Raw genomic sequence first — 55,943 nt, forward strand, 5'->3', positions numbered from 1 at the left:
CAAGGATGCCTTCGACGTGCTGGTGGTCGGCGGTGGCCCGGCTGGCGCCGCAGCGGCCATTTACGCGGCGCGCAAGGGCATCCGCACCGGCGTCGCGGCCGAGCGCTTCGGCGGTCAGGTGCTGGACACCATGGCCATCGAGAACTTCATCTCGGTGAAGGAAACCGAAGGCCCGAAACTGGCCCGCGCGCTGGAAGAGCACGTGCGCGAGTATGACGTCGACATCATGAACCTGCAGCGCGCCAGCCAGCTGATCCCGGCCGGCGACGACGGCCTGCACCGCGTCCGGTTCGACAACGGCGGCGAGCTCAAGGCCAAGACCCTGATCCTCGCCACCGGCGCGCGCTGGCGCGAAATGAACGTGCCGGGCGAGCAGGAATATCGCGGCCGTGGCGTCGCCTACTGCCCGCACTGCGACGGCCCGCTGTTCAAGGGCAAGCGCGTGGCGGTGATCGGCGGCGGCAACTCCGGCGTGGAAGCGGCCATCGATCTGGCCGGCATCGTCGCCCACGTGACCCTGCTGGAATTCGGCGAGGACCTGCGTGCCGACGCCGTGCTGCAGCGCAAGCTCAACAGCCTGCCCAACGTCCGCGTGCTGAAGATGGCGCAGACCACCGAGGTCAAGGGCGACGGCCAGAAGGTCACCGGCCTGGTCTACAAGGACCGCAACAATGACGAGATGCACGAGGTCGAGCTGGAAGGCATCTTCGTGCAGATCGGCCTGCTGCCCAACAGCGAATGGCTCAAGGGCACCCTGGAGCTGTCGCGCTTCGGCGAGATCATCGTTGATGCCAAGGGCCAGACCAGCATCCCGGGCGTGTTCGCCGCCGGCGACGTGACCACGGTGCCGTACAAGCAGATCGTGATCGCCGTTGGCGAAGGCGCCAAGGCCTCGCTGAGCGCCTTCGATCACCTGATCCGCACCTCCGCGCCGGCCTGATCGGCGTCTCGCGCAATGAAGAAGGGAGCCTGCCGGCTCCCTTTTTTTTATACGGCAAAGAAGCGAGCGGGCACCGTGCGGATATTGCCCGGGACGGATCGTTGCGTTCGAGCCAGGGTCTATTTCCCAACAGCCGGCCGGCGCTGCTTGGCAGCGCGAATGCATTGCCGGCGTTGCATACCTGCCCGAGCAGTCCAGGAGCTGTCCAAGAAATGATCAATGCCGATACATCGAACCCGCGCCGGGTCGTGATGACCTACGCCAACCGCGCACGCGAGCCCGAGCACGAGCGCCGTGTCCATGCCGCTCTGGCCGAGCAGCTGGCCGGCTTGCTGGGGCTGAGCTATGGCGGTGAGTACGATCCGACCCGAGGTCACGAAACCCAACCCTATCTGGTGCCGTCCGGCACGGTGATCGGCCAGCGCGAGGCGCAGGAGCTCGGCCTTGCTGCAGAAGACGATCTGTTCGGCGGTGTGGTGCCACACGCGTTCGTCGAAACCAAGGCGATCACCCATCCACTGGTGCGTCCTGAGGCTGCGGCGCCTCTGGGGTGGTCGCGCGAGTTCGGCGCACGGGTCAGGGACAGCGTGCTGTCCGGCTACAGCGTGTTCAGCCTGGAGGATGCGCACGACGCGGGCCGGCGCCTGCTGCACGAAGGCGCGCTGCGCATCAAGCCCGTGCGCGCCACCGGCGGGCGTGGCCAGCAGCGCGTCGACGATCTCGAGGCGCTCGAACAGGCGCTGGCGGCGCTTGACGAGCGCGAGCTGACGGAGTTCGGTCTGGTGCTGGAAGGCCATCTGGAGCAGGTGACCACCTTCAGCGTCGGTCAGGTGCGGGTCGGCGGCCAGCTGGCCAGTTACTACGGCACGCAACGCTTGACCGCCGATAACGGCGGCGAGGAAGTCTACGGCGGATCGGACCTGGTGGTGGTGCGCGGCGACTTCGATGCGTTGCTGGCACTGGACCTGACCGAGGCCATCCGCCTGGCGGTTCGCCAGGCACAGGTCTACGACGCGGCGGCCGCCGCTTGCTACCGGGGTTTCTTCGCTTCGCGGCGCAATTACGACATCGCTCAGGGCGTCGATGGCCGCGGCCAGCCGCGCTCCGGGGTGCTGGAGCAGTCCTGGCGGATCGGCGGCGCCAGCAGCGCCGAAGTGGCCGCGCTGCAGCGTTTTTGCGAGGACGATGCGGTGGCCGTGGTGCGCGCTTCGTCGGTGGAACTCTACGGCGAGCGGCAGGTTCCGCCCGAGGGCGCGACCGTGCTGTTTCGCGGCGACGATGCGGAAGTGGGCTTCATAACCAAATACGTGATGGTGGAGGACTATGGCAACCCATAGCGAGACGGTCGACATCCTCGTCGATGACGAACATATCGCCGGTACGTTCCTGACACCGCCGGAAAAGATGCCTGGCGTGCTGTTCGTGCACGGCTGGGGCGGTAGCCAGCAGCGCGATCTGACGCGGGCACGGGGGATCGCTGGGCTCGGTTGCATCTGCCTGTCGTTCGACCTGCGCGGGCACGCGCAGACGGCGGCGCAGCAGCAGACCGTGACCCGTGAGCAGAACCTGCGTGACCTGCTGGCCGCCTACGATCTGCTGGCGGCGCATCCGCATATCGATCCGGCCGCCATTGCCGTGGTCGGCACCAGTTATGGTGGGTATCTCGCGGCGATCCTCACCGCGCTGCGGCCAGTGAAATGGCTGGCGCTGCGGGTGCCGGCGCTGTACTGCGACGACGATTGGGACATGCCCAAGCGGCAACTCGATCGCGACACGCTCAACCGCCTGCGCCGCCGCCATGTGCTGGCCGAGGAGAATCGCGCGCTGGCCGCCTGCGCGGCGTTCCGCGGTGACGTGCTGATCGTCGAGTCGGAAGACGACAGCTATGTGCCGCACGAGACGATTATGAGTTACCGCGCCGCGTTCCAGCGCACCCATTCGCTGACCCATCGCATCATCGATGGCGCCGATCATGCGCTGAGCAGCGAGCGCTGCCAGGAGGCTTACACCACCATCCTGGTCGATTGGGCGACCGAGATGGTCATCGGTGCGCGCCTCGACGAACGCGCCCATGCCGGCTTCCGTCCGGTGGATGGCGCCTGACCCGGGCGCCGGTTCACTGCGGCGGCGTGGGCGGTGGCGGTGGGCCGACGAAGCGGCTCCAGCGGCGGTCCAGCACCTGCTGCTTGAGCACTTCGATGATGTCCACCAGCACCTCTTCCAGGGCCAGATCGGTGTGCTCGTCCTGGTACAGCCAGGCCTCGAAGAATTCGTCGGCGAGATTCTGTGCCAGCGCCTGGAACTGCGGGCCGCGCAGGCCGTCGACGGCGCCCTGCAGCAGGCGGGCGACGATGTCGCGCAGGGCCTGATCGAGGCTGTCGGCCATATGACCGCCGAGCGGCAGCCGCCGCAGCTTGTGCATCTGCGGATTTTCGGTCAGCGCCTGGTGCAGCAGGCCGTTCACGTAACCCTCGATGGCACCGCGATTGTCCCGATAGCCGACCTCCAGCATGGCCTGCAGGCGCCGCGCCAGATCGTCCAGCAGGCGCTGCTTGCGTGGGCGCACCACCTCGTCGATCAGCCGGCGGGCCAGGTCGTCGCTGGCGCCGATCTCCTGCTGCAGGCGGCCGAACAGCCGGACCATCACCCGGTCGGCCAGCTCCTCGATCAGTAGTACGTAGTAGCGATTGAGCACGCCGTACACCGCCCAGCGGCGCATGTCGATCAGCCCGAGACGCTGCAGACGCACCAGCAGCGCGCCGATGCGCAGCACCCGCAGCCAGCGCAGGCCGGCCAGCGGAATGCAGCCGAGCACGTCGTACCAGTGGGCGAACGGGTAGTAGTACCAGCGCGCATAGCGCCGCTCGAACAGCGCCACTGTCCAGCCGAGCAAAACGTCGAGGATGAACAGGCTGACGAAGCCCAGGTCGATGTACTGCAGGTTGCGGTGGATGTGCTGGTCGTAGCGCGCTTGCAGCTGCGGCAGCCAGCGCGCCAGCGCATCGTTGATCGGCTGCACGAGGAACAGGCTGTCGAACAGCAGCAGCGCGAGGTTCACGCAGACCAGCAGAACAATGAACGCCTCCCACGCGGCGTGCAGACCCTCGCGGGTGCGCACGCGCGGGTCGAGCGGCCGTTCAGCCACGCGGTGCCTCGGCGGCCTGCCAGAGCACCTCGGCGCAACCCTGGCGCCGCGCGATCAGTCGCGCGGCGACGAACAGCAGATCGGACAACCGATTGAGATAGCCCAGCAGCTCGTTGCGCAGGGGTTCGTCGGCATTCAGCTGCTGGCAGCGCCGCTCGGCGGTGCGCGCCATGCTGCGGCACAGGTGCGCCTGGGCGATCAGCCGTGAGCCGCCGGGCAGGATGAAGTCCTTCAGCGGGCCGAGTTCATCGTTCCAGCGGTCGATGGCCGCCTCCAGGCGGGTGATTTCCGCGGTGCCGAGGGCCTGGTAGTCCGGCATCGCCAGCTCGCCGCCGAGGTCGAACAGGCGGTGCTGGCAGGGCGCGAGTACGGTCGTCAGCTCAGCCAGCGCTGGCCATTGCGCCTGCGCCTCGGCCAGTTCGGCAAGCAGCAGGCCGAGCTGGCTGTTGAGCGTATCGACCTCGCCCATCGCCTCCACGCGCGGATGGCTCTTGGGCACGCGGCGGCCATCACCCAGGCCGGTTTCGCCGGCATCGCCGGTACGGGTGTAGATCTTTGACAAACGATTGCCCATGCGGGATTCCTTGCGTCAGGCATCCGCCGGTTCGGCCGGCGTCGCCAGTGGCAGGCGCAGGGTGAAGGTGCTGCCGTAGCCGGGCTGGCACTGCACCTCCATCTGCCCCTGATGATTGTTGGTGATGATGAAATACGAAACGGAAAGTCCCAGGCCGGTTCCCTGACCGACCTCCTTGGTGGTGAAGAACGGCTCGAAGATGCGCTTGCGTACGGCTTCTGGAATGCCGCCACCATTGTCCTCGACCTGAATTTCCGCCCACGGCGGATTGAGCCGGGTGCGCAGGATGATGCGGCCGGGCTCCGCACCGCGGTGCTGGTGGATCGCCTGGGCGGCGTTCTTCAGCAGATTGAGCAGCACCTGCTCCAACTCGTTGCCGATGCACGGCACGCGGTCGACCTGCGGATCGAAGTCGCGGACGATCTCGATCGACTTGAAATCGAAGCCTTCGACCAGCGCGAAGTCGTTGCCGGCGATCTCCAGCGCCTGGTCGATCAGCAGCGGCAACTGGCAGTCGGCCAGCTGGCGGTTGCTCATGCGGCTGAAGTTGAGCATGTGGCTGACGATCTTCGCCGCACGCGAGCCGGCCTGCTGGATGCCGTCGAGCAGTTGCGGCACCTCGCGCTTTTGCAGGTAGAGGTTGACCGCTTCGAGGCTGACGCCGGTTTCGGCGGCCGCTTCGCGATTGCGTTCCAGGTCCGCGGACAGCCGCCGGCGGATGTTCTGTGCGTTGTGCAGGATGGCACCCAGCGGGTTGTTGATCTCATGGGCCATGCCGGCCGCCAGGCCGCCGACCGAGAGCATCTTCTCGGACTGCACCATCATTTCTTCCATGTTGATGCGCTGGGTGATGTCGTCGATGCGGATCACCACGCCGCGGCCGCCACCGCCCATCAGCGGGTAGAAGGTCAGCGCGTAATGGCGCAGCTCGTCGTTGCGGCGCCAGGTGACGCGCTCGATCTTCTGCACCTGCTGGCGCTCGGAGGTGTGGCGGATCTGCGCGAGGAACGGCTTGAGCGGCTCGAAGGCGATGAACACCGGCTGGTTCAGTGCCTCGTCCAGCGGCGTGCCGGACAGCACGCTAGCCTCCTGATTCCACTGGGTGACGTACAGCTGCTCATCCAGCGCGATGAGCGCCGAGGGCATCGAGTCGATGATGCTGTTGAGGTAGTTCTGGAAGCCGGTGAGCTTCTTCTCGATCTTGCTGCGCACCTGTACCTCCAGCTCCAGCCGACGGTTGGAAGTGCGCGTTTCCTCGGCCAGGCCGCGGGCCTGATCGAAGGCATCCTGCGCGTCGTCGCGGGCGCGCTTGAGCTGCTGCTCGCGCGCCTGCATGCGCGACAGCATGGTGTTGAAGGCATCGGCCAGGCGGCCGATCTCGTCCTGGTTCTTCGGCAGCGCGCGCAACGAGTAGTCCTCGTCGCGCGTGACCTGGCGCGACAGCGCCTCCAGCTCGCGGATCGGCCGGGTAATCAGCAGGCGAATCTGCCGCGCCACCAGCAGCCACAGCAGCAGGCTGGCCAGCAGGATGGCGACGCTGGCCGTCAGGGTGCCGGTGTAGAAGGCGCCGGGCAGCTCACTGCTGGCGACCAGCAGCAGGTGACCGGGGCGATCGCCGGGTTGCGGCAGCTCGACCAGTAGGCTGGCGCGGATTTCCCCGGCGCGCCAGGCCGCGACATCGCCGAGCCGCTCGGGTAGCCGCAGGCGCTCGCCGCGCTGCAGCTGCGCCAACTGGTTGCCGGAGGTGTCGTAGATCACCGCGGCGCGCAAGGGCGAATAGCCGTCGAGTCGCCGCAGCGCGGCATCGGCTGCGTCGGTGGAGGCCAGCACCTGCGTGCTCAGCGCCTCGCTGGCGAACAGTTCGCCGATGGTGTGCATGGCCTGCGGCGCCACACTCTGGCGCGAGATCCAGTAAGCGGCGCTGATGAAGGTGAGGTTGGACACCAGCAGCACGGCGGCCAGCAGGACGAGCAGGGCGATCAGCAGCTTGCGGCCGACCGGCAGGTTTTCGAGGCGCTGGCGCAGGGTCATGGCGGCCACGGATAACGTGAAAGACCTGCGCAGGGTAGCGGTGCGTCAGTCGACGGGCAATCCGCGACGCAGCAGCTCGGCATGCAGGCGCTGCTGCACGGCAGCGAGCGCCGGTAGCTGCAGGCCGAGCCGGGCGGCGCTGGCGCAGGCATGGCCGAGCAGGTAGGCGATCTCGGTACGCTGGCCGCGCGCCACGTCCTGGTGCATCGACGAATAGTTGGCGGCAGTCGCTTCGATGACTCGCAGCACCTCGTCCGCCAGGCCCGTGGCAGCCTCGGGCTGGCCGCAGGCGCGCAGCAGCTCGGCGAGTTCGTCGCACAGCGCCAGCACCTGCGCGCGATGGGCCAGCAGCGCGCCGTTGCGGCAGTCGTACAGCACCGTCAGTGGATTGATCGCGCAGTTCAGTGCCAGCTTGCGCCATAGGCGCGCCAGGATGTCCTCGCTCCACTGGTGGGCGATCCCCGCCGCACTCAGCGTCGCCAGCCAGTCCGGCGGCGTGGTGTCCTGCGGATCGCCCAGCCAGTTCTGTCCCTGGCCGGCGAACACCACGTCGAAGTCACCCTGGCGATAGGCGCCTTCGGTACTGGAGACGAAGATGCAGCGCGCCTGCGGCCAGCGCCGGGCGACGGCCTGCTGGCTGCCGAGGCCGTTCTGCAGCAGCAGGATGTCGCAGCGCGGTGCCAGGCGCGCCGCCACGCTGGCGACCGCGGCTTCGGCATCGTATGCCTTGCAGGCCACCAGCAGGCGGGTGATTGGCGTCGTCGCGGCGGCCAGTTCGGCGGGAATCGCCAGGCGCTGGGCCTCGCCGCCTTCGCTCAGGCGCAGGCCGCCGGCAGCCTGGTACGCCGCCAGGCGTTCAGGGCTGCGCAGGATCAGCCGTACCGGCGTGCCCGCGCGGGCCAGACGCGCGGTCCACAGACTGCCGAGGCTGCCTGCACCGAGGACGTGCCAGGTAATCATCTCAGGCCGGCTGGCGCAGGCGCAGCGGGACGATGCGCCCGGTGCTGTAGGCGCTGGGCAGCAGCGCGCCGGCGCGCTCCAGCAGGGCCGGCGCTTCGAGCGGCAGGCCGCGGGCGTCCAGCGTCAGCAGGCCGATGCCGGCCTTGAGCGAAATGAAGCCTTCGCTGCTCTTGAACGGCTTGAGGTTGAGCCCCTCGTGCAGACGCTTGAAGCTGCCCGGCGAGCAGCTCTCGATATCGTCCACCAGCGCCAGCACGCCGAAGTGCTGCTCGTCGATGCGCGCCAGCACATCCAGCGGGCGCACCAGCTGGCGCAGGCGTGCGGCCACCGCCCGCAGCAGTTCCACCTGAAAGGCCTCGCCGTAGCGCTCGTGCAGCGCTGGCATCTCGGGCAGGCCGACATGCAGGTAGCACAGCGCCGTGTCGCGGTTCGCCATCTGCCGCAGGCTGGCATCCAGGCGCTGCAGCAGGTGACGGGTATTGCCCAGACCGGTGAGCGGGTCGACCAGGCTGTTCTCTTCCAGGCTGGCGACGTTATCGGCGAGGCGGCGGTTCTCCTGCTTGAGCCGTTGCAGCGAGCCGCACAGGCGCTCGGCCGCGCGCACCCGGGGCAACAGCTGGTCATGCATCGCGGCCTTGCTGATGAAATCGTCGACGCCGTGGTCGAACGCCTGGCCGAGCACATCGTCACCTTCGCGCCCGGTGAGCAGGATGATGTAGGTGTAGTGGCCGCTGGCGGCATCCTGCTGGCGCACGGCGGCGGTGAGCTGCAGCCCGTCGGTTTGCGGCATCAGCCAGTCGGCCAGCAGCACGTTGGTCGGGCGTTCGGCCATCAGCGCGAGCGCATCGTCCGCGCTGCTGGCGAAGCGGATATCGGTGTAGCCGGCCTTACTGAGCGCACGGCCGATCATGACGCTGGAGAACTTGGCGTCGTCGACGACCAGAATCCCGAGGGAGGGGTTGGGCATGGGCAAGCTCAATCAATGGAGAGGGTGGACGTCCTGTCACGCTTTGCCGGAGTACCGGGCGGTATCACGTCGAACGGTTATAATGACCGCGCTTTTTTTACCGTCAAGCCAGGCGCGGGTCGGTCCGTGACCGTCGCGCTATCTATTCTGGAGGAAGCCCCATGCCCTCGTTCGACGTGGTGTCCGAACTGGACAAGCACGAAGTCACCAACGCGATCGACAACGCGATCAAGGAGCTGGATCGTCGTTACGATCTGCGCGGCAAAGGAACGTTCGAGCAGAAGGAGCTGACCGTGCAGCTGACGGCCGACGCCGACTTCCAATTGGAGCAGATGATCGAGATCCTCAAGTTGAGCCTGGTCAAGCGCAAGATCGACATCCAGTGCCTGGAATACAAGGATCCGTATCCGTCGGGCAAGGTCGTCAAGCAGGAAGTCGTGCTGCGCGAAGGCATCGACAAGGAGCTGGCGAAGAAGATTGTCGCGCACATCAAGGACGCCAAGCTGAAGGTGCAGGCCGCGATCCAGGGCGAGCAGGTGCGTGTCACCGGCAAGAAGCGCGACGACTTGCAGGAGGCCATCGCTCACCTGCGCGCCAAGGATTTCGGCATGCCGCTGCAGTTCAACAACTTCCGCGACTGATCCGGCGCGCCGACGCGCCTGTTTCGTTTCCCGCGCCCGGCCAGTTCCGGGCGCCGTTTTTTTAAGGAGTCTGTCCGATGGACATGAGTGTGGATTATCTGGTCGGGCTGTCCGAGGCGTGGCTTCCGGTCGTACTGCAATACGGCAGCAAGGTGCTGCTGGCGCTGATCACACTGCTGATCGGCTGGTGGCTGATCAATACGCTGACGGCACGGGTCGGCGCATTGCTGCGCCGGCGTCAGGTCGACCCGACGCTGCATGGCTTCGTCGGCAGCCTGGCGGGGATCGTGTTCAAGGTGCTGCTGCTGGTCAGCGTCGCCTCGATGATCGGTGTGGAAACCACGTCGTTCATTGCCGCCATCGGTGCCGCCGGTCTGGCGATCGGCCTGGCGCTGCAGGGCAGCCTGGCGAATTTCGCCGGTGGCGTGCTGATCCTGTTGTTCCGGCCGTTCCGTGTCGGCGAATGGATCGAGGCGCAGGGGGTCAGCGGCACCGTTCACTCCATCCAGATCTTCCACACCGTGCTCAAGACCGGCGACAACAAGACCGTGGTGGTACCCAACGGCAGCCTGTCCAACGGCCATATCACCAACTTTTCGCGCGATCCGCAGCGCCGTGCGGAGATCAGCGTCGGCATCGACTACAGCAGCGATATCAAGCTGGCGCGCCGCATCCTGCTGGAAATCGCCGAGGACTCGCGGGTGCTGCGCGATCCCGAGCCGGTGGTGGTGGTCACCGCGCTGGGCGACAACGCCGTGACGCTGGTGCTGCGCGTGTGGGCGGCGACCGCCGATGTCGGTGCGGTGACCGCCGATTTCATGGAGCTGGCCAAGGAGCGGTTGATGGCCGCGGGTGTCGGCATCCCGTTCCCGCAGCGGGTGGTGCATCTGGTCCAGGGCTGAGGGAGGCTCAGGATCGGGAAGTCGCCTCATGGCCGGGGTCTTCGGGTTGCCGCAGCCCCCGGCGCCACTGCCAGACGATCAGCACCAGCGTCGGCACGCCGAGCAGTGCGGTGACGAGGAAGAAATCGCTGTAGCCCAGGTGTTCGACCATCACCCCCGAATAGCCGCCGAGCAGGCGCGGCAGCAGCAGCATCAGCGAGCTGAGCAGCGCGTACTGAGTGGCGGAGAACTTCAGGTTGGTCAGGCTCGAGAGGTAGGCGACGAACGCCGTGGAGGCCAGCCCGCCACTGAAGTTGTCGCAGGAAATGGTGACGATCAGCATGTTCAGATTGGCACCCATCTGCACCAACGCCATGAACATCAGGTTGGTCGCCGCCGAGGCGACGCCGCCGATGAAGAGGATCGGCAGGATGCTGAAACGCACGATCAGCAGTCCGCCGAATGCCGCGCCGAGCAGGGTCATGATCAGTCCGAACAGCTTGCTGACGCTGGCGATCTGGTCCTTGGAGAAGCCCTGGTCGATGTAGAACACGTTGGCCATCACGCCCATCACGGTGTCCGACATCCGGTAGGTGGCAATCAGCCCGAGCAGCAGTAGCGCCTGCCAGCGATAGCGCAGGATGAAATCGGTGATTGGCGTCAGGACCGGTCCCATCAGGATGCGACCGCGCGCCGACAGACAGCCCCAGCAGATCAGCAGATACATGGTGCCGCGTGGCCAGTAGCCGCCCCAGTACGACTGGAACATGCCGGTGGTCGACACCATCAGGATGATCAGCACGATCACCGAAACCGCCTGGTGGGCGAAATCGAAGCGCGGCGGGCGTTGCTTCTGTCCGGCCTGATGGAGGATGTGCCGCACCGGAATCAGCAGCGAGCGCCCCACCGGCGAGATCGAACCGAGGATGAACAGCGCATAGAGCGTCGCCCGTGGCCAGGCCTGGGCGATCAGCGCGTTGATCATGGCGGGAACGGAAATCAGCAGCACCAGTAGCAGGCCGACGGCGGCGAGTTGGTGGTTGAAGGTGTAGCGCGCCGGTTCGTTGGGCAGCGGTGTGCCGGCATCCGGTTCGCGGATCACCAGGCTGGTGACCAGACCGGGCAGGATCAGCAGCGCGAAGGCGAGATAGGTGAAGCTCCAGGCGGCCTGGTTGTAGTCCAGGTTGCTCGAGCCCAGCCACTCGGCGAGGAACAGCGCACCGGCGCTGGCCAGCAGCATGGCGATGCGGTAACCGGTCATGTAGCTGGCCGCCAGAGTCGCCTGCAGCTTGTCCTCGGCGATTTCCAGACGGTAGGCGTCGATGGCGATGTCCTGGGTGGCGGAAGAAAACGCCACCAGTACCGCCAGGGCGATCAGCAGGGTCAGGTTGTGCTGCGGATTGCACAACGCCATGCCTACCAGGCCGAGGGCGATCAGCGCTTGCGAGAGCACCAGCCACGAGCGCCGCCGCCCGAGGGCGCCGATCCACGGCAAGCGCCACTGGTCGAGCATCGGCGACCAGACCCACTTGAAGGCGTAGGCCAGGCTGATCCAGCTGGCGAAACCGATGGTTTCCCGTGACACGCCCGCTTCGCGCAACCACACCGAGAGCGTGGAGAACACCAGCACGGCGGGCAGTCCCGCGGCGAACCCCAGCAGCAGCAGGGCCAGACTGGCGGGGCTGGCATAGGCGGCGAGGGCATCGCGCCAGGTTTCACGGGACATACATCGACAATCTGTGGCGGCTGGACGGAGCGCGCACTCTAACCGCTGTGCTCCGTCGAATGCCAGCCGTGGCGACGCATGTCCACGCGGTCGTTGCGGATGGTCAGGCCCTCGGCGCGCAGGCGCATGCGCTGCTCGTGCCCGGCGGGACTGCCGGCCGGCAGGCTGAGGCGACCGCCGGCGGCGATGACCCGGTGCCAGGGCAGGCGCGTGTCGTCCGGCAGCTGCGCCATCAGCCGGCCGACCCAGCGCGCGGCGCGGCCGAGACCGGCGATGGCGGCCAGTTCGCCATAGCTGATCACCTTGCCCGGCGGGATCTGCGCCATCACCAGATAGACAGCGGCGCGGCGTGCCTCGGCATCGGCATCGGGCGGTAGCAGGGGCGAAGGCTCGTGCATGTGACGTTTCCTCGAATGGCAGGCCGCTGCGTTGGAAATGAACCGGATTCCCGTTCGGCGGTCTGTGGTTGCTGGAGCAGGATGCATAGGGATAATGCCAGCCCTTCAACCGTTTCTGACCAGATTTGCGCACTTCTATGTTTTTTCGACCCCTGCTTTGCCTCTCCCTTTGCGCTTTCGCGCTGCCCACCCTGGCCGACACCGTCTGGCTGAAAAACGGTGATCGCCTGACCGGCAAGATCAGCGTGCTCGACGGTGGCAAGCTGCTGATCGAAACCAGCTACGGCGGCTCCATCCCGCTCAAGTGGAACCAGATCGCCACGCTGGAAAGCGATCAGAAACTGCTCGTCAAACAGGGCGATACGGTTGGCGAGGTGGCGAAGTCCCTGCAGGCTTCCGAGCCTGGAAAGGTCACGCTGGTCAACGGCGGCGAGCCACGTACCGTCGAGCTGGCCAGCATCTCGCAGATCATCCATCCCAAGCCGTTGATCCAGGACTTCACCTGGAAGGGCAACGTCGACGTGGCGATGGACTACAAGCGCGCCGAAACCGACACCGATGACTACGATGTGTCCTTCGATACCAAGGCGCGCCACGGTCTCTGGCGGCACAACGGCGCGGCCAGCTACAACCGCGAGTACCGCGACGGCGTGACCGTGACCGACAACTGGGACGCCGAATACGCGCTCGACCGTTTCATCGACGAGCACTGGTTCTGGCAGGGGCGCCTGAATTACAAGCGCGACCAGATCGAGGACGTGCGGCGCCAGCGCACCATCGGTACCGGTCCGGGTTACCAGTTCTGGGACAACGACCTGGGCGCATTCTCGCTGGCCGCGCTGATCAACCGTAGCGACTACGAGTTCGCCGACGGCTCGGAGGAGGACTTCTACCTCGCCGCGCTGAAGTGGGACTACAACCGTTACCTGGTGGGCAAGACGTTCGAGCTGTTCAGCAGTGGCGAGCTGGGCAAGCCGCTGGAAAACGTCGCCGATTACGCGCTGGATGCCGAGGTGGGGCTGCGCTACAAGGTGACCGACTGGGCCTCGCTGAACATGAAGGCCGAGAAGGACATCATCAGCGGCGCCGAGGAAAGCCTCGACGAAACCCGCTACAGCATCGGCTTCGGCGTCGGCTGGTAACGCGCGCTGAACGTGCCGAAAAAGAAGGGCAGCCCTCGGGCTGCCCTTCTTTCTATATAGGCTATATAGGCTATATAGGCAGCGTCTGGCTCACAGGCGCAGGCCGCCATCCAGCTCGAGGATGCGCCCGGTGTAGTAGTCGTTCTCGAAGATATAAGCCACCGAATGGGCGATCTCGGCGGGCTTGCCCATGCGCCGGAGCGGAATGCCGGCGGTCATCTTCTCCAGCGCCTCGGGTTTCATGCTGGCGACCATCTCGGTCTCGATGAAGCCCGGTGCCACGCCGGCGACGCGGATGCCGTAGCGTGCCAGCTCCTTGGCCCACACCACAGTGGCCGAGGCCACGCCGGCCTTGGCCGCGGAGTAGTTGGTCTGGCCCATGTTGCCGGCACGGGAAATCGAGGAGATGTTGACGATCGCGCCCTGGCTCTGCAGCTCGACCATCTTCGCCGCGACTTCGCGGGTGCAGAGGAACACGCCGGTCAGGTTGACGTCGATCACCACCTGCCACTGCGCCAGGCTCATCTTGCTGATCTCGCCGTCCTTGACCTTGAGCAGCAGGCCATCGCGCAGGATGCCGGCGTTGTTCACCAGCCCGTGCAGGCCACCGAAGTCCGTGGCCACCTGAGTGACCATCTCGCTCACTTGCGCCTCGTCGGCGACGTTGCACAGGTAGGCGCGGGCATCGCCACCGGCGGCCTTGCAGGCGGCTACTGCTTCGGCCAGACGTTCCGGGTTGAGATCCACCAGCGCCAGACGCGCGCCCTTGCCGGCCAGATGCTCGGCCATCGCCCGGCCTAGACCCTGGCCGCCGCCGGTAATGATGATGACCTTGTCTTGTAGCTGCATGCCCATATCCTTCTTGTTGTCTCGCTGCGAAAACCCCGCTCGCGGGGGAAACCGTTATGCTGAACGCCCTGTCGAACCCGCCCTGTGAGGAGCCCCTGTGAGCGCTGAAGCCACCAAGCATGCCCGACAACTCCTGCTCAAGGAATATCGCGGTGTGCTCTCCACCCACTCCCAGGCCATGCCAGGTTTCCCGTTCGGCTCGGTGGTGCCGTACTGCCTGGACGCCGAAGGCTGGCCGCTGATCCTGATCAGCCGGATCGCCCAGCACACGCGCAATCTCAAGGCCGATGGGCGCTGCTCGCTGCTGATCGGCGAGCGTGCCGCCGCCGATGTGCAGGCCGCCGGTCGTCTCACGCTGCTGGCCGAAGCGCGTCAGTTGAGCGAGGCGGCGGATATCGAGGCGGCCGCGCAGCGCTATTACCGCTATTTCCCCGAGTCGCGCGATTACCATCGGGTGCACGATTTCGATTTCTGGCGCTTGGAACCGGTGCGTTGGCGTTACATCGGCGGTTTCGGCGCGATCCATTGGTTGGACCGCGTGGCGCTGGCCAATCCCTTTGCCGCCGGCGATGGCGCGGCGGAGCGGGGCATGGTCGAGCACATGAACGACGACCATGCGCCGGCCATCGCGCGCTACGTTGCCCAGGCCGGCTTGCCTGGCGCCGAGCCGGCGCAAATGGCCGGGATCGACAGCGAGGGCTTCCACCTGCGTATCGGTCAGGCGCTGCACTGGCTGCCCTTCGCCGAACCCTGCGAAACACCGCTGGCGGTGCGTCAGGCACTGGTGGCGATGGCGCGTGGCTGAGCGGATTCAGCTTCGCGTCAGGCAGGTTTTCGCATAATCCGCTTACAGACTGCGTTGCGTGCGGGTTGAATTCGACCCGCGGCGTCGTCATCTACAGGTGACTGGAAGCCTATCTTCCGCCAAGGATCATCGATGCGAATCTTCTTTCTGCTGTTCCTGTTGTTTCCGCTGGCCGAGTTGTATGTGCTGATCAAGGTCGGCAGCTCCATCGGCGCGCTGGCAACCATCCTGCTGCTGGTACTCAGCGGCATCGCCGGCGTTCTGTTGATGCGCCTGGCCGGCTTCGCCACTGCCTGGCGCGCGCGTGAGCGGCTGGCGCGCGGCGAGCTGCCCGAGCGCGAGATGCTGCAAGGGCTGATGCTGGCGCTGGGCGGCGGCCTGCTGTTCCTGCCGGGGTTTATCAGTGACGTGCTGGCGCTGATCGTGCTGTTTCCGCCGAGCCGCAATTTCCTCTTCCGTCTGGTCAACCGGCGAATCGAGGAGCAGGTGCGCCGCCAGCGTGCCTTTGCCGACGACCTGCAGGCGCGTTCCGGTCCGCAACGGCCGAACGTCATCGAAGGCGAATGGGAGCGCCGCGATCGAGATCAGTGAGTGTTACCCCGGCATGTCATTCGACATGCCGGTTCTGTTTTCCAGCCACGAAAATTTCATCCGCGCCCCTTGAAATGCTCTTGAACGCCCGCATGTAGCGGACACCGCAAGGTCGCTGTCGTGTTCGACAGTCCGTCTTCTGCGGCTCGCGTAGCGGGCCGCAACCGGCACCGCCGGATTCGTCAACCCGCCGATCACCTGGATCGGCATGGAACAACTCAGTTAGGAGAGATCGACAATGAAGCTTCGTCCTCTGCATGACCGCGTCGTGATTCGTCGCAGCGAAGAAGAAACCAAGACCGCAGGCGGCATCGTCCTGCCGGGCTCCGCTGCCGAAAAGCCGAACCGTGGCGAAGTCGTCGCTGTAGGCACTGGTCGCGTTCTGGACAACGGCGAAGTCCGCGCCCTGGCCGTGAAGGTCGGTGACAAGGTGGTGTTCGGCCCGTACTCCGGCAGCAACACCGTCAAGGTCGACGGCGAAGATCTGCTGGTGATGAGCGAGAACGAAATCCTCGCCGTCGTCGAAGCCTGATCACCGCGAATCTCCATCGATAATTCAAGAATTGAGGATCAATCAACATGGCTGCTAAAGAAGTCAAATTCGGCGATTCCGCACGCAAGAAGATGCTGGTCGGCGTGAACGTTCTGGCGGACGCCGTCAAGGCGACCCTCGGCCCGAAAGGCCGTAACGTCGTGCTGGAAAAGAGCTTCGGTGCTCCGACCATCACCAAGGACGGCGTTTCCGTCGCCAAGGAAATCGAGCTGAAGGACCGCTTCGAGAACATGGGCGCCCAGCTGGTCAAGGACGTTGCGTCCAAGGCCAACGACGAGGCCGGTGACGGCACCACCACCGCTACCGTTCTGGCCCAGGCCATCGTCAACGAAGGCCTGAAGGCCGTTGCCGCTGGCATGAACCCGATGGACCTGAAGCGCGGCATCGACAAGGCCACCATCGCCATCGTCGCCGAGCTGAAGAACCTGGCCAAGCCGTGCACCGACTCCAAGGCGATCGCCCAGGTCGGCACCATCTCTGCCAACTCCGACTCCTCCATCGGTGACATCATTGCCGAAGCCATGGAGCGCGTAGGCAAGGAAGGCGTGATCACCGTCGAGGAAGGTTCGGGTCTGGAGAACGAGCTGTCCGTCGTCGAAGGCATGCAGTTCGACCGCGGCTACCTGTCGCCGTACTTCATCAACAAGCCGGACACCATGGTCGCCGAGCTGGACAGCCCGCTGCTGCTGCTGGTCGACAAGAAGATCAGCAACATCCGCGAACTGCTGCCGGTGCTGGAAGCCGTTGCCAAGTCCGGTCGTCCGCTGCTGATCGTTGCCGAAGACGTCGAAGGCGAAGCCCTGGCTACCCTGGTGGTCAACAACATGCGCGGCATCGTCAAGGTCGCTGCGGTCAAGGCTCCGGGCTTCGGCGATCGCCGCAAGGCCATGCTGCAGGACATCGCCATCCTGACCGGCGGTACCGTGATTTCCGAAGAAGTCGGCCTGTCGCTGGAAACCGCTACCCTGGAGCACCTGGGTAACGCCAAGCGCGTCGTGCTGAACAAGGAAAACACCACCATCATCGACGGCGCTGGCGCCCAGGCGGATATCGAAGCCCGCGTTGCGCAGATCCGCAAGCAGGTCGAAGACACCACTTCCGACTACGACAAGGAGAAGCTGCAAGAGCGTCTGGCCAAGCTGGCCGGCGGTGTTGCCGTGATCAAGGTCGGTGCGGGCACCGAAGTCGAGATGAAAGAGAAGAAGGCCCGCGTCGAAGACGCCCTGCACGCCACCCGTGCAGCCGTCGAAGAAGGCGTGGTACCTGGCGGCGGTGTCGCGCTGGTTCGCGCTCTGCAGGCCATCTCCGAGCTCAAGGGCGACAACGAAGACCAGAACGTCGGTATCGCGCTGCTGCGTCGCGCCGTCGAAGCTCCGCTGCGTCAGATCGTTGCCAACGCCGGTGGCGAGCCGAGCGTGGTGGTCGACAAGGTCAAGCAGGGTTCGGGCAACTACGGCTTCAACGCCGCGTCCGACACCTACGGCGACATGATCGAGATGGGTATCCTCGACCCGGCCAAGGTGACCCGTTCCGCGCTGCAGGCTGCTGCCTCCATCGGCGGCCTGATGGTCACCACCGAGGCGATGGTTGCCGAGATCGTGGAAGACAAGCCGGCCCCGGCCATGCCGGACATGGGCGGCATGGGTGGCATGGGCGGCATGATGTAAGCCGACCGGCCCCTTAAGCTGTAAAAGAACCCCGCCTCGCGCGGGGTTTTTTATTGCTCGGAACTGTCCCCCCAGCGAAGACGCATGCCGTTGCGCGGCGGCTTCGCGACCGTCTGTCGCAAAGCGCGATGGCCGACCACGGCTGTACTACGGTCAGTAGACTTCCTTCAGATCAAGGGCTTGCGCGATGAAGCTGGAAATTGCTCGAGGAGTGTTCCTCGCCAGCGCGCTGACCGTCGCCTCGTTGTGCGGCGCGGCCTGGAGCGAACCAACGGCGAACGTGATACGCAGCAGCGAAAGCCGCGACTTCTGCCCGTTGCCGGCGGCGGCAGCCCGGGCGCAGCAGCTGGCGTTGCAGCCGGATGGCGACCTGCTGCTGTTGCTCTACGGACTCTCGCAGAGCCTGGGCGGGCGCGGCTGAGCGCCACGCCTGAACGGCGCCACGGCGGCGCCGTAGACTGGCTTGCAGTCAGCCGGCCAGGCGGCGGGTGACGTCGCTCAGCTGCAGCGAGAGGTTGTGCAGGTTCTGGCTGGCTGCCTGGGTGCGCTCGACGTGCTGCTGATTGGTGGTGGCGATCGAGGTGATCTCGGTGAGGTTGCGGGAAATGTCCTCGGCCACCGCAGTCTGCTCTTCGGCCGCCGTGGCGATCTGGCGATTCATGTCGCGGATGGCTTCGACCGCCTCGGTGATGTTCTGCAGCATCCGTCCGGCTTCGGTGACCTGCTCCACGCCCTGTTCGCTGCGCTGCTGGCCGCTTTCGATGGCGCGTACCGCGTTGAGCGCGCCGGTCTGGACCGAGTCGATGATCTGGTGGATCTCGGCCGTCGATTCGGCGGTGCGCTGCGCCAGCGTGCGAACCTCGTCGGCGACCACGGCGAAGCCGCGTCCCGCCTCACCCGCACGGGCGGCTTCGATCGCCGCGTTGAGCGCCAGCAAGTTGGTCTGCTCGGCGATGCCGCGAATCACGTCCAGCACCTTGCCGATGCGCTCGCTGTCGCCTTCCAGGCGGCGGACCACTTCGGCGGTGCTGGTGATCTCGCTGCGAATGGCGGTGATGCTGTGGATCGTCGACTGCATGACCGCTTCGCCCTGCTGGGCGGCGTGATCGGCGGCATCGGCGGCATGCGCCGCATCGCCGGCGTGGCGGGCGACTTCCTGGGCGGTGGCGGACATCTCGTGCATTGCGGTGGCGACCTGATCGGTACGCGAGAACTGCTCGCCCGCGCCCTGTGCCATCAGCGTGGAGATCGTGTTCAGCTCGCCGCTGGCGCTATCCAGATTGGCGGCGCTCTGCTGCAGATCGTTGAAGGTCTCGGCGAGGAAGTCGCGCAGCGTGTTGGCGGCTACCGCCAGACGGCCGAGTTCGTCGGCACGCGAGGCGTCCACGCGATTGGCGAACTGGCCCTGGCTGAGGCGAGCGATGTGTTCGATCAGCGAGCGGGTGGGCTCGATGATGTTGCGATTGACCAGCCACAGGCTGAGCAGCGCCACCAGCACGCTGGCGAGCAGCATCACCAGCACGCCGGTGAGCGCGGCGGAGCCGGCGCTCTCGCGGATTTCAGCGGATTGCCGGGCGGCGGTCTGGCGCAACTGGCTGACCAGTTCGCTCATCTGTGCACTGGCGGCGCGGTCGATACCGGCCACCGCGGCGTCGCCCGCGGCCGGGTCGGCACCGGCGGCGATGAAGGCGTCAAAGCCCTTGCGATAAGCCTCGCCGAGCAGACGGTGCTCGTTCTGCAGGCGCGCGATCTGGCCCGATAGCGACGAACTCTGCGCGCTCGCACGCTGCAGCTGAGCGAGCAGCTCCTGCACCTTGCGTTCCTGCGCCTGGAACTGCGCCCAGTACTTGTCGCGCTGCTCGGGGTTCTTGCCGCGCAGCAGGACGTTCTTCCATTCCTGCACCTGAATCTTGAATTCCAGGTTCGCCTCGTCCACCAGCTGCGACTCGCTCAGCGGTCCATCGAGCAGATCGCCGAAATGCTCGACGTGGTGGGACAGCTGCTGAATGCAGAGCAGGGCGATCACCAGCAGCAACAGCAGGCTGCCGCCGATCAGGGCGAGAATTTGCGCGCGCAACGATTTCTTGAGCATGGAAAGGGGCGTCTCGGTGGAGGGAAAAACGAGCGCCCCTTATATCGGCTGCATGCCTTGAAACTTGAGCTCAGATCGCCCGCAAATGATTGTCCCAGAGCCCTGCGGGCAGTTGCAGCGGTTCGCTGCGGATGCGCTCGCCGCGGCAATCGAGCAGCCGGCAGCGACTCTGGCCGGAACTGACGACGAAGCCCCGCTCGACCGCTGCGATCCCGGCGCAGTCGGCCAGGGCGATCTCTTCGCGCAGCTGCGCGCTGTCCAGATCCCAGACGAACACCTTGTTGCCGCGCGGGGCGGTTACCGCCAGCAGGCGCAGCTCGTCGTGAATCGCCAGGCTCGCGGTGTACTGGTTCATGCTTTGGCGCTGCGCCTCGCCCAGCGGGAAGTGCTGGAACGGCTGGCCCGGCCGCTTGATCGCCAGCAGCGGCACACGGTCTTGCGGGTCGCCTTCATACTGCTGGCCGGAAACGATGGTGCCGTCGGTCGCGACGGCGAGGTGGCGCACGCTGTTCATCTGCTCGGGCAACTGCTCCTTGCTGATCAGCGTGCCATCGCGCCGCAGCAGCACCAGGCTTGGCTGCATGGCATTGAGGTTCATCTTCTCGCGACTGTCGGCTTCGGTGCGGATGCCGCCGTTGGCGATCACCAGGGTTTCGCCGTCCGGCATCCATAGCAGCTGGTGCGGGCCGATGCCGTGGGTCGAATGTTCGCCAACCCGCTGCAGGCGCTGCTGATCGACGCGATAGATGCCGAGCACGCCGCGCCCCGGATCGCGGGTGTCGTTCTCGGTGGTGTAGAACCATTCGCCGCTGGCGTGGAATACGCCGTGGCCATAGAAGTGGCGCTCCGGCGGCGAGACCAGCACCTGCAGCAGCCGGCCGTCGCGACTGTCGAGCAGGTAGCTCTCGCGGCTCGGCCGGCGGCCGACGAACACCACCAGTGGCAGGTGCGGATGCGCGTAGACGTCATGGCAGCGTTCGGCGACCGGCGTGGCGAAGACGCGGGTGCCGTCGAGGCGATAGCCGACCGCATAGTGCCGGCCATCGGCATCATCGCGCGCGGAGTAGAGGAGCGGGCCGTCGCCATGCCGGGCGATGGCCCAACCGCCGAGCGCGCCGGCGGCGAGCAGGGCGCTGCCGAGGCCGATGAAGGTGCGGCGCTGCATGTCAGTCTCCGTCGTGGGCGTTGAAACCGATCTGAATGCCCAGCGCGCGGGCCAGTTCGCTCTGGTGCAGGCGGTGCAGCTGATCGAGCTGCTGGTAGAGCGCGTTCAGCCGCTCACGCCCCGCGCTGTCGGCGAGCAGGGCGGAGAACGGCTGATCGAGGGCGGTCAGTTGCCGGTTCAGCTCGGCGTAGCCCTGGTCGATGCGCTGCGCCAGCCCGACGTGCTCGTCGCCGAGCAGCGAACGCAGGCCGTCCGCCTTGGCTCCGCTCCACAGCCGCTCGGCGCTGGCGACCGTGGCGGCGAAGCTGGCCAGCGTCGCGCCGCTGCGCCAGGCCTCGGCCTGATAGGGCTGTGGCTGGCCCTTGGTCTGCCGACCGAGCGGCGCACCGAGCTTCTTCTTCAGCCCGTCGAGACCGTTGATCTGGGCGCGCAGCAGCTCGGCGATGGCCTCACGCGATTCGGCATAGCGCTCGCTGGGAAATGCTTTGAGCTGCGCGGCCATGCCGTCCTCGTCCTGCCATTGTTGCAGCACGTCGGTGGAGAGTTGCTGCTGATGCGCGCCGATGGCGGTCAGCAGCGGGCAGTAGCGGGACTTGCCGGCGGCGTCGAGGACGATGCCGGTGTCGAACAACAGGTATTCATAGGCGCTGAGCCCCTGCACCACTACGCTGGCATTCTCCAGATCGGCCTGGGTGAGTTGCGGCTTGCTGTCGAGCAACGCGCCGACCTGCCGGGCTACGAGGTTCTTCTTGTCCGGCCAGAACTGTACCTGCCAGGCGCGGTTGCCTTCGGCCAGCGGCCCGATCATCAAAGGCTGCAGGCCGGCCCAGCTGCGTTGAGCCTCGATGAAGGCGGCGCGCGCCTCGTCCAGCGTCTGTTCGCCGGCGCAGAACGCCGTTGCGCTGGCCGCCAGGCGACGGTCGCTCTCCGCCCACTGGGTATAGGCCGGCAGCAGCACGTTGTCGGTCAGTGCCTGACTGGCTGCGCCGAAGGGTTCGGCTGGCGCGCAGGCGCCGAGCAGCAGGACGGTGAACAGGGCGGCGGTCGTGCGCAGGGTGCGATGGGAGTTCATGGCGTCCTCGTAGGCAATCGGTTGCGGCTTCGGCGAGCCAGGTATGCGGGGCGCGAAGGCATGCCGGGTCGCGTGGTCAGAGTGATTCGAGAAAGCGCAGCAGCGCGGCGCGTTCCCCGCTATCGAAGGTCAGCACCGTCTGGCGTGCCGCCTCGGCTTCGCCGCCATGCCAGAGCACGGCTTCGAGCAGTGTGCGGGCGCGACCATCGTGCAGCAGACGCGTCACGCCGCCGACGGTGGCGGTCAGGCCGATGCCCCACAGCGGCGGGGTGCGCCATTCGCGGCCGCTGGCCTCGAACTCGGGGCGATGGTCGGCCAGGCCGTCGCCCATGTCGTGCAGCAGCAGGTCGCTGTAGGGGCGGATCAGCTGATTGGCCAGCTCCGGCTCGGCGGCATCGGCGCCGGTGGTGAACTGCGGGGTGTGGCATTTCTGGCAGCCGGCACGGTGGAACAGGGTCTTGCCGGCCAGCACCTCGGGGTCGTCGACATCGCGGCGCGCCGGCACGCCGAGGTTGCGCGTGTAGAACAGCACCTGGGCGAGGATCGGGTCGCTCACTTCCGGCTCGCCGCCATGCGGCAGGGCGCGGCATTCGCGCTGCTGCTCGGTGCAGCTGCTGCCACTGAACAAGCGGCTGGTCAGGCCCATGTCGTTGAAGAAGGCGTCGGCGTTCTGCTGGTTGAGGTTCGGCTGGCCGGCCTTCCAGCCGAAACGGCCGATCACGGTCTGCCGGCTGACTTGGTCGAAGACGCGGTTGGCGCGCCCGGAGATGCCATCGCCATCGCGGTCCTCCGGGTCGGCGTTGGCCAGCAGCGCATCCTGGGGGATCGCCTCGAGCAGGCCGAGGCCGATCATCGGCGGCGCGATCCGTACGGAAAACTGCGTTTGCGGATGCAGCGCGCCGTAACCCAGTTCGCTCAGGCGCAGTTCGGGCTTGCGCAGCTCCACCTCCTCGCCGTCGGCGAAGCGTACGCGCTGGGTGCGGTAATTCAGGCGCACCCGGCCTTCCGGCGCCACGCCGGGGATAGCCATGTCTTGCAGCTGGCCGCCGTAGACCGGCTCGGGGGCGATGCCGCGCTCGCGCAACACCTGCGCATGCTCGGCGCCGGCCGGAATCGACAGGCGGACCAGCAGCGATACCGCGTTGTCGCTGTCGCTTTCCGGCGGGTGGCCGCGGCCGTCCTTGACGTGGCAGTTCTGGCAGGCGTTGGTGTTGAACAGCGGGCCGAGGCCGTCGCGCGCAGTGGTCGAGGCGGGCGCGATGACCCAGGGGTTACGGAAGAAGCTGTTGCCGACGCTGAAGTCCAGCCGACGCAGCGGCGACAGGTTCGCCGAAGGCTGGGAGAAGGCGTTCTGGTCGAATTTCATTACGGTCGCATTGCCAGCCGACAGCGCTTCGCCGGGCTCGGCATGCTCGAAGCGTGGCGCTTCGTCGCAGCCAGGCAGACCAAGCATCAGCAGTGCGAGGGCGGAAATACGAAGCGAGAGGTGCATCAGGCTACCGGAGTACAGAAAAAAAGCGGGGCGCCAGCTTACCAGTCCGGCAGCCTTCGAATAAGAGGTATTTTCATTTGGGTGGACGGCGATTGCGGAATGGGCGCCGAGGTGGGAGCGCGGACACGGCTTGATGCCGTGCCCGCGTTACGCCGATCAGAACTGGTGGTCGGCGGTATCCGGGTTGAGATCGCTGATCCCCAGCGTGGCGGCAGCCTGCTCGATGGCGGCGGTCTGCTTGACCAGGGCGGCGATGGCCGCGCGAACTTTCTCCTGGCCGGCGCTGTTGTCCGCGGCGATCAGCTGGTCGAAGGCCTCGCCGTCCGCGGCACTCTGCACCAGCACTTGCAGCTTGGCTTCGGTGGTTTCCAGGTCGGTCTTCAAGGTGCTGTCGACTTGCGGGTCGACCGCCTGCACCAGCGAAGCCAGGCTCGCGCCGCTGAGGGTGCTGCCATCCACGCGCTGGTACTCGCCCAGGTAGATGTTGCGGATGCCCTTGGCGTTGTAGAAGTGCGAGTTGTGGGTGTTGTCGCTGAAGCAGTCGTGCTCGTCTTCGGTGGAGTTGGCCTCCAGCGCCACCTTCATGCGCTCGCCGGCCAGCTCGCCGAGCGAGAGGCTGCCCATGCCGAACAGCATCTTGCGTACGCCGTTCTGGGCGGGCTCGGCTTCGAGGGACGCGCGGTAGTTGTCGGCGACGCCGGCCTGCCACTGCCCGACCATCTCGGCCAGATCGCTGACCAGCAGATCGGTGACGGCCTTCAGGTAGGTGCGGCGGCGGTCGCAGTTGCCGCCAGTGCAGCCGTCGCCAGCGATGAAGTCACTGGCCGGGCGCTGCCCGGCGCCGGGGTTGCTACCGTTGAGGTCCTGGCCCCAGAGCAGGAATTCGATGGCATGGTAGCCGGTGGCGACGTTGGCTTCGGAACCGGCCAATTCGTTCAGGCTGGCCAGTTTCTCACCGGTGATTTCGCTGACGTCGAGCTTGTCTTCGCCGACCTGCACTTCGCGGTTGGCGATGATGTTGGCGGTCGCGCCGGGGTTGCCGAGGGCGTGCTGATAATCGCCCTTCACGTAGTCGATCAAGCCTTCGTCCAGCGGCCAGGCGTTGAGCTGGCCTTCCCAGTCGTCGACCACGCTGTTGCCGAAGCGGAACACTTCGGTCTGCATGTAGGGTACGCGCGCCGCCAGCCAGGCTTCCTTGGCTGCCTGCAGCGTCGCGTCGCTGGGGTTGGCGAGCAGCGCGTCGACGGCCTGCTGCAGTTTGACGCCGGTGGCATGGGCGTCGCTGAACACCGCCAGGGCGAGGTCGGCGTAGTGGCTGACCACCGCTTTGGCAGCCTGTTCGTCCAGTTTCGGGGCGCTCGCGGCGGGCTGGGCCTGGCTGGTGGCCGGCGCAGTGGCGGCCTGCTCGGCGGTTTTCTGGTCCTCGCCGCAGCCGGCAAGAGAGACGGCAACGGCCAGCAAGGTCGCGGTGGCCCAGGTGGGGGTGCGTAGCATGAGCGGGTTCCTTTTTGCGTTCGAACGATGATCGATCCGGCTGGCGACGCCTGCACCGCCGTGACGGCCTTTAATAATGCGAAAGATTTGCATTTTGTGCAAAGGCAATGCGTGCGCCGCCTCTCTCTTCGCAATGGCGCTGGTCGCTAGAATGCTGGCACTTTTGAATCGCCGGACCTTCATGGAGAAACCTGATGAACCTGACGCTCGTGGTTGTGGCGGTGCTGACGTTCCTCGTCGTCGCCTATGCGGTGATCCTCTACAACGGCCTGGTGCGCCTCAAGCACGGGGTCGGCAAGGCTTGGGCGAACATCGACGTGCTGCTGCGCCAGCGCCACGAGGAGTTGCCCAAGCTGGTTGAAGCCTGCAAGCAGTACATGCAGCACGAGCGCAGCACGCTCGAGCGGGTGATCCGTGCACGTGGCGCGGTAGCCGACGCTCGCGCGCAGGGCGATATCGCCGCGCTTGGCGCGGCGGAAACAGGGCTGCGCGCCGGTCTCGGTCAGCTGTTCGCGCTCGCCGAGAACTATCCGCAGCTCAAGGCCGATGAGAGCTTTCGTCACCTGCAGCAGCGGATCAGCGGGCTGGAAAGCGGTATCGCCGATCGGCGCGAGCTGTACAACGAGGCCGTCAATCTGAACAACGTGCGCATCGAGCAGTTTCCCGATGTGCTGCTCGCGCGTGCCTTCGCCTTTGGCCCGGCGGCGCTGCTGCAGTTCGATGAGGCGCAGAAGGCCGATGTCGATCTGCGTGCCCTGTTCGGCTGATCCGCATGGACTTCGCTGCGTTGCTCGCCTTCGTCGCGGCCGCTGGGTTGTGCGTGGCGGGCGGCTGGGTATGGGTGAGCCGCTGGTCGCGGATTCGCCATCTGCAGGACACGCCGACCTCGCGCATTCGCTCGGCCGCGCAGGGGTATGTGGAACTGGTCGGCGTCCTGCGCGAGAGCGGCGCGGCCCCCCTGACGGCACCGTTGAGCGGTCAGCCGTGCCTGTGGTGGCGCTACCGCATCGAGGAACACGGCGGGACCGGTGAGCGCCGCAGCTGGCGGGTGATTGAGCGCGGCACCAGTGAGGCCTGGCTGCGCCTGGCGGACGCCAGCGGCGAGTGCCTGATCGATCCGCGCGGCGCTGAAGTACTGCCAGCATGGCGCCGCGTCTGGACCGGCGATCAGCGTCATCCGCGCGGGCTGCCGACCCACGGCTGGCTGGATTGGCTGAACGGCGGTCGGCAGTACCGCTACGTCGAGGAACGCTTGCACGCAGGCGAGCCGCTGTATGCCATCGGCGAGTTTCGTACCTTCGGGGGCGGTCGTCAGGGGCTTGATCAGCAGCGGGCGCAGGCGGAGGTGATCCGCCAGTGGAAAGGCGATTTTGCCGGCCTGTTGCGGCGTTTCGACCGCGACGGCGATGGCCGGCTCGACGAGCAGGAGTGGCATCGCGTCAGGCTGGCGGCCGGGCTGGAGGCGCAAGACCGCCACCGCACGGCGAGCAGTGCGCCGGCGATCGCGCACCTGACGCGCCCGCAGCAGGCGCAACCGTTCGTGCTCTCCAGCCACGGCGAGGAGGTGCTCGCCCGGCGCTTCTACTGGCAGGCCGCGGCCGCCGCGCTGGCCTGCCTCGGCGGTGCGCTGTGGCTGGCCCTGCAGTTGGGCGTGAGTAGCTGGTAGCGACTGCAGCGCTACGGCTGGATCGAACTGAGCGTACGGGTGAAGTGGCGGGACTGCTGCAGGAGCGCGGTCATTTCCCGTGCCGGCAGCGGCTTGCTGTAGTAATAACCCTGGCCTTCCTGGCAGCCCTCGGCGATCAGGTAGGCTTCCTGCTCGGGCGTCTCCACGCCTTCGGCGATGACCGTCATGCCCAGGCTGCGGCCCAGCTGGATGACTGCGCGAACGATGGTGGCGCCTTCGTCCTGGCCGATGTCCTGGACGAAACTCTTGTCGATCTTGATCTTGTCCAGCGGCAGGCTCTTGAGGTAGCTGAGCGAGGAATAGCCGGTGCCGAAGTCGTCGATGGCGATCAGCGCACCGGATCGCCGCAGGCTCAGCAGGTTGTGCCGGGCCGCCTGGATATCTTCCATCAGCCCGGTTTCGGTGACTTCCAGCTCCAGGGTTTCGGCCGGTAGCTGATGCCTCTGCAGCAGGTCGCTGATCATCTGCGGCAGACCGCTGTGGTGCAGCTGGACGGTCGACAGGTTGACGGCCATGCGCAAGCCGGTGAAGCCGAGCCCGCGCCATTCCTGCAGCTGGCGGCAGGCCTGGTCGAGTACCCAGGCGCCGATCGGAATGATGCTGCCGTTCTGCTCGGCCACCGGAATGAACAGGTCGGGCGGCACCAGCTTGCCCTGGTGCTTCCAGCGCAGCAGCGCTTCGACACCGGTGATGCAGTTCTGCTGGTAATCCACCTGCGGCTGGTAGACGAGGAAGAACTCGCCATGCGCCAGCGCCTCGCCGAGGTCCTTCTCCAGCTCGCGACGCGCGCGCATTTCGCTGTCGATGCTGGCGACGTAGAACTGGTAGCGATTGCGCGAGCGGTTCTTGGCCAGCGTCATGGTTTGCTCGGCCTTCTGCAGCAGCTTCTCGGTATCGCCGCCGTCTTCCGGGTACAGCGTGACGCCGATGGTGCCGTGCAGACGGATACGCTGGCCATCCACTTCCAGCGGCGTTTCCAGGTCATCCAGCAGGGTTTGCGCCAGCTCGGCGGCCTCGTAGGGCTGCTCGATCCCCGAGAGGACCAGGACGAATTGATCGCCTCCCAAGCGTGCCAGGGCGTCCAGCCGTCCGCCCAGCGAGCGCAGGCGGTCGGCCAGCGCCAGTAGCAGGCGGTCACCGGTGCGATAGCTGAACTGCTCGTTGATGCCCTTGAAATCGTCCAGCCCGAGGCAGAGCACCGCGACGCGTCGTTGCAGGCGACGCGCTTCCTCGAGGATGTGATCGAGCTGGCGCTGCAGCTGCTGGCGGTTGGGCAGGCCGGTCAGGGGGTCGTACTGAGTCATATGCTGCAGGCTGTTCTCGGCCTGCTGACGCAGCTGCATGTTGTGTTCGATGGCGGCGAGCAGACCGTTGGCGGTCTCGACCCAGAGGCCCAGTTCGTTGCGTTCGTGGCCCTTGATCAGCGGCAGCTTGTGCGCGCCGGGACGGTCGGGATTGATGCGCGCCAAGTGCTCGATCAGCTTGGTCAGCGGGCGCGTCAGCAGCCATTCGTAGATGAGGAACAATACGAGGCCGAGGGTCAGTGCGCGCAGGACGCCGATGACGGCGATCACCACCGAGTCGCGGATGAACTCCTGGCCATAGCGGGCGGTGTCGAGGGTGATGCGCAGGTCGCCATAGTGTTCGTTGTAGGGCTCGCGGCCGATCAGCGGAATGGAGAACTGCTGGTCGCGGCCGAGGATCGGATCGGTCAGCCAGCGTGAAGGCAGCGTCAGCAGGGGGCGCGACTTGTGCGCCAGCAATTCCTCGCCGGCATGACCGATCGAGGCTTCGCGGATGGACTCGTGCTGGAACAGGCCTTCCATCACCTGGCTGCCCATTTCTCGGTCGAGGCTGTAGATCGCCTGCGTCGAGGGATCGCGGGTCATGCGCAGGATGCGTTGCGCATCGTCTGCGATGAGATGACGGGCCTTGTAGGCTCCGAAGATGATCTGCGCACAGCTGAGAACCAGCCCCACGGCCAGTGCGGACAGCAGAACCACTCGCAGGAGTCTTCGTGACAGGCTGTTGCGCAATTCCAGCTTCAAGAGAAGATCCCTTTTCCGTGCCGGTGCTTGGTTGCGCAAGTATTGATAGTCATGGCGGTGTCGTCAAAAAACCTTGTGATCGAACTATGACGCTAAGGTCGGGCATGCCTCGCCGCGTGCACGACACGCCCGGGCGATGCTTGCGCTACCCGTCACATCGGCCGGGTTCTGCCGGGCTTGAACGAAAAATGCCCGCAACTGACGAAGCGGGCATTTTCGGGGGACTGGCCTGGCTGTCCGGCATGCAGGTGCGCACGGACAGCCGGAACGGCTGGATCAGCCGGCGAAGTTTTTCGCGACGAAATCCCAGTTGACCAGGTTCCAGAACGCTTCGACGAACTTCGGACGAGCGTTGCGGTAGTCGATGTAGTAGGCGTGCTCCCACACGTCGCAGGTCAGCAGCGGCTTGTCCCCGGCGGTCATGGGGTTGCCGGCGCCGATGGTGCTGGCCAGGCCCAGGCTGCCGTCGGATTTCTTCACCAGCCAGGCCCAGCCGGAGCCGAAGGTGCCGATGGCGGTCTTGGTGAATTCTTCCTTGAACTTGTCGAAGGAGCCGAAGGAGGCATTGATGGCGTCAGCCAGCGCGCCGCTCGGCTGGCCGCCGGCGTTGGGCGCCAGGCAGTTCCAGAAGAAGGTGTGGTTCCAGACCTGAGCGGCGTTGTTGAAGATACCGCCCGAGGAGGACTTGATGATGCTTTCCAGGTCCTTGCCTTCGAACTCGGTGCCCGGGACCAGGTTGTTCAGGTTGGTCACGTAGGCAGCGTGGTGCTTGTCGTGGTGGTAGTCCAGGGTTTCGGCGGACATGTGCGGCTCGAGAGCATTCTTAGCGTACGGCAGCGGCGGCAATTCGAAAGCCATGATGTATCTCCTACTCAGGTGTCGAGGACATGATGCGGCGGGCGGGGGCAGCTGCGATGGGGACAGAGGCGAATGCTGCACGCACCCTGCTCGTCTCGGCTGTTTTCCCTTCGCTCACCACGATCTTTGCGCGAACTCTGGCCGTTCACGGTCGGCCGGACAGGCGGGCTGAAGCTCAACCCGCGAACGCCGGATCATAGCACCCACCCTGCGGCAAAACCACGCGGCAACTGTGTGGGCAAACCTGCTCCGGGCGCTTGCGGCGCAGCTTTACGATGCGCGCCCGCGCGGAAGTCGCCATGCGTGGACCCCGCTGCGACGGTGTCGTTCCTTGCCGTCGACCGCGACGAGCCGCTCAGTCGGGTACGGCCAGCTGCAGCGCGACGGCGAACATCATCGCAGCGACGCCGACATCGATCAGTCGCCAGGTCAGCGGGCGTGCCAGCCAGGGCGCGAGCCAGGCGCCGCCCAGCGCAAGGGCGAGGAACCACAGCATCGACGCGCTCGCCGCGCCCAGCGTGTAGGCGCCGGGCGCCGGCTGCTGCGCACCGAGCGAGCCGATCAGCAACACCGTGTCGAGATAGACATGCGGATTGAGCAGGGTCACCGCCAGCGCGGCGAGCAGTACCGCGCGCCGCGAGCGGCGTTCGCCGTTGCCCTGTTGCTGCAGTGCCTGCGGCCGCACGGCACGGCGCAGCGCCGCGACGCCGTACCACAGCAGGAAGGCCACGCCGCCCCAGCGGGTGATCGCCAGCAACGTTGGGTTCTGCGCCAGGATCGCCGCCAGGCCGAACACACCGAGGCTGATCAGGATCGCATCGCAGAGCACGCAGAGCGCGGCGACCGGCAGGTGATGCTCACGGCGCAGGCTCTGTGCGAGAACGAAGGCGTTCTGCGCGCCGATGGCGACGATCAGCCCGGCGGTGACCGCCAGCCCGTTCAGGTAACTGCTCCAGAGGGTTCCCATGTTCGCCGCCTTGTCGAAGTCCAGGCTGGCAGTCTGGGGCGGGGAGGAATATAAGAGAAACGAATCTTCGTTAACCCTCATTAGGAAAACAGATGTTCGATTACAAGCTGCTGGCCGCGCTGGCCGCGGTGGTCGAGCAGGCCGGCTTCGAGCGCGCTGCCGCAGTGCTCGGCCTCTCGCAATCGGCGGTGTCGCAGCGCATCAAGCTGCTCGAAGCGCGGGTCGGCCAGCCGGTACTGCTGCGCGGCGTGCCGCCACGGCCGACCGAGCTGGGCCAGCGGCTGCTCAACCATGTGCAGCAGGTGCGCCTGCTGGAGCGTGACCTGCAGGGCCAGGTGCCGACGCTGGACGAGAATCGTCTGCCCGAGCGACTGCGTATCGCGCTGAATGCCGACAGTCTGGCGACCTGGTGGGCCGAGGCCGTCGCGCCGTTTTGCACCGAGCATGCGGTGCTGCTCGATCATGTCGTGGAGGACCAGGCGGTCGGCCTCAAGCGCATGCGCGCCGGCGAGGTGGCTGGCTGTGTCTGCGCGGCCGAGCGCCCGCTGGCCGGTGCGCGCAGCCAGTATCTGGGCGCGATGCGTTACCGCGCGCTGGCCAGCCCGGCATTCCAGCGGCGCTACCTCGGCAGCCAGCCGAGCGCCGAGACGCTGGCGCGCGCGCCGGCCATCGTGTTCGGCCCCGATGATCGCCTGCAGCATCGCTACATGGCTTCCATCGGCGGTTCGGACGGCTTCATCCACCATCTGTGTCCGTCGTCCGAAGGCTTCGTGCGGATGCTGCAGAGCGGGCTTGGCTGGGGGCTGGTGCCGCAGTTGCAGGTGCGCGGCGAACTTGCGCGCGGCGAGCTGGTCGATGTGCTGTCCGGCCCGCCCATCGATGTGCCGTTGTACTGGCATCACTGGCGCAACGGCGGCGCGCTGTTGGATGAACTGACCCGTCACCTGTTGCGTTGTGCCGGACGCTGGCTGGTGACCGAGTGAGATTGCGCGCGCCCGGCAGGCTGTCGCAGAACCACCGCAACCATCGGCTGGTTCATGCCGTTTGCATCCGGGCGGTAGCGCGGCCGGCAGGCGAATGAAACGAGCGGGACTCGCCTAAGGCGTTTGCCTGACCGGAGTTGTGGGTCCGACATCCGTGTCGGCAGGCGTCGATCCGCTGGCAGGAAGGTATGAGCAAGCGGCGTACCAGCTTGCCGTTTCATCCTCATTTTTCCGCGCGACCGCACCGGCAGGCGCGATCCGTGCGGGTCGGGCTGTTGGCGAGCGCCACGCTTGGCGCGTCCGTCGGGGCTGGCCCGTGCAGCCGTGCGCAGCGCCGGTGCGCGCTGCCTCGTGACGGTGCAGTGCCACCGCGCCGCCGTGCCTGCTGTGGCATGGCCGAATCGTTATACTGCGCGCTGTTTTTTTTGCTTCGCGCCATCCTGAAAGGTATCCCATGCGCAACGATGCTCACGACGAACTGGACCATATCCCCAGCCTCTCTGCGGCCCGGGATCGCGAAGAGCCTTATCCGGCGCCGGATCTGGAGCCGCTCCACAAGCCTGCCGTCGAGCGTGGCGAAACCGGGCGCGCGCGGCAGAAGCGTCGCGCGGGCAGTACCGCGCCGCTGTGGGTGCTGGTGGTGGTGCTCGCGGTTTGCCTCGGCGCGTTCGTCTGGTGGAGCTTCCAGCGCATGGCGGCGCTGGAGATGCAGCTGGTGGCCACCCAGGACAGCTTCGCGCGGATCAGCGAAGACGCCGCGGGCCGCCTGCGCGACATTTCCGGCAAGGTCGTGGCGACCGAATCCAACGTCACCACTGAAAGCGAGGCAGTGAAGCTGCGCATCAAGCAGCTCGAACAACAGGTGATCGAGCTGACCCGCAAGCAGCAGGCATTCGCCACCGAGCAGCAGAGCCTGGCCGGCAAGCAGGGCAATCAGGATCAGCGCCTGCAGGAGCAGGGCAAGCGCCTCGACGGGCTCGATGGCGAGCTGCGCGCCCAGCAACAGACGGGCGCGACGCTGGTCGCGGATCTCAAGACCCTGGGCAGCGAACAGGCCTCGCTGAAAACGGCGCTGGGTGCGCAGGACCAGCTGCGTAGTCGCGTCGATGCGCTGGGCAAGGACGTTGCCGCTCTGCAGCAACGCGGCAATCCGAGTCAGGCGATCAGCCGCCTCGAACAGGACCTGCTGGTGTTGCGCAGCGAACTGGAGAACCGTCCGGCGGCGAGTTCCAACACGGCTGAATTCGACGCCTTCCGGGCCCAGGTCACGCGCAACATCACCACATTGCAGAGCCAGATCGCCAACCTGCAGGGCCAGCTCGACGCGCGCTGACGTCAAGCAGGGGCAACCGCACGGGTTGCCCCGAACGGCTTACAGATCCCAGCTGATCGACAGATTCAGGCCATGATCGCGGTTGTCGTTGCCGCGATAGTGGTAGTTGGCCCGCAGCGCCAGATCAGCGGCCAACTGATGCGCCAAGCCGACACTGAAGCGCGTTTGATCGCCCGTCGGCACCGCGCCGGGTAGCTCGAAGCTGTTACCGGGCACGCTGTTGAGCGACATGCGCAGGTCTTCCGGGTCATCGTCTTCACGCTCCACTTCACGAGCCACTTCGCCGTACAGGCGGGTGCGTTCGCTCAGGGCCAGGTCGCCGAACAGGCCCAGCGACAAGCGCAGCGAGTCGCGCTCCTGATCGGCAAAGGTCATCGCGGTGGAGCGCTCGCCGCGCTCGCTATAGCCATCCACTTCCACGCGCTGGTAGTTCGCCCCGATGAAGGGGCCGAATTGCATCGCATCCTGTGGCTGCATCAGGTTGAAGCCGACTTTGCTGCCGATCGCCCAGAGCTGTCCGTCGGTGGAGCCCTTCTCGACGCGCTCGCTGATGCCCAGCGCGAAGCGCCGTTCCAGGTCGTGGTAGTCCAGGTGACCGCCGCTGAGGGTGAAATCGGCGAACAGGCGATCCTGCTCGTAACGGGCAAAGACGGTCGCCAGGTAGCTGCGCATGTCGTAGTCAGATTCGCCAGCGCCGAGGCTGACATCGTTCTCTCCGACCGCCAGGCTGAGGCCGGCCAGCCATTGCTCGCTCAGTCGGCGGGACAGGCTCAGCGACAGCGACTGGCTGTCGCCGTCGCCACTGCCGTAGCCGTCGAAATCCGGGCTGCGATAGCCGCCGCCGGCCTGGATGCGCCATTCGCCGACGGGCTGCCAGCGGCCACGCTGGGCCATCAGCTCCTGATCGAGCTGTTGCAGCTGCGCGCGCAGTGCCGCCTGACCTATCTCCGGCAGGCGCGAGATCTCCCAGGGCGCCGCGACGATCGAATACAGGTAGTCGGCGCTGATGCGATGCAGCGCGGTGGTCGGGTGCACGGCATCGTTGAACAGCAGGCGGTCCGGGTCGGGGGCGCTGCCGCTGCGACCATAGATCGGGTCGGCCAGGCAGCTGTCGCCGGAGAAGCACACGGCGTTCTGGTTGACGTCGGCGGCAAAGCCGAATTGCGCCAGGTCCGCGCGTACCTCTTCAAGCAACAGACGGCTGTTGAGCAGCACGTAGTTGGCACCGGAGCCGCGTAGCTGTGCCTCGAGCTCGGCGTTGTACTGGTCGCTGAGGGCATTGAGCTGGGCGCTGTTGCCGGTCAGGGTGCCGAGCGGGGTGCTGCCGACGTCGGGCAGGTCGGAGACGATGATGTAACGCGCACCGGCTTCGGCCAGCGCACTGACGCCGGCCACCAGATCGCCCGCCGCGGCGGCCATGGTGATCGGCCGGCTGGAGAGCTGGAAGATGTCGTTGGCGCCGCCGTTGAGGTAGTACAGCGCGTCCGGGTCGGCCTGCGGGTTATCAGCCAGATAGCCGGGGCGCGAGCGGCTCAGGCTGCCGGTAGCTACCGTCGAGGTGCCGGTGATGGAATCGAGAATCTGGTCGGTACGGTAGCCGCCGACGGCGTAGTTGGTGCCGTCCGGGTTGCCGGTCAGCAGTTGCGGCAGCAGCGGCGTGGAGGGCAGCGAAGTCAGCCCCAGGCGCTCGGCCAGCAGCTGGGTGGCGACTTGGCCGCCGTACTCGACGTTGTTGTCGCCATAGGTCGGACCGGTGCGGTTGGTGAAGCGCAAGCCGCCGGTCGGATTGACGCCCAGCAGCGGGCTGCCGACGTCGGGGAAGTTGCCGGCATCGCTGAGCGAGTCGCCGAAGTTGATGAACTGGCTGAACGGGCCGTCGGCGGCTGCCGCGCTGCCGGCAAGGATGGCCAGCAGCAGGGCGGCCAGCGGTCTTGTCGTCGGATGCATCGGGTGTCTCCCTTCTTGTTGTTGTTCTGCTGCGCGCTCGGGCGCCCGTTCAAGCTAGCCAGGGCGGACCGGCGGCGACAGCGCACCAAAGGGCGATTCGTCGGGACCGGCTGTCGCCCGAAAGACGGACGGCGCGACAGGTGCAAGAAACCCCGCGGGTTCTTGCCCTGGCTCAATGAATCGATTTCCCGCTCCGCTAGGATCGCGCTGCTGGCCGGAAGCCATCATGCGCAACCCAGGGATTTCACAGGGTGCGGCAATGGCCGGGGCTGAACGCGTGTTCCCTGCCGTGGATAGAACAACAATGACTGCACTGATCGATTTGCTTCGCTCACGCCTGACCACGCTGCTGCCCAGCGAGCTGAAAAGCAGTGAGCTGCGCCATCTGTTGACGCCGGTCGGTCATCCCATGCTGCTCTGCCAGCGCCGCGCGATGATGATCGTCGACCGCGTGCGGCTGTTCGCCTTTCTCTTCGCCGTGCTCACGCCGTTGTGGAGCATCATCGATCTGCTGGTCTTCGACACGCCGCTGTGGGCGCGGTTGGCAGGTTTTCGCCTGCTGGCCTGTCTGGCATTCACCTGGCTGCTGCTGTTCTACCGGCCGAGCGGCAACCTGTTCGACGCCTACCGGGCCATCGCGATCCTCTTCGCCATCCCGACGGTGTTCTACATCGCCTCGCATACGCTGCTGGGCTCCTACCAGCTGGCGCAGTTCTCGGCGGTGGTCGGTGCCGGTTACGCATTCCTGCCGTTCGTGCTGATGGCGGGGCTGACGATCTTCCCGTTGACCCTGGTGGAAAGCCTGGTGCTCGGCATGCTGTTGCTGATGGCGCAGGCGTTGGCCGGCTATCTCAGCTGGGCCACGCTGAACTGGCCGTCCTTCGCCGGTGCGTTCTGGCTGCTGATCCTGATCGCCGGTGTTGCCAGCCTGGCCGGCATGAGCCAGCTGGCCTTCATGATCGCGCTGGTGCGCCAGGCCATCCGTGATCCGCTGACCGGCATCTTCTCGCGCGGCAGCGGCGAGGAAATCCTGCGCCTGCAGTGGGACTCGGCGCAGCGCGCCGGCAGCCCGCTGGCGCTGGCCTTCATCGATCTGGATCACTTCAAGGCGATCAACGACAACTACGGCCACGAGGCCGGCGATGCCGTCCTGCGCGATGCGGCGCGCAGCCTGGTGGCGACCCTGCGTGGCTCCGACAGCCTGGTGCGCTGGGGCGGCGAGGAGTTCCTGCTGATCATGCCGGACACCGATCTGCAGCAGGCGCACCGGGCGCTCGCCCGGCTGGCCGGTAACGGTCTGGGCGTGCGCCCGGATGGCCAGCCATTGACCGCCAGCATCGGTCTTTCCGAGCGCCTGGCGGATGTCGCCGAGGACTACCGCCAGCTGCTGGAGCTTGCCGACCAGCGCATGTACCAGGCCAAGTCCTCCGGCCGCAACCGCCTGCACGGCCACGCTGAATACACGATGGTCCAGCCCGTGACGGCGGTGCTGGAGCGCTAGTCCGCGGTTTTGGCGACCGGGCTGTCGGCTACCGCGAAGACATGTCGCAGGTAGCTGACGAACGCCGGGTCGCGGCACAGGGTCTTGCCGGGCGAGTCGGAAATCTTCGCCACCGGTTGGCCGTTGCACGCCGTCATCTTGATCACCATGTTGGTCGGCTCCACGCCGGCGATGTCGCAGGTCAGCCCGGTGCCGATGCCGAAGCTCGGCCGGCAGCGCCCGGCCAGCGCCCGCAGGATCGTCAGCGCGCGGGGAAAGTCCAGACCGTCGGAAAACACCAACTGGCGGCTGCGCGGGTCGATGCCCAGGCGGTGGTAATGGGCGATGGCTTTCTCCGCCCAGATCAGCGGGTCGCCCGAGTCATGGCGCAGGCCGTCGAACAGCTTGGCGAAGTACAGATCGAAGTCGCGTAGGAAGGCATCCATGGTGATGCAGTCGGTCAGCGCGATCCCCAGCGCGCCACGGTATTCCCGAACCCAGCAGTCCAGCGCGGCGCGCTGGCTGTCGATCAGCCGCGGGCCGAGCTGCTGGTGCGCCATGATCCACTCGTGCGCCATCGTGCCCATCGGGCGCAGATCGAGCGTGCGCGCCAGGTGCACGTTGCTGGTGCCGACGAAGTCGCCGGGGAACGACTGCGCGAGGCGCTCGACCACCGCGGCCTGCACTGCATAGGAAAAGCGCCGACGGGTGCCAAAATCCGCCAGCTTGAAAGCGGCCAGTTCCTCGAGCGTGGCTTGCTCGCGCAGCCAGGCGCACTTGGCGTCCAGCCGCTCGAGCGCCTGCTCCGGCCCCACGTGCGGGTAGCGGGCCCGATTGCGCACCTCGCTGATGATCGCCAGCAGCGGCACCTCGAAGAGGATGACGTGCAGCCACGGGCCGCGCAGGTGGATCACCAGTTCGCCCGCTTCGACTTCCAGGCGCACGTAACGCAGGTCGAAGCGAAACAGGCCGAGAAAGCGGATGAAGTCTGGCTGCATGTAGGGGATGCGTTCGAGGAAGGCCAGTTCTTCGGCGTTCATTGCTAGCTCGGCAAGCGCCTCGATCTGCTCGCGTACCGCGCTCAGGTAGGGGCTGAGGTCTTCTTCCGAGCGGCAGCGGAATGCCCACTCCACCTCGGCGTTGGGGTAGTGATGCAGCACGGCCTGCATCATCGTCAGTTTGTAGAAGTCGGTGTCCAGCAGACTCTGGATGATGGCGGGGTTGTTCACGGTGGCGTTCCTGGCTGCGGTGCCATGCACCTTGCCGCTCCGAACAGCATCTGGCAAGAACGCTGCCGGCGGGGAAAACAAAAGCGCTAATTAATGGACCGATATACGGTAAATCTGGCTGTCGGGTTTTTGTCCTGTCGGAAAGTTGTGAATTCAATGAGTAGAGCTGTTGGCGGAATAATATTCGAGTGCCATCAATAAAATACTGAAAGTTCGCAGTGGTTAATTGCGGCTAATAAAAAAGGCAAGAGCCGAAGCTCTTGCCTTTTTACTACAGGTGTCGGCCGCTTTGTCAGCTGCTGCGGCCACCGCCGTGGCTGTTCTGGCCACCCTTGCGGCCTGCCTCGGAGGCCTTCTCGCGGTCGTTGGCGAAGTTGCCGCCGCTGTTGTGGCCGCCTTTGCGGCCGGCTTCGGATGCTTTCTCTCGATCGTTGGCGAAGTTGCCCGGGTTGTTATTTGCCATGTCTTTTTCTCCTCAGTTGGATAGAGACTTTGGAAACGGCCAATGAGAGAGATTCATCAGCCTTCATGGTTTCAGAGGACCGGGCTGCGATGGAAGTTTCATTGTTTCAGCGACGGCGGACGAATGGTTTTCCCTATATCGCTCGTGCGTATGGCGCCGTGCAATTACAGCGAAACGGTAGTTGCACTTAAAGGTTCTCTGAAACTTGCCGCGTCAGGCCGCCAGGGCGAGTTGGCGCTGGGCCAGCAGGCGTATGACGTAGCCGATCTTCAGTGCAATGGGGCCGAGGATCACCAGCGCGTGGCAGGCGACCACCAGCGGCAGGCGCAACCACTGATCGAACAGATAGGCGCCGCTGACGCCCAGCAGCAGGAGCAATACGCCGCCGAGCATCAGCGCGCTGGCCAGATGGAGCAGGTGTTGCGGGTCCCAGTTGCGTTGAAACATGGTTCACCTCCGTCAAGGCAGGAGAGGGAGCCCGCGCGGGCGCGGGCTCGGTGGGTTCATTCGAGGGCGCTGGCCGGGCCGAAGAACTCGTAGCGGGTCTGCCGCTCCGGTACGCCGAGCGACTTCAGCTGGCGCTTGACCGCCGCCATGAAGGGCTTGGGGCCGAGGAAGTAGGCGTCCACGTCGCGATCCTCCGGCAGCCACGCGGCCAGCCGGTCCTCGGTGAGCAGGCCGACGGCGTCGGGCGCGGCGGCTTCGCCTTCGTGTTCGTCGTAGCAGTAGAAGCGCCGCAGTTGCGCATGGCGCTCGGCCAGGGTGTCCACCGTGCGCCGGAACGCATGCACGCCGGCGTTGCGCGCGCAGTGGATGAAGTGCACCGGGCGCGCGGTGGCCAGTGCCTGTTCGAGCATGGCCAGCGTCGGGGTGATGCCGACGCCACCGCTGATCAGTACCAACGGCTTGTCGCCGGGTTGCAGGGTGAAGTCGCCAGCCGGGGCGAACAGCTCCACCACCGCGCCTTCGTCCAGCGCATGCAGGGCGTAGGAGACGACGCCGCCGGGCTCGCGCTTGACGCTGATGCGGTACTCGCGGCCGTTGCTGGCCGCCGACAGCGAGTAGTTGCGGCGCACTTCCTCGCCCTCGATCTGCAGGCGCAGGCCGATGTACTGGCCGGGCAGGAAGTCCAGCAGCGGTCCGCCGTCCTCGGGCTGCAGGTGGAACGAGCTGATTTCTTCGCTCTCGGCGACCTTGCGGGCGATGCGAAAGCGCCGCGCGCCACGCCAGCCGCCGGGTGCCTCGGCCTTGGCCTGGTAGAGCTGTTCCTCGTTGCCGATGAGGATGTCGGCCAGCTGCTGATAGGCGGCGGCCCAGGCGTCGATCACCGCATCGGTGGCGATCTCCTCGCCGAGGACCTCGCGGATGGCGCGCAGCAGGCAGCCACCGACGATCGGGTAATGCTCGGGCTGCACCTGCAGCGCCACATGTTTGTTGATGATCTGGCCGACCAGCGGGCCGAGCGCGTCGAGCCGGTCGATGTGGCGGGCATACATCAGCACGCCGTTGGCCAGTGCGCGCGGCTGATCGCCGCTGGCCTGGTGGGCCTGGTTGAACAGCGGGCGCACCTCTGGGTGCTCGCTCAGCATCAGGTTGTAGAAATGCGTGGTCAGCGCCTCACCGCCGCTTTCCAGTAGCGGCACGGTGGCTTTGATCAGGGCAATTTGTTCAGCGCAAAGCATCGAATACTCCTCTGGTGGGAAAGTCGCCGCGTCCGTTGCCCAGGCAAAGGCGCGACGTTCTACCGAGGGTCTTTCAACAATCGTTCCAGCTCTGGAATTGACTGAAATCAAGGTCCGCAATGCCTGAGAGGTACAAAAAACCCCGGCGTTAGAGGGTTTTAATCACCATTAGGGTCGAGATAACCCTGGAACGAACCATCGCGCCCCGCATGTGCCCTATGAAAAGAGCCCACCACCACTGCGGGGAGACCGACATGGAGACCTACCACATCACCCTGGAAGGCAATCGCTGGCTGCTGCGCGAAGAAGGCGACCCACGCGTGCTGATCGAGACCGCCAGTCGCGACGCGGCGCTCGAGCAGACCCGCGACTACCTGAAGCTGCGCACGGCGACGGTGCAAATCCACGGGCGCGATGGCCAGCTGGAAGAAGAGCGCCACTACCCGCAGGACCAGAACCCGTGTGCAACCGGTGGCTGAGGCTAGGCGTTCCCGGGTTGCGGGCGAAACCGCCGCGACGCCAGCGCCACCAGCCAGCAGGCGAGGATGAACGGCATCGTCAGCGGCGGCAGGCCCAACCGCTCGAAAGCCAGCCGCGCCAGCACGGCGGCGATAATCGCCAGCAACGGCGCCCAGGCCGAGCGCTGCACCTGGCTCACCGCCAGCGCGGCCAGCGCCGGGTTGTAACCGGCCAGACCCGCGACGATCGCATCGTGCGCACCGCCGAGCAGCAGGCCGATGCCCAGACCCGCGGCAGAACCGGCCAACATCCAGCGCGCGGCGCGTCGGTCGGCCAGCCAGACCGCTACCAGCACCAGCAACCCTGCCAGCGGCTGGTCGAGGAAGATCACCTGGCCGATGCCGGCAGCGATGCCGAACGCCAGTGCCTGCGCATCGAGTGGCAGCGTCGGCGCTGGTGCGACGGTCGCCCCTGGCAGCAGCGCCAGCGCGAGCCAGCCGAACAGCACGAAGGGCAGGGTGAAACCGGGCAGCCACCGGCGCTCGCGCAGGCCGGCGAGCAGGCGCGTCTGCAACAGGTCGATGACCAGCGTGGCGAGCACGATCAACCCCAGCGAAAACGCCGAAAGCCCCAGTTGCAGCACGATCAGCAGGCCCAGCAGCGCACTGTTGTAGCCGTACAGCCCGCAGTCGATATCGGCCCGTTGACGCCCCAGCGCGGCAGCGCCGAACGTACCGGCGAGCGCCCCGGCCAGCGCGCCGGCCAGCAGCAGCGGCGCATGCAGGGCGATGGCGAGCGCGATCAGCAGCCCGCAGAGCGGATGGGCCTGCAAGAAGATCTGGCTGAAGCCGTTGAGCACGGCGCTGACATGACGCGGGAGGCGGAGCATTGGAAGCCTGACGGGGGACTGGTGCGGGCGTGCATGCTACAGCGCAGCGGCGCCGGCCCCCAGGCCGACGCGCTGCGCCGCGTTCAGACAGGCGCTCAGGCGAGCATTTCGATGCGCAGCGAATTGGTGGTACCCGGCTTGCCCAGCGGTACGCCGGCGGTGATCAGCACGGTATCGCCGCTGCCGGCCATGCCACGGGCGCGGGCCAGCTCCAGCGCCTGCGCGCAGACCTGCTCCATGTCGCGCAGCGGCGCCTCGACCAGCGAGTAGACACCCCAGGCGACGGTCAGCTTGCGCGCCGTGGCCAGGTTCGGCGTCAGGCTGAGGATCGGCGTCGCCGGCCGCTCGCGCGAGGCGCGCAGGCTGGAGGCGCCGGATTCGGTGTAGTTGACCAGCACCGCGATCGGCAGGATGCCGCTGATGCGGCGGATCGCGCAGCTGATCGCATCCGACAGCGTGGCCTCGGCGCTCGGCCGGTGCACGTCGAGCTGCGCCGAGTAGTCCGGGCCGCTCTCCACCTGGCGGATGATCTTGCTCATCATGCTCGCCGCTTCCAGCGGGTAGTCGCCGGAGGCGGTCTCGGCCGAGAGCATCAGCGCGTCGGCGCCTTCGGCCACCGCGTGGGCGACGTCGGTGACTTCCGCGCGGGTCGGCGCCGGGGCGAAGCGCATGGATTCGAGCATCTGCGTGGCCACCACCACCGGGCGGCCGAGCTGGCGGCAGATGCGCACGATGTTCTTCTGGATGCGCGGCACATTCTCGGCCGGCACCTCCACGCCGAGGTCGCCGCGCGCCACCATGATGGCGTCCGACAGCCGGGCAATCTCGCGCAGATGCTGCACCGCCGAGGGTTTCTCGATCTTGGCCATGAGGAAGGCGCGTTCGCCGATCAGCTCGCGCGCCTCGTGGATGTCCTGCGGGCGCTGCACGAACGACAGCGCCACCCAGTCCACGCCCAGCTCCAGGCCGAAGGCCAGGTCGCGGCGGTCCTTGGCGGTCAGCGGCGAGAGTTCCAGCACCGCCTCCGGCACATTGACGCCCTTGCGGTCGGACAGCTCGCCGCCGGCCATCACGCGGGTCTCGATGACGTCGTTGTGCTTGGACAGTACGGTCAGGCGCAGGCGGCCGTCGTCGATCAGCAGCGTCATGCCGGGTTCCAGCGCGGCGATGATCTCCGGGTGCGGCAGCATCACGCGGTGCTGGTCGCCCGGCGTCTCGTCCAGGTCCAGACGGAATTTCTGCCCGCGCTCGAGTTGCACGCGGCCGGCGGCGAAGCGGCCGACGCGCAGCTTCGGTCCCTGCAGGTCCATGAGGATGCCGATGGCCTGGTTCTGCTCGCGCTCGACCTGGCGAATCCAGTGAAAACGCTCGGCGTGGTCGGCATGCTCGCCGTGGCTGAAATTCAGACGGAACAGGTTCACGCCGGCGTCGACCAGCGCGCGCACGTCGTCGATGCTGCGCGTGGCGGGGCCGAGGGTGGCGAGAATCTTGACCTTCTTGTCGGGCGTCATGAGCGGATACTCCCTGTGGGCCGCTAGGCAGTGGGCGGCAGAATGAGGATGGCGCGGAAATCGTTGACGTTGGTGCGCGTCGGCCCGGTGACGATCAGGCTGTCCAGCGCGGCGAAGTAGCCGTAGCCGTCGTTGCTGGCCAGCGCGTCGGCGGCGCGCAGGCCGAGGGCCCCGGCACGGGCGAAGCTGTCCGGGGTCATCAGCGCGCCGGCGTTGTCTTCCGAGCCGTCGATGCCGTCGGTGTCGCCGGCCAGCGCGTAGACGTTCGGCAGGCCCTGCAGCGCTTCGGTCAGGCCGAGCAGGAACTCCGCGTTGCGCCCGCCACGGCCGTTGCCGCGCACGGTCACCGTGGTTTCTCCCCCCGAGAGGATCACGCAGGGCGCGGCGATCGGCTGACCATGCAGCACCACCTGGCGGGCGATGCCGGCGTGGACTTTGGCCACCTCGCGCGCTTCGCCCTCCAGGTCGCCGAGGATCAGCGGGGTGATACCGGCGGCGCGGGCCACTTCGGCGGCGGCGTCGAGCGACTGCTGCGGCGTGGCGATCAGCTGGAAGTGGCTGCGCGAGAGCAGCGGATCGCCCGGCTTGAGCGTCTCCGAACGCGGGTCTTCGAGCCAGGCGCGCACGTGGGCCGGCACCTCGATGTGGTAACGCGCGAGGATTTCCAGCGCCTGCGCCGAGGTGGTCGGGTCGGCCACGGTCGGCCCGGAGGCGATCACCGTCGCCTCGTCGCCCGGTACATCGGAGATCGCGTAGGTGTACACGCTGGCCGGCCAGCAGGCCTTGGCCAGGCGGCCGCCCTTGATCGCCGAGAGGTGCTTGCGCACGCAGTTCATCTCGCCGATGTGCGCGCCGGAGCGCAGCAGCGCCTTGTTGATCGCCTGCTTGTCGGCCAGCGAGATGCCTTCGGCCGGCAGCGCCAGCAGCGAGGAGCCGCCGCCGGAGAGCAGGAAGATCACCCGGTCGCTTTCCTCGAGATTGCTGACCAGCTCCAGCACGCGACGGGCGACGCGCTCGCCGGCGTCGTCCGGCACCGGGTGCGCGGCTTCCACCACCTCGATCTTGCGGCAGTTGGCTCCGTGCTCGTAGCGGGTCACCACCAGTCCGGAAATCTCGCCTTCCCAGACCTGTTCGATGGCTTCGGCCATGGCCGCGGCGGCCTTGCCGGCGCCGATGACGATGGCGCGGCCGCTGCGATCCTCCGGCAGTTGATCGGCCAGCACCTGGCGCGGATGGGCGGCGTCGATGGCACTGTCGAACAGCTGGCGCAGCAGGGTGTGCGGGGCGATGGGCATATGCGGGCTCCTTTTATTTGGGTCTGCGCCGATTCCAGTCCTCAAGGCTCGATAAGGCAAGCACTGAGGGTTGGAATCGACCCGCCCGGCGGTCGGGCCGTGACTCCTTCTGCCGGGCGAATCGAAAGGGTTGCCGTCCGAAGACGGCGGTTGAACCGCGGCGGCGCGAGGTGAGGTCGTGGGGGGACACTGTGATTCCGGCCCCGCGACGCCGTGGTTCAACTCTCGAAGCGCCGCTGCGTCTGACGCTGCGGTGGCCCACCACCCGGGGTTCTGTCTGTCCTGAAGGTGGGTACCGCATGGCCCGACGCAGCGGGCTCGGGAGCTGCTTGATTACTTGCGGATCGAGAAGTTGGCCATGTGCTCCAGCCCCTTGATCAGCGCCGAGTGGTCCCAGCCGCTGCCGCCGATGGCCGCGCAGGTGCTGAACACCTGCTGGGCGTTGGCGGTATTGGGCAGGTTCAGACCCAGTTCACGCGCGCCGTTGAGCGCCAGGTTGAGGTCCTTCTGGTGCAGGCTGATGCGGAAGCCCGGGTCGAAGGTGCCCTTGATCATGCGCTCGCCGTGCACTTCGAGAATCTTCGAGCCGGCGAAACCGCCCATCAGCGCTTCGCGCACCTTGGCTGGGTCGGCGCCGTTCTTGGCAGCGAACAGCAGCGCCTCGGCCACCGCCTGGATGTTCAGCGCGACGATGATCTGGTTGGCCACCTTGGCGGTCTGGCCGTCGCCGTTGCCGCCGACGCGGGTGATGTTCTTGCCCATCGCCTGGAACAGCGGCAGGGCGCGCTCGAAGGCATTCGGGCAGCCGCCGACCATGATCGACAGGGTGGCCGCCTTGGCGCCTACTTCACCGCCGGAGACCGGGGCGTCGAGGTAGGCGGCGCCGGTGGCCTTGATCTTCTCGGCGAACTGCTTGGTGGCGGTCGGCGAGATCGAGCTCATGTCGATCACCACCTTGCCGGCGCCGACGCCTTCGGCCACGCCGTTCTCGCGGAACAGCACGTCCTCGACATGCGGGGTGTCCGGCACCATGACGATGACGAACTCGGCTTCCTGGGCGACTTCCTTCGGGTTGGCCAGGGCGACGGCGCCGCCTTCGACCAGCGCGGCCGGAGCGGCGTCGTGGTGAGTGGAAACGAAGATGTCGTGACCGGCTTTCTGCAGGTTTAGTGCCATGGGCAGACCCATGATGCCGGTGCCGATGAATCCGATTTTAGCCATGAGAGTTCTCCTTCAATTCGTTCGGGTCAGATCGCGTTATGCGCTTTCATCCAGCCGAGGCCGGCTTCGGTGGTGGTGGCCGGCTTGTACTCGCAGCCCACCCAGCCCTGGTAGCCGATGCGGTCCAGGTGTTCGAACAGGAAGCGGTAGTTGATCTCGCCGGTGCCCGGCTCGTTGCGGCCGGGGTTGTCGGCCAGCTGTACGTGGTTGATCGCCGCCAGGTTGCTTTCCATGGTCCGGGCCAGGTCACCTTCCATGATCTGCATGTGATAGATGTCGTACTGCAGGAACAGGTTGGGGTGGCCGACCTTGTCGCGAATCTCCAGCGCCTGCGAGGTGTTGTTGAGGAAGAAACGCGGGATGTCGCGGGTGTTGATCATCTCCATCACCAGGCGGATACCGGCCTCTTCGAGCTTCTCGGCGGCGTAGCGCAGGTTCTCGATGAGGGTGATTTCCAGCTTGCCGAGGTCGGCATTCTTCGGCGCGATACCGGCCAGGCAGTTGACCTGGGTATTGCCCAGCACCTTGGCGTAGGCGATGGCCTGATCGACGCCGGCGCGGAACTCCTCGACCCGCTCCGGCAGGATGGCGATACCGCGCTCGCCACCGGCCCAGTCGCCGGCCGGCAGGTTGAACAACACCTGGGTCAGGTCGTTGGCCTCCAGCCGGGCCTTGATCTCATCGGCCGCATAATCGTAGGGGAACAGGTACTCGACGCCGGAAAAACCGGCCTTGGCGGCGGCCTCGAAGCGGTCGAGAAAGTCCTGTTCGGTGAACAGCATCGACAGGTTGGCGGCAAAGCGGGGCATGGTTTTCTCCTGATCTGTAGGGATCACATTCGGTTCTGCATTGCGGTGGCGTGGTGGCCACCCTGGGTGTTGCGTTTGCGGTGGATATGCTTCGCGATATCCACCCTACGTAACCATTCGTAGGGTGGAAGACCGCGAAGCGTCTTCCACGCGGTTGCCAATCAATCCAGCAACCCAACCGCCGTCGGCGCATCTTCCCGGCCTTCGGCCAGCGGCTCGAACTCGTTGATGGCGTCGATCTCGGTGCCCATGGCGATGTTGGTCACCCGCTCGAGGATCACCTCGATCACCACCGGCACCTGATGCTCGGCCATCCAGGCCTGGGCCTGTTCGATGGCCGGGCGCAGGTCTTCCTGCTTGAACACGCGGATCGCCTTGCAGCCCAGGCCCTCGACCACCGCGACGTGGTCGACGCCGTAGCCTTCCATGCCGCTCTGGTCGGCATTGATGTTCTCGAAGCCCAGCTGCACGCAGTAATCCATCTCGAAGCCGCGCTGCGCCTGGCGAATCAGCCCGAGGTAGGCGTTGTTCACCAGGATGTGGATGTACGGCAGCTTGAACTGCGCACCCACGGCCAGCTCCTCGATCATGAACTGGAAGTCGTAGTCACCCGAGAGCGCCACCACCTTGCGGGTCGGGTCCGCGGCGACCACGCCAAGCGCCGCCGGAATGGTCCAGCCGAGCGGGCCGGCCTGGCCGCAGTTGATCCAGTGGCGCGGCTTGTAGACGTGCAGGAACTGCGCGGCGGCGATCTGCGACAGGCCGATGGTGCTGACGTAGCAGGCATCCTTGCCGAACGCGTTGTTCATGCACTGGTATACGCGCTGCGGCTTCATCGGCACGCTGTCGAAGTGGGTCTTGCGCAGCATCGTGCGCTTGCGCTCATGGCAGTCGGCAGCCCAGCTGCTGCGATCCGGCAACTGGCCGGCGGCCTTGCGCTCCTTGGCGACCTCGACAAACAGCTTCAGCGCGGCGCCGGCATCGGAGGTGATGCCGTAGTCCGGCGAGAACACCCGGCCAATCTGGGTCGGCTCGATGTCCACGTGGACGAACTTGCGGCCCTTGGTGTAGACCTCGACCGAGCCGGTGTGGCGGTTGGCCCAGCGGTTGCCGATGCCGAGCACGAAGTCGGACGCCAGCATGTTCGCGTTGCCGTAGCGGTGGCTGGTCTGCAGGCCGCACATGCCGGCCATCAGCGGGTGATCGTCGGGAATCGAGCCCCAGCCCATCAGCGTCGGGATCACCGGCACGCCGACGGTCTCGGCGAACTCCACCAGCAGCGCTTCGGCACCGGCGTTATAGATGCCGCCACCGGCGACGATCAGCGGGCGCTCGGCGGCGCAGAGCATGTCGATGGCTTTCTCGATCTGCTTGCGGGTGGCCGCCGGCTTGTAGACGGAAAGCGGCTCGTAGGTATCGACGTCGAACTCGATCTCGGCCATCTGCACGTCGAACGGCAGGTCGATCAGCACCGGACCCGGACGGCCCGAGCGCATCACGTGGAAGGCCTGCTGGAACACGCGCGGCACCAGCGCCGGCTCACGCACGGTCACCGCCCACTTGGTCACCGGCTTGGCGATGGACTCGATGTCCACGGCCTGGAAGTCTTCCTTGTAAAGGCGGGCACGCGGCGCCTGGCCGGTGATGCAGAGAATCGGGATGGAATCGGCCCAGGCCGAGTAGAGGCCGGTGATCATGTCGGTGCCGGCCGGGCCGGAGGTGCCGATGCACACGCCGATGTTGCCGGCCTTGGTGCGGGTGTAGCCCTCGGCCATGTGCGAGGCGCCCTCGACGTGGCGGGCAAGAATGTGGCGGATGCCGCCATCGGCACGCAGTGCGGAATACAGCGGGTTGATCGCCGCGCCGGGAATGCCGAAGGCGGTGTCGATGCCCTCCTTGCGCAGTACCGCGACGGCGGCATCGATTGCTCTCATGCGGGCCATGGTTCTTCCTCCTCGAGGGATCCGATAGTTTTTGTAGGTGGCCCAAGCATGCCGGCCTGGATTCCATGGCGGAATTGGCCGAGACTTCAGTTCTGTCGATATCAGGAGTATCGAATGGATCGATATACGAGCTTGCGCAGCTTTGTGCTGGTCGCCGACTGCGGCAGCTTCGCCGCCGCTGCGCACAAGGAAAACGTCACGCCGGTGGTGATGGGCCGGCGGCTGGATGCGCTGGAGCGTCATCTGGGCGTGAAGCTCATGCACCGCTCGACCCGCGGCCTGTCGCTGACCGATCTGGGCGAGCAGTACCTGGAGCGTGCACGCGGGTTACTGAGGGACTTCGACGAGGTGGACGCCAGCATCAGCCATGATCGCAACTCGGTACGTGGGCATCTGGTGGTGTCGGCGCCGGCAGCGTTCGGTCGCCGGCATATCGGCCCGCACGCGCCGGCATTCCAGGCGCGCTACCCGGACCTGCAGCTGTCGTTCAACTTCACCGACAGCGTGGTCGATCTGGTGCGCCACGGTTACGACATGGGCATCCGCATCGGCGAGGTCACCGACCCCAACTACGTGGCGGTCAAGCTGTACCCCAATCGCCGCGTGGTCTGTGGCGCGCCGTACTATTTCGATCGCCAGGGCGTGCCGCGGGTGCTGGAAGACCTGACGCGGCACAACTGCCTGGCCTTCAATCTGCAGGGCGGCCAGCAGCGTGGCTGGACCTTCCTGCGCGACGGCAAGCAGGTGGCGATCCGCGTATCCGGCAATCTCGACTGCAACGACGGCGAACTGCTGTTCGACTGGGTCAAGCAAGGCCTGGGCATCGGCTGGCGCTCGACCTGGGAAATCCAGGCCGAGCTCAAGCGCGGCGAGCTGGTCACGGTACTCGACGAGTACGCGCTGCCGGCCTACGACATCCAGGCGGTGTATCCGCAGCAGCGCTACCTGCCGGCCAAGGTGCGTTTCTTCATCGATTACCTGAAAGGCATCTACAACGCCCCCGGCTACTGGGAAACGCGCTGATCGGCTCAGTTGCCGCGGTAGGTGGAGAAGCCGTAGGGGCTGAGCAGCAGCGGGATGTGATAGTGCTCCACGCTGCCATCGGCTTCGAAGATCACCGGAACTTCCGGGAAAAAGGTGCTGGCGTTGTGTGCGGCGAACCAGTCGCCGGTCTTGAAGGTGACGCGGTAGGTGCCTTTCTCCAGCGCCTTGCCTTCGGGATACAGCGCGGTGATTCGACCCTGCGCGTTGGTCTCGGCGCTGTTGAGCGATTTCCAGGTGTCACCCTGACGCTGCTCCAGAGTGACGCGCACGTCCGGTGACGGCAGGCCGTTTTCCAGATTGAGCACATGCACGCTGAGCGGGTTGCCGGCGGCCAGAGTGAGACCGGACAGGCCGCTGAGCATCAAGCCGGCGGCGATTGAACGTAGTGCTTTCATGGTGTTTTTTCCTTTTCTTCAGTGGGAGGAGGGCAGCAGTTTTTCGATGGCGGCCACGGCGCAGGCCTCGTCGTTCTTGGCACCGCCGGCACCGGCCACGCCGATGGCGCCGATCACCTCGTCGCCGACCTTCAGCGGCACGCCGCCGCCGAGCAGCAGCAGTTCGTCCAGGGTGTTGAGGTTGGCTGCATCCGGCGTGTTGGCGGCGCGCTCGGCGAACAGGCGGGTCGGCGTCTTGCTCGACAGCGCGGTGTAGGCCTTGCGCTGCGCGGCGAGGGTGTTGTGCGGGCCGACGTTGTCGTCGCGGCGCAGGGCGACGAGGTTGCCGCCGCGATCGACCACGGCGACCACCGCGGTGCGGTTCTGTGCGTGGCAGGCATCCAGGGTCTGCTGAATCAGACCGTCGGCCAGGGCCAGCGAGACGTTGTGCTGACTGAGCGGTGCCGGCGGGGCGGCGTGGGCGCCGAAGGCCAGGGTCAGCAATGACAGGGTGGCGGCGATACGCATGGCGGGTTCCTTGGGTGGTTGAGCGTTGGAGCGCATGCTGCCGCCCGGCGACCGTCAGAAACGTTGCCGACGCATTACGCTTTTGTAATGGCTCGCCCTACGGCGACTGCCTAACCTAGGCGCATTCAACGAGGCGAGCCGATGCGAATTCTGGTGGTGGAAGACGAGGCCAAGACGGCCGATTACCTCAAGCGCGGGCTGGAAGAGTCCGGCTATCGCGTGGAGGTCGCGCGCAACGGCATCGACGGCAAATACCTGATCGAGGAGGAGGCCTTCGATCTGGTCATCCTCGACGTCATGCTGCCGGGGCTCGATGGCTGGCAGCTGGTGCAGGTGGTGCGCCAGCGCTCGGCGCATACGCCGGTGCTGTTCCTCACCGCGCGCGACGCGGTGGAAGACCGGGTGCGCGGGCTGGAGCTGGGCGCCGACGACTACCTGATCAAACCCTTTTCCTACGCCGAGCTGCTGGCGCGGGTGCGCACGCTGCTGCGTCGCGGCCCGCCACGGGAAATCGAGCAGTTCCACGTCGCCGACCTGGAGCTGGACCTGCTGCGTCGCCGCGTCACCCGTCAGGGCGAGCGCATCAACCTGACCAACAAGGAGTTCGCCTTGCTGCACCTGCTGCTCAGCCGTCAGGGCGAGGTGCTGTCCCGCGCGCAGATCGCTTCGCAGGTCTGGCAGATGAACTTCGACAGCGACACCAACGTGGTGGACGTGGCGATCCGCCGCCTGCGTGCCAAGGTCGACGATCCCTATCCGCACAAGCTGATCCACACCGTGCGCGGCATGGGTTATGTGCTGGACCCGACGCTATGAGCCGGCTGCCACGCTCGCTGAGTCTGCGCCTGGCGCTGGCCTTCGCGCTGGTCGCAGGGGTGCTGCTCGGTGCCATCGGCCTGTACCTGTACCGCTCGCTGGAGCGCGAGATCGTCTGGCGCGACGACCAGGCGCTGCTCGGCCGGCTCGAACGCATGCAGGCGCTGCTCGACGACAGCGCCAGCGTCGACGCGCTGCGCCAGCGCCCGCAGCTCTACGAGAACATGCTGGGCAATCGCGACAGCCTGCTCTGGCTGCTCGACGCCCAGGGCCGCGCGCTGATCGAGATCAATCCGCCGCGGCTGGCGCTGCCGCCGCTGGCCGGTAGCGACCAGCCGTTGTTGCAGGATATCGGCGCGGCGCGGCTGGCCTGGCGCCGGCTGCCGGGTGAAGCCGGCCTGACGCTGGTGGCCGGGCGCCTGCTGGCTGAGCGCGAACAGATGCTTGCGGCCTACCGGCTGCGGCTCTGGCTGGCGCTGGGCGTCGGCGCGCTGCTGGCCTCGCTGCTCGGCTGGGCGATCAGCCGGCGTGCGCTGCGTCCGGTACGCCGGCTCACCGAACAGGCGTTGCGCATCGACGTGCAGAACCTGCATCGCCGCCTCGAAGGCGATGCCATGCCGGCCGAGCTGGAGCCGCTGCGCGCCGCGCTGAACCAGATGCTGGCGCGGCTGGAGCAGGGCTTCGCACGGCTGTCGCGCTTCAGCGAGGACCTCGCCCACGAGATGCGCACGCCGCTGGGTAACCTCATGGGGCAGACCCAGCAGCACCTGAGCCGACCGCGCAGCGAGGAGGCGTACCGGGCGCTGCTGGAGTCCAGCCAGGAAGAGTACGAACGGCTGGCGCGAATGATCGACAACATGCTGTTCCTCGCCCGTGCCGAGCAGCCGGCGACGGTGATCGAGCGACGCCTGCTGGCGCTGCCGGAGCTGGTCGGGCAGCTGTGCGAGTACTTCGAAGGCATCGCCGAGGAACGCGGCATCCAGCTGATCGACCAGAGCGAAGGCACGTTGATGGCCGATGCCGAGCTGGTGCGTCGCGCGTTGGCCAACCTGATCGCCAACGCGCTGCGCTATGCCGATGCCGGCAGTGCGGTGCGCATCCTCAGCGGCAACGAGGAGGGCTGGCGCTGCGTCAGCGTGGTCAATCAGGGCGCGCCGATCGCCGAGGCGCACTGGCCGCGGTTGTTCGACCGCTTCTACCGCTGCGATCCGGCACGTGCCGAACCGGGTGACTCCGGCGGGCTGGGGCTGGCCATCGTGCGTTCGATCATGCAGCTGCATGGTGGCGAGGTGCGGGTGCACAGCGACGCGCAAGCCACGCGGTTCACGCTGCGCTTTCCAGCGGCAGATGCGGGAGGGCATGACGCCTAGCGTGCGGCGCGGTCAGAGCTAAGGTGAAGACTCAACGCATGACGACGAGGCCCCGCCGTGGATCAGCTGAACATCGCCACCTTCAATATCAACGGCATCCGCGCGCGGCTGCCCAACCTGCTGGAATGGCTCGCTCGCGAGCAGCCGGACGTGGTCTGCCTGCAGGAGCTCAAGGCGCAGGATGCCGACTTTCCCCGCGACGACATCCGCGCCGCCGGCTACGGCGCGATCTGGCACGGGCAGAAATCCTGGAACGGCGTGGCGATCCTGGCGCGCGATTGCGAGCCGCTGGAAATCCGCCGTGGCCTGCCGGGCGATCCGGACGACAGCCACAGCCGCTACCTCGAAGCGGCGGTGCACGGCGTGATCGTCGCCTGCCTCTACCTGCCCAACGGCAACCCGCAGCCCGGGCCGAAATTCGACTACAAGCTGGCCTGGTTCGAGCGGCTGATCGAGCACGCCGCCGGATTGCTCGCCAGCGGCCACCCGGTGGTGCTGGCCGGCGACTACAACGTGGTGCCGACCGACGCGGACATCTACAACCCGCGCTCCTGGCGCAAGGACGCGTTGCTGCAGCCGGAAAGCCGCGACTGCTACGCGCGGCTGCTGGCGCAAGGCTGGACCGATGCGCTACGCGCGCGCTACCCCGATGAACCGGTGTTCACCTTCTGGGACTACTTTCGCCAGCACTGGCAGAAGAACTCCGGCCTGCGCATCGACCACCTGCTGCTCAGCCCGGACCTCGCGCCGCGCTTGCGCGACGCCGGCGTGCATCGCTGGGTTCGCGGGCAGGAACACGCCAGCGACCATGCGCCCGCGTGGGTGCTGCTGGATGCCTCCGGGCGGTCCGGCTGAACCTTTTTTCCGGCCCGGCAGTCGACCCTACTGAGGCCGGGCAGCGCGCGTTCCGGCCATTTCAGTCGATCCCGAGGAGAGAGAAATGGATACGAAAGACACGATTTCGGTGCTCAACGACCTGATCGAAACCAGCAAGGACGGCGAAAAGGGCTTCATGGAGTGTGCCGAGGATCTGCGCGATCCGCAGCTCAAGAGCACCATGAGCCAGCGCGCCCGCGACTGCGCCACGGCCGCGGCGGAACTGCAGCAGATGGTGCGCTCGCTGGGCGGCGATCCGGAGACCTCTACCAGCATGGCGGCCGACATGCACCGGCGCTGGGTCGATCTCAAGTCGATGATCACCGGCAAGGACGACGAGGCGATCCTCAACGAATGCGAGCGTGGCGAGGATGTCGCGGTGAAGAGCTATCGCAAGGCGCTGGAGAAGGATCTGCCGGCCGAGGTGCGGCTGGTGGTCGAGCGCCAGTACCAGGGCGTGCTGCGCAATCACGACCAGGTCAAGGCACTGCGCGACGCCGCACGCGCGCGCAGCTAAGCGACGCGCGAGCCGGAAGCTCCAGGCGAGCTTCCGGCTTTCCCTGCCGTCACAACTCCCCTCAGAACAGCACCTTCGCCACGTCGGCGAAGCGCCGGGCGAAATGCACCGTCAGGCCTTCCTTCAGGTAGTCCGGCAGCTCCTCGAAGTCGCCGCGGTTGGCTTCCGGCAGGATCAGCTCGAAGATCTTCTGTCGCCGGGCGGCAATCACCTTCTCGCGCACACCGCCAATGGGCAGCACCAGTCCGGTCAGCGTCAGCTCGCCGGTCATCGCCACGCCTTTCATCGGCGGCTGGTTGCGCGCCAGCGACAGCAGCGCGCTGGCCATGGTGATGCCGGCGCTGGGGCCGTCCTTGGGCGTCGCGCCTTCGGGTACGTGCAGGTGCACGAAGGCCTGGTCGAAGAACGCCGGATCGCCCTTGAACTGCTTGAGGTGCGAACTGACATAGCTGTAGGCGATCTCCGCCGATTCCTTCATCACCTCGCCGAGCTGGCCGGTGAGCTTGAAGCCGCGGTTGAGCGTATGGATGCGCGTCGCCTCGATGGGCAGGGTGGCGCCGCCCATGCTGGTCCAGGCCAGCCCGGTGATCACGCCGACGCCCGAGAGCACCTGCTCGCTGCGGAACACCGGCTTGCCGAGGTAATGCTCGAGGTCCTTCGGGGCAATCTTCAGTGTGGCCTGCGGGTCTTCCAGCAGCTGGACCACCGCCTTGCGCACCACCTTGCCGAGCTGTTTCTCCAGCTGGCGCACACCGGCCTCACGGGCATAGCCCTCGATCACCGCCTTGAGGGCGCTGTCACTGATGGCCAGGCGCTCTTTCGGCACGCCGGTCTTGTCCAGCAGCTTGGGCCACAGGTGGCGCTTGGCGATCGTGAGCTTTTCCTCGGCGATGTAGCCGGACAGGCGGATCACTTCCATGCGGTCCAGCAGCGGACCGGGGATGGAATCCAGCGTGTTGGCCGTGCAGACGAACAGCACCTTGGACAGGTCCAGACGCAGGTCCAGGTAGTGGTCGAGGAATTCGACGTTCTGCTCCGGGTCCAGCGTCTCCAGCAGCGCCGAGGCCGGGTCGCCCTGGAAGCTGGCGCCGAGCTTGTCGATCTCGTCGAGCATGATCACCGGATTCATCACCTCGACTTCCTTCAGCGCCTGCACCAGCTTGCCGGGCAGGGCGCCGATGTAGGTGCGGCGGTGGCCCTTGATCTCCGCCTCGTCGCGCATGCCGCCGACCGAGAAACGATAGAACGGCCGCCCCAGCGACTCGGCGATGGACTTGCCGATGCTGGTCTTGCCCACGCCCGGCGGGCCGACCAGCAGCACGATGGAGCCGGCGATCTCGCCCTTGAAGGCGCCGACGGCGAGAAACTCGATGATCCGCTGCTTGATGTCGTCCATGCCGGCGTGGTGCTTGTCGAGCACCTTGCGCGCACGCTTGAGGTCGAGCTTGTCCTGACCGTGCACGCCCCAGGGCAGCGCGGTGGCCCAGTCCAGGTAGTTGCGGGTGACGGCGTATTCCGGCGAACCGGTTTCGAGGATCGACAGCTTGTTCAGCTCCTCGTCGATGCGCTTTTGCGCGGCTGGCGGCACCACTTTGCCTTCCAGGCGGGCGCGGAACTCGTCAGCGTCGGCGCTCTTGTCGTCCTTGGTGATGCCCAGCTCGCGCTGGATGATCTTCAGCTGTTCCTTGAGGAAGAACTCGCGCTGGCGCTCGCCGATCTTGCGATTCACCTCGCCGGTCAGCTCCTTCTGCAGCTTCGCCACCTCGACCTCGCGGCGCAGCAGCGGCAGCACCTTCTCCATGCGCTTGAGCACCGGCACGCAGTCGAGCACCTCCTGCAATTCCGTGCCGGGCGCGGTGGTCAGCGCGGCGGCGAAGTCGGTCAAGGGCGACGGGTCGTTGGGGCTGAAGCGGTTGAGGTAGTTCTTCAGCTCTTCGCTGTACAGCGGGTTGAGCGGCAGCAGCTCCTTGATCGCGTTGATCAGTGCCATGCCGTAGGCCTTCACCTCGTCACGCGGGTCGGCGTCGCTCTTGGGGTAGTCGACCTCCACCAGATACGGCGGCTTGCGCCGCAGCCAGCCACGGATGCGTACGCGCGCCAGACCCTGGGCGACGAACTGCAGCTTGCCGCCCTCCTGGGTGGCGTGGTGCACGCGCACCATGGTGCCGTGCTCGGGCAGGCTGGCGGGGTCGAAGGTGGCCATATCCAGCACCGGCGAGTCGACGAAGAACAGCGCCACGCGCTGGTGCGGCGTCTTGGCCACGCGCGCCAGGGTCTCGGCCCAGGGGTCTTCGTTGACGATCACCGGCAGCACCTGCGCCGGGAAGAACGGCCGGTTATGCACCGGAATGATGTAGAGCTTGTCCGGCTGCTGCTGGTCCGGCAGCACCAGACCGTTGGAGGAAATGAATTCCTGCTCGAGATGATCC

51 protein-coding genes and 1 pseudogene (1 of these 52 running past the window's edge) are annotated in these 55,943 nt (G+C 66.5%); 22 read left to right on the top strand and 30 right to left on the bottom strand.

Going from position 1 to position 55,943, the window contains the following annotated elements:
* From ahpF to U8L64_RS03745, 3 genes are all read left to right on the top strand, one after another.
* Positions 1-940, top strand: a 940-nt coding sequence (gene ahpF, locus U8L64_RS03735; RefSeq protein WP_333394122.1) for an alkyl hydroperoxide reductase subunit F, incomplete at its 5' end; no start/stop codon positions are given.
* A 212-nt stretch (positions 941-1,152) separates the two neighbouring features.
* Complete coding sequence (locus U8L64_RS03740; protein WP_333394130.1) at positions 1,153-2,277, top strand: DUF3182 family protein; 1,125 nt, start codon at positions 1,153-1,155, stop codon at positions 2,275-2,277.
* Entirely contained in the window at positions 2,264-3,043 is a 780-nt protein-coding gene (locus tag U8L64_RS03745) for an alpha/beta hydrolase family protein (protein ID WP_043297504.1), read from the top strand. Before U8L64_RS03740 ends, U8L64_RS03745 begins: the two co-directional genes overlap by 14 nt.
* A gap of 13 nt (positions 3,044-3,056) precedes the next feature.
* Here the strand turns inward: U8L64_RS03745 and U8L64_RS03750 are convergent, their stop codons facing one another.
* From U8L64_RS03750 to U8L64_RS03770, 5 genes are read right to left on the bottom strand one after another with little or no spacing between them, the layout of a single operon-like run.
* Positions 3,057-4,085, bottom strand: coding sequence for an ion transporter (locus tag U8L64_RS03750; RefSeq protein ID WP_333394137.1), 1,029 nt, complete (start codon positions 4,083-4,085; stop codon positions 3,057-3,059).
* Positions 4,078-4,659: a cob(I)yrinic acid a,c-diamide adenosyltransferase gene (locus U8L64_RS03755; RefSeq protein ID WP_333394139.1), complete on the bottom strand. Its 582-nt coding sequence runs from the start codon at positions 4,657-4,659 to the stop codon at positions 4,078-4,080. The genes U8L64_RS03750 and U8L64_RS03755 overlap by 8 nt, the downstream gene beginning before the upstream one ends.
* Before the next feature lie 15 nt (positions 4,660-4,674).
* Positions 4,675-6,690, bottom strand: coding sequence for an ATP-binding protein (locus U8L64_RS03760; protein ID WP_333394141.1), 2,016 nt, complete (start codon positions 6,688-6,690; stop codon positions 4,675-4,677).
* Between the two features lie 45 nt (positions 6,691-6,735).
* Positions 6,736-7,647 (bottom strand): putative 2-dehydropantoate 2-reductase, encoded by a 912-nt coding sequence (locus U8L64_RS03765; protein ID WP_333394577.1) that lies wholly within the window; start codon positions 7,645-7,647, stop codon positions 6,736-6,738.
* Between the two features lie 4 nt (positions 7,648-7,651).
* Entirely contained in the window at positions 7,652-8,617 is a 966-nt protein-coding gene (locus U8L64_RS03770) for a response regulator (protein ID WP_043297509.1), read from the bottom strand.
* A 161-nt stretch (positions 8,618-8,778) separates the two neighbouring features.
* Here U8L64_RS03770 and U8L64_RS03775 point away from each other — a divergent pair, with 161 nt between their 5' ends.
* Positions 8,779-9,258 (top strand): YajQ family cyclic di-GMP-binding protein, encoded by a 480-nt coding sequence (locus U8L64_RS03775; protein ID WP_077683754.1) that lies wholly within the window; start codon positions 8,779-8,781, stop codon positions 9,256-9,258.
* 77 nt (positions 9,259-9,335) lie between these two features.
* On the top strand, positions 9,336-10,160 hold the full coding sequence (locus U8L64_RS03780; protein ID WP_333394147.1) for a mechanosensitive ion channel family protein: 825 nt from the start codon (positions 9,336-9,338) through the stop codon (positions 10,158-10,160).
* Between the two features lie 7 nt (positions 10,161-10,167).
* Here the strand turns inward: U8L64_RS03780 and U8L64_RS03785 are convergent, their stop codons facing one another.
* The gene (locus tag U8L64_RS03785) at positions 10,168-11,865 is read right to left on the bottom strand and encodes an AmpG family muropeptide MFS transporter (RefSeq protein WP_008567735.1); all 1,698 of its coding nucleotides are present in this window, start codon (positions 11,863-11,865) and stop codon (positions 10,168-10,170) included.
* Positions 11,866-11,903: 38 nt separating this feature from the next.
* Entirely contained in the window at positions 11,904-12,263 is a 360-nt protein-coding gene (locus tag U8L64_RS03790) for an MGMT family protein (RefSeq protein WP_054095026.1), read from the bottom strand.
* A gap of 137 nt (positions 12,264-12,400) precedes the next feature.
* Here U8L64_RS03790 and U8L64_RS03795 point away from each other — a divergent pair, with 137 nt between their 5' ends.
* Positions 12,401-13,405 carry a DUF481 domain-containing protein gene (locus U8L64_RS03795; RefSeq protein WP_155550185.1) on the top strand — a complete coding sequence of 335 codons (1,005 nt, stop codon included), beginning with the start codon at positions 12,401-12,403 and terminating at the stop codon, positions 13,403-13,405.
* 90 nt (positions 13,406-13,495) lie between these two features.
* Here U8L64_RS03795 and U8L64_RS03800 read toward each other — a convergent pair whose 3' ends face one another.
* A complete protein-coding gene (locus U8L64_RS03800) occupies positions 13,496-14,254 on the bottom strand; it encodes an SDR family oxidoreductase (RefSeq protein WP_333394155.1) in 759 nt (252 codons plus the stop codon).
* Positions 14,255-14,351: 97 nt separating this feature from the next.
* Between U8L64_RS03800 and U8L64_RS03805 the strand changes: the two genes are divergently transcribed.
* From U8L64_RS03805 to U8L64_RS03825, 5 genes are all read left to right on the top strand, one after another.
* A complete protein-coding gene (locus U8L64_RS03805) occupies positions 14,352-15,059 on the top strand; it encodes a HugZ family pyridoxamine 5'-phosphate oxidase (protein ID WP_333394158.1) in 708 nt (235 codons plus the stop codon).
* Positions 15,060-15,191: 132 nt separating this feature from the next.
* A complete protein-coding gene (locus U8L64_RS03810) occupies positions 15,192-15,650 on the top strand; it encodes an FxsA family protein (RefSeq protein ID WP_043297515.1) in 459 nt (152 codons plus the stop codon).
* Positions 15,651-15,888: 238 nt separating this feature from the next.
* A complete protein-coding gene (locus tag U8L64_RS03815) occupies positions 15,889-16,182 on the top strand; it encodes a co-chaperone GroES (RefSeq protein ID WP_003294630.1) in 294 nt (97 codons plus the stop codon).
* A gap of 47 nt (positions 16,183-16,229) precedes the next feature.
* Entirely contained in the window at positions 16,230-17,870 is a 1,641-nt protein-coding gene (groL, locus tag U8L64_RS03820) for a chaperonin GroEL (protein WP_043297516.1), read from the top strand.
* A gap of 187 nt (positions 17,871-18,057) precedes the next feature.
* A complete protein-coding gene (locus U8L64_RS03825) occupies positions 18,058-18,291 on the top strand; it encodes a hypothetical protein (protein ID WP_003291381.1) in 234 nt (77 codons plus the stop codon).
* 48 nt (positions 18,292-18,339) lie between these two features.
* Here the strand turns inward: U8L64_RS03825 and U8L64_RS03830 are convergent, their stop codons facing one another.
* The 5 genes from U8L64_RS03830 to U8L64_RS03850 all read right to left on the bottom strand — a co-directional run bounded on the left by U8L64_RS03830 (position 18,340) and on the right by U8L64_RS03850 (position 25,185).
* On the bottom strand, positions 18,340-19,962 hold the full coding sequence (locus U8L64_RS03830; protein WP_043297518.1) for a methyl-accepting chemotaxis protein: 1,623 nt from the start codon (positions 19,960-19,962) through the stop codon (positions 18,340-18,342).
* A 70-nt stretch (positions 19,963-20,032) separates the two neighbouring features.
* Positions 20,033-21,127, bottom strand: a complete 1,095-nt coding sequence (locus U8L64_RS03835; RefSeq protein ID WP_138300318.1) for a DUF1513 domain-containing protein — start codon at positions 21,125-21,127, stop codon at positions 20,033-20,035.
* A 1-nt stretch (position 21,128) separates the two neighbouring features.
* Positions 21,129-22,199, bottom strand: a complete 1,071-nt coding sequence (locus tag U8L64_RS03840) for an imelysin family protein (RefSeq protein ID WP_156715220.1) — start codon at positions 22,197-22,199, stop codon at positions 21,129-21,131.
* Positions 22,200-22,275: 76 nt separating this feature from the next.
* Positions 22,276-23,691, bottom strand: coding sequence for a di-heme oxidoreductase family protein (locus U8L64_RS03845; protein ID WP_333394185.1), 1,416 nt, complete (start codon positions 23,689-23,691; stop codon positions 22,276-22,278).
* 156 nt (positions 23,692-23,847) lie between these two features.
* On the bottom strand, positions 23,848-25,185 hold the full coding sequence (locus U8L64_RS03850) for an imelysin family protein (RefSeq protein WP_138300315.1): 1,338 nt from the start codon (positions 25,183-25,185) through the stop codon (positions 23,848-23,850).
* 194 nt (positions 25,186-25,379) lie between these two features.
* Here U8L64_RS03850 and U8L64_RS03855 point away from each other — a divergent pair, with 194 nt between their 5' ends.
* Together U8L64_RS03855 and U8L64_RS03860 are read left to right on the top strand one after the other, a co-directional pair.
* A complete protein-coding gene (locus U8L64_RS03855) occupies positions 25,380-25,952 on the top strand; it encodes a LemA family protein (RefSeq protein WP_043297523.1) in 573 nt (190 codons plus the stop codon).
* 5 nt (positions 25,953-25,957) lie between these two features.
* Positions 25,958-26,851 (top strand): GIDE domain-containing protein, encoded by an 894-nt coding sequence (locus U8L64_RS03860; RefSeq protein ID WP_156715216.1) that lies wholly within the window; start codon positions 25,958-25,960, stop codon positions 26,849-26,851.
* 11 nt (positions 26,852-26,862) lie between these two features.
* Here U8L64_RS03860 and U8L64_RS03865 read toward each other — a convergent pair whose 3' ends face one another.
* The 3 genes from U8L64_RS03865 to U8L64_RS03875 all read right to left on the bottom strand — a co-directional run bounded on the left by U8L64_RS03865 (position 26,863) and on the right by U8L64_RS03875 (position 30,745).
* Complete coding sequence (locus U8L64_RS03865; RefSeq protein ID WP_234302719.1) at positions 26,863-28,920, bottom strand: putative bifunctional diguanylate cyclase/phosphodiesterase; 2,058 nt, start codon at positions 28,918-28,920, stop codon at positions 26,863-26,865.
* 276 nt (positions 28,921-29,196) lie between these two features.
* A complete protein-coding gene (locus tag U8L64_RS03870) occupies positions 29,197-29,778 on the bottom strand; it encodes a superoxide dismutase (protein ID WP_008567714.1) in 582 nt (193 codons plus the stop codon).
* A 355-nt stretch (positions 29,779-30,133) separates the two neighbouring features.
* Positions 30,134-30,745: a LysE/ArgO family amino acid transporter gene (locus U8L64_RS03875; RefSeq protein ID WP_155550195.1), complete on the bottom strand. Its 612-nt coding sequence runs from the start codon at positions 30,743-30,745 to the stop codon at positions 30,134-30,136.
* Between the two features lie 92 nt (positions 30,746-30,837).
* On the opposite strand from U8L64_RS03875, the gene U8L64_RS03880 reads away from it, so the two are divergent.
* Both U8L64_RS03880 and U8L64_RS03885 read left to right on the top strand, forming a co-directional pair.
* Positions 30,838-31,728 (top strand): LysR family transcriptional regulator ArgP, encoded by an 891-nt coding sequence (locus U8L64_RS03880; RefSeq protein WP_043297528.1) that lies wholly within the window; start codon positions 30,838-30,840, stop codon positions 31,726-31,728.
* A 454-nt stretch (positions 31,729-32,182) separates the two neighbouring features.
* The gene (locus U8L64_RS03885) at positions 32,183-33,061 is read left to right on the top strand and encodes an ATPase (RefSeq protein WP_234302718.1); all 879 of its coding nucleotides are present in this window, start codon (positions 32,183-32,185) and stop codon (positions 33,059-33,061) included.
* Between the two features lie 39 nt (positions 33,062-33,100).
* Here U8L64_RS03885 and U8L64_RS03890 read toward each other — a convergent pair whose 3' ends face one another.
* Positions 33,101-35,008, bottom strand: coding sequence for an autotransporter domain-containing protein (locus U8L64_RS03890; protein ID WP_333394196.1), 1,908 nt, complete (start codon positions 35,006-35,008; stop codon positions 33,101-33,103).
* Between the two features lie 304 nt (positions 35,009-35,312).
* Here U8L64_RS03890 and U8L64_RS03895 point away from each other — a divergent pair, with 304 nt between their 5' ends.
* Positions 35,313-36,509, top strand: a complete 1,197-nt coding sequence (locus tag U8L64_RS03895) for a GGDEF domain-containing protein (protein WP_156715210.1) — start codon at positions 35,313-35,315, stop codon at positions 36,507-36,509.
* On the opposite strand, the gene pncB is transcribed toward U8L64_RS03895, so the two are convergent.
* The 4 genes and pseudogenes from pncB to hmpA all read right to left on the bottom strand — a co-directional run bounded on the left by pncB (position 36,506) and on the right by hmpA (position 39,862).
* Positions 36,506-37,717, bottom strand: coding sequence for a nicotinate phosphoribosyltransferase (pncB, locus tag U8L64_RS03900; protein WP_333394200.1), 1,212 nt, complete (start codon positions 37,715-37,717; stop codon positions 36,506-36,508). The genes U8L64_RS03895 and pncB overlap by 4 nt on opposite strands.
* A gap of 292 nt (positions 37,718-38,009) precedes the next feature.
* A pseudogene (locus U8L64_RS03905) lies at positions 38,010-38,162 on the bottom strand (general stress protein); the annotation flags it as partial.
* A 231-nt stretch (positions 38,163-38,393) separates the two neighbouring features.
* A complete protein-coding gene (locus U8L64_RS03910; protein WP_333394203.1) occupies positions 38,394-38,627 on the bottom strand; it encodes a hypothetical protein in 234 nt (77 codons plus the stop codon).
* Between the two features lie 56 nt (positions 38,628-38,683).
* Positions 38,684-39,862 (bottom strand): NO-inducible flavohemoprotein, encoded by a 1,179-nt coding sequence (gene hmpA / locus U8L64_RS03915; protein WP_333394205.1) that lies wholly within the window; start codon positions 39,860-39,862, stop codon positions 38,684-38,686.
* A 254-nt stretch (positions 39,863-40,116) separates the two neighbouring features.
* On the opposite strand from hmpA, the gene U8L64_RS03920 reads away from it, so the two are divergent.
* Positions 40,117-40,341 carry a DUF2188 domain-containing protein gene (locus U8L64_RS03920; protein ID WP_043297537.1) on the top strand — a complete coding sequence of 75 codons (225 nt, stop codon included), beginning with the start codon at positions 40,117-40,119 and terminating at the stop codon, positions 40,339-40,341.
* Positions 40,342-40,343: 2 nt separating this feature from the next.
* On the opposite strand, the gene U8L64_RS03925 is transcribed toward U8L64_RS03920, so the two are convergent.
* The 6 genes from U8L64_RS03925 to gcl all read right to left on the bottom strand — a co-directional run bounded on the left by U8L64_RS03925 (position 40,344) and on the right by gcl (position 47,989).
* The gene (locus U8L64_RS03925) at positions 40,344-41,210 is read right to left on the bottom strand and encodes an urea transporter (protein WP_333394209.1); all 867 of its coding nucleotides are present in this window, start codon (positions 41,208-41,210) and stop codon (positions 40,344-40,346) included.
* 95 nt (positions 41,211-41,305) lie between these two features.
* Positions 41,306-42,721 carry a pyruvate kinase gene (gene pyk, locus U8L64_RS03930; RefSeq protein WP_043297539.1) on the bottom strand — a complete coding sequence of 472 codons (1,416 nt, stop codon included), beginning with the start codon at positions 42,719-42,721 and terminating at the stop codon, positions 41,306-41,308.
* 23 nt (positions 42,722-42,744) lie between these two features.
* Positions 42,745-44,016: a glycerate kinase type-2 family protein gene (locus U8L64_RS03935; protein ID WP_333394212.1), complete on the bottom strand. Its 1,272-nt coding sequence runs from the start codon at positions 44,014-44,016 to the stop codon at positions 42,745-42,747.
* Positions 44,017-44,349: 333 nt separating this feature from the next.
* Positions 44,350-45,237, bottom strand: coding sequence for a 2-hydroxy-3-oxopropionate reductase (locus U8L64_RS03940; protein ID WP_237265026.1), 888 nt, complete (start codon positions 45,235-45,237; stop codon positions 44,350-44,352).
* Between the two features lie 26 nt (positions 45,238-45,263).
* A complete protein-coding gene (gene hyi / locus U8L64_RS03945) occupies positions 45,264-46,046 on the bottom strand; it encodes a hydroxypyruvate isomerase (RefSeq protein WP_043297542.1) in 783 nt (260 codons plus the stop codon).
* A gap of 161 nt (positions 46,047-46,207) precedes the next feature.
* On the bottom strand, positions 46,208-47,989 hold the full coding sequence (gcl, locus tag U8L64_RS03950) for a glyoxylate carboligase (RefSeq protein ID WP_333394218.1): 1,782 nt from the start codon (positions 47,987-47,989) through the stop codon (positions 46,208-46,210).
* 114 nt (positions 47,990-48,103) lie between these two features.
* Between gcl and U8L64_RS03955 the strand changes: the two genes are divergently transcribed.
* Positions 48,104-49,012, top strand: coding sequence for a LysR family transcriptional regulator (locus U8L64_RS03955; RefSeq protein ID WP_008567695.1), 909 nt, complete (start codon positions 48,104-48,106; stop codon positions 49,010-49,012).
* A 5-nt stretch (positions 49,013-49,017) separates the two neighbouring features.
* Here U8L64_RS03955 and uraH read toward each other — a convergent pair whose 3' ends face one another.
* On the bottom strand, positions 49,018-49,428 hold the full coding sequence (gene uraH / locus U8L64_RS03960; protein WP_043297546.1) for a hydroxyisourate hydrolase: 411 nt from the start codon (positions 49,426-49,428) through the stop codon (positions 49,018-49,020).
* Positions 49,429-49,446: 18 nt separating this feature from the next.
* Positions 49,447-49,935 (bottom strand): GlcG/HbpS family heme-binding protein, encoded by a 489-nt coding sequence (locus U8L64_RS03965; RefSeq protein ID WP_156715197.1) that lies wholly within the window; start codon positions 49,933-49,935, stop codon positions 49,447-49,449.
* Between the two features lie 141 nt (positions 49,936-50,076).
* On the opposite strand from U8L64_RS03965, the gene U8L64_RS03970 reads away from it, so the two are divergent.
* The 4 genes from U8L64_RS03970 (at position 50,077) to U8L64_RS03985 (ending at position 53,514) form a co-directional block, all read left to right on the top strand.
* A complete protein-coding gene (locus tag U8L64_RS03970) occupies positions 50,077-50,751 on the top strand; it encodes a heavy metal response regulator transcription factor (RefSeq protein ID WP_043297549.1) in 675 nt (224 codons plus the stop codon).
* Positions 50,748-52,121: a heavy metal sensor histidine kinase gene (locus U8L64_RS03975; RefSeq protein WP_156715193.1), complete on the top strand. Its 1,374-nt coding sequence runs from the start codon at positions 50,748-50,750 to the stop codon at positions 52,119-52,121. Before U8L64_RS03970 ends, U8L64_RS03975 begins: the two co-directional genes overlap by 4 nt.
* A 57-nt stretch (positions 52,122-52,178) precedes the next feature.
* A complete protein-coding gene (gene xth / locus U8L64_RS03980) occupies positions 52,179-52,976 on the top strand; it encodes an exodeoxyribonuclease III (RefSeq protein WP_043297551.1) in 798 nt (265 codons plus the stop codon).
* A gap of 85 nt (positions 52,977-53,061) precedes the next feature.
* On the top strand, positions 53,062-53,514 hold the full coding sequence (locus tag U8L64_RS03985) for a PA2169 family four-helix-bundle protein (protein WP_008567688.1): 453 nt from the start codon (positions 53,062-53,064) through the stop codon (positions 53,512-53,514).
* A gap of 61 nt (positions 53,515-53,575) precedes the next feature.
* Here the strand turns inward: U8L64_RS03985 and lon are convergent, their stop codons facing one another.
* Positions 53,576-55,943: the 3' portion of an endopeptidase La gene (lon, locus tag U8L64_RS03990; protein WP_138300302.1), read on the bottom strand. It continues 20 nt past the right edge of the window; the window shows 2,368 of its 2,388 coding nt (coding positions 21-2,388); the start codon falls outside the window, past its right edge — the gene reads right to left on this strand; the stop codon is at positions 53,576-53,578.

The sequence above is a fragment of the Pseudomonas sp. FIP_A4 genome, from assembly GCF_036701605.1.
Lineage (GTDB): Bacteria > Pseudomonadota > Gammaproteobacteria > Pseudomonadales > Pseudomonadaceae > Stutzerimonas > Stutzerimonas phenolilytica.

Bases quoted from the DNA above. Each gene is read 5' to 3' on its own strand.
- U8L64_RS03740 (WP_333394130.1), top strand. From the start codon at position 1,153: ATGATCAATGCCGATACATCGAACCCGCGCCGGGTCGTGATGACCTAC.
- U8L64_RS03745 (WP_043297504.1), top strand. From the start codon at position 2,264: ATGGCAACCCATAGCGAGACGGTCGACATCCTCGTCGATGACGAACAT.
- U8L64_RS03755 (WP_333394139.1), bottom strand. From the start codon at position 4,659: ATGGGCAATCGTTTGTCAAAGATCTACACCCGTACCGGCGATGCCGGC.
- U8L64_RS03760 (WP_333394141.1), bottom strand. From the start codon at position 6,690: ATGACCCTGCGCCAGCGCCTCGAAAACCTGCCGGTCGGCCGCAAGCTG.
- U8L64_RS03770 (WP_043297509.1), bottom strand. From the start codon at position 8,617: ATGCCCAACCCCTCCCTCGGGATTCTGGTCGTCGACGACGCCAAGTTC.
- U8L64_RS03775 (WP_077683754.1), top strand. From the start codon at position 8,779: ATGCCCTCGTTCGACGTGGTGTCCGAACTGGACAAGCACGAAGTCACC.
- U8L64_RS03780 (WP_333394147.1), top strand. From the start codon at position 9,336: ATGGACATGAGTGTGGATTATCTGGTCGGGCTGTCCGAGGCGTGGCTT.
- U8L64_RS03785 (WP_008567735.1), bottom strand. From the start codon at position 11,865: ATGTCCCGTGAAACCTGGCGCGATGCCCTCGCCGCCTATGCCAGCCCC.
- U8L64_RS03790 (WP_054095026.1), bottom strand. From the start codon at position 12,263: ATGCACGAGCCTTCGCCCCTGCTACCGCCCGATGCCGATGCCGAGGCA.
- U8L64_RS03795 (WP_155550185.1), top strand. From the start codon at position 12,401: ATGTTTTTTCGACCCCTGCTTTGCCTCTCCCTTTGCGCTTTCGCGCTG.
- U8L64_RS03800 (WP_333394155.1), bottom strand. From the start codon at position 14,254: ATGCAGCTACAAGACAAGGTCATCATCATTACCGGCGGCGGCCAGGGT.
- U8L64_RS03810 (WP_043297515.1), top strand. From the start codon at position 15,192: ATGCGAATCTTCTTTCTGCTGTTCCTGTTGTTTCCGCTGGCCGAGTTG.
- U8L64_RS03815 (WP_003294630.1), top strand. From the start codon at position 15,889: ATGAAGCTTCGTCCTCTGCATGACCGCGTCGTGATTCGTCGCAGCGAA.
- groL (WP_043297516.1), top strand. From the start codon at position 16,230: ATGGCTGCTAAAGAAGTCAAATTCGGCGATTCCGCACGCAAGAAGATG.
- U8L64_RS03825 (WP_003291381.1), top strand. From the start codon at position 18,058: ATGAAGCTGGAAATTGCTCGAGGAGTGTTCCTCGCCAGCGCGCTGACC.
- U8L64_RS03830 (WP_043297518.1), bottom strand. From the start codon at position 19,962: ATGCTCAAGAAATCGTTGCGCGCGCAAATTCTCGCCCTGATCGGCGGC.
- U8L64_RS03835 (WP_138300318.1), bottom strand. From the start codon at position 21,127: ATGCAGCGCCGCACCTTCATCGGCCTCGGCAGCGCCCTGCTCGCCGCC.
- U8L64_RS03840 (WP_156715220.1), bottom strand. From the start codon at position 22,199: ATGAACTCCCATCGCACCCTGCGCACGACCGCCGCCCTGTTCACCGTC.
- U8L64_RS03845 (WP_333394185.1), bottom strand. From the start codon at position 23,691: ATGCACCTCTCGCTTCGTATTTCCGCCCTCGCACTGCTGATGCTTGGT.
- U8L64_RS03850 (WP_138300315.1), bottom strand. From the start codon at position 25,185: ATGCTACGCACCCCCACCTGGGCCACCGCGACCTTGCTGGCCGTTGCC.
- U8L64_RS03855 (WP_043297523.1), top strand. From the start codon at position 25,380: ATGAACCTGACGCTCGTGGTTGTGGCGGTGCTGACGTTCCTCGTCGTC.
- U8L64_RS03860 (WP_156715216.1), top strand. From the start codon at position 25,958: ATGGACTTCGCTGCGTTGCTCGCCTTCGTCGCGGCCGCTGGGTTGTGC.
- U8L64_RS03870 (WP_008567714.1), bottom strand. From the start codon at position 29,778: ATGGCTTTCGAATTGCCGCCGCTGCCGTACGCTAAGAATGCTCTCGAG.
- U8L64_RS03875 (WP_155550195.1), bottom strand. From the start codon at position 30,745: ATGGGAACCCTCTGGAGCAGTTACCTGAACGGGCTGGCGGTCACCGCC.
- U8L64_RS03880 (WP_043297528.1), top strand. From the start codon at position 30,838: ATGTTCGATTACAAGCTGCTGGCCGCGCTGGCCGCGGTGGTCGAGCAG.
- U8L64_RS03885 (WP_234302718.1), top strand. From the start codon at position 32,183: ATGCGCAACGATGCTCACGACGAACTGGACCATATCCCCAGCCTCTCT.
- U8L64_RS03890 (WP_333394196.1), bottom strand. From the start codon at position 35,008: ATGCATCCGACGACAAGACCGCTGGCCGCCCTGCTGCTGGCCATCCTT.
- U8L64_RS03895 (WP_156715210.1), top strand. From the start codon at position 35,313: ATGACTGCACTGATCGATTTGCTTCGCTCACGCCTGACCACGCTGCTG.
- U8L64_RS03910 (WP_333394203.1), bottom strand. From the start codon at position 38,627: ATGTTTCAACGCAACTGGGACCCGCAACACCTGCTCCATCTGGCCAGC.
- hmpA (WP_333394205.1), bottom strand. From the start codon at position 39,862: ATGCTTTGCGCTGAACAAATTGCCCTGATCAAAGCCACCGTGCCGCTA.
- U8L64_RS03920 (WP_043297537.1), top strand. From the start codon at position 40,117: ATGGAGACCTACCACATCACCCTGGAAGGCAATCGCTGGCTGCTGCGC.
- U8L64_RS03925 (WP_333394209.1), bottom strand. From the start codon at position 41,210: ATGCTCCGCCTCCCGCGTCATGTCAGCGCCGTGCTCAACGGCTTCAGC.
- pyk (WP_043297539.1), bottom strand. From the start codon at position 42,721: ATGACGCCCGACAAGAAGGTCAAGATTCTCGCCACCCTCGGCCCCGCC.
- U8L64_RS03935 (WP_333394212.1), bottom strand. From the start codon at position 44,016: ATGCCCATCGCCCCGCACACCCTGCTGCGCCAGCTGTTCGACAGTGCC.
- U8L64_RS03940 (WP_237265026.1), bottom strand. From the start codon at position 45,237: ATGGCTAAAATCGGATTCATCGGCACCGGCATCATGGGTCTGCCCATG.
- hyi (WP_043297542.1), bottom strand. From the start codon at position 46,046: ATGCCCCGCTTTGCCGCCAACCTGTCGATGCTGTTCACCGAACAGGAC.
- gcl (WP_333394218.1), bottom strand. From the start codon at position 47,989: ATGGCCCGCATGAGAGCAATCGATGCCGCCGTCGCGGTACTGCGCAAG.
- U8L64_RS03955 (WP_008567695.1), top strand. From the start codon at position 48,104: ATGGATCGATATACGAGCTTGCGCAGCTTTGTGCTGGTCGCCGACTGC.
- uraH (WP_043297546.1), bottom strand. From the start codon at position 49,428: ATGAAAGCACTACGTTCAATCGCCGCCGGCTTGATGCTCAGCGGCCTG.
- U8L64_RS03965 (WP_156715197.1), bottom strand. From the start codon at position 49,935: ATGCGTATCGCCGCCACCCTGTCATTGCTGACCCTGGCCTTCGGCGCC.
- U8L64_RS03970 (WP_043297549.1), top strand. From the start codon at position 50,077: ATGCGAATTCTGGTGGTGGAAGACGAGGCCAAGACGGCCGATTACCTC.
- U8L64_RS03975 (WP_156715193.1), top strand. From the start codon at position 50,748: ATGAGCCGGCTGCCACGCTCGCTGAGTCTGCGCCTGGCGCTGGCCTTC.
- U8L64_RS03985 (WP_008567688.1), top strand. From the start codon at position 53,062: ATGGATACGAAAGACACGATTTCGGTGCTCAACGACCTGATCGAAACC.